Annotated in this window: 55 protein-coding genes and 1 pseudogene (2 of these 56 only partly in view); 16 read left to right on the top strand and 40 right to left on the bottom strand. The window is 62.8% G+C overall.

The window, feature by feature from the left end:
* The 3 genes in view from mobH to EUB48_RS16565 are tightly spaced (at most 36 nt apart) and all read right to left on the bottom strand, a layout consistent with a single transcriptional unit that may run on beyond the window.
* Positions 1-971 carry the 5' portion of a MobH family relaxase gene (mobH, locus tag EUB48_RS16575; RefSeq protein WP_142820158.1) on the bottom strand. It extends 694 nt beyond the left edge of the window, so only the first 971 of its 1,665 coding nucleotides appear in the window; it begins with the start codon at positions 969-971; the stop codon falls past the left edge of the window.
* Positions 972-1,007: 36 nt separating this feature from the next.
* Positions 1,008-1,676 (bottom strand): FlhC family transcriptional regulator, encoded by a 669-nt coding sequence (locus EUB48_RS16570; protein WP_142820157.1) that lies wholly within the window; start codon positions 1,674-1,676, stop codon positions 1,008-1,010.
* A gap of 14 nt (positions 1,677-1,690) precedes the next feature.
* Positions 1,691-1,984, bottom strand: a complete 294-nt coding sequence (locus tag EUB48_RS16565) for a hypothetical protein (protein WP_142820156.1) — start codon at positions 1,982-1,984, stop codon at positions 1,691-1,693.
* Positions 1,985-2,237: 253 nt separating this feature from the next.
* Between EUB48_RS16565 and EUB48_RS16560 the strand changes: the two genes are divergently transcribed.
* Positions 2,238-2,993 (top strand): S24 family peptidase, encoded by a 756-nt coding sequence (locus EUB48_RS16560; RefSeq protein ID WP_142820155.1) that lies wholly within the window; start codon positions 2,238-2,240, stop codon positions 2,991-2,993.
* Between the two features lie 108 nt (positions 2,994-3,101).
* Here EUB48_RS16560 and EUB48_RS16555 read toward each other — a convergent pair whose 3' ends face one another.
* The 6 genes from EUB48_RS16555 to EUB48_RS16530 form a co-directional block, all read right to left on the bottom strand.
* Positions 3,102-4,166, bottom strand: coding sequence for a DUF932 domain-containing protein (locus EUB48_RS16555; RefSeq protein ID WP_142820154.1), 1,065 nt, complete (start codon positions 4,164-4,166; stop codon positions 3,102-3,104).
* A 281-nt stretch (positions 4,167-4,447) separates the two neighbouring features.
* Complete coding sequence (locus tag EUB48_RS16550; protein WP_142820153.1) at positions 4,448-5,455, bottom strand: DUF7146 domain-containing protein; 1,008 nt, start codon at positions 5,453-5,455, stop codon at positions 4,448-4,450.
* Between the two features lie 3 nt (positions 5,456-5,458).
* A complete protein-coding gene (locus EUB48_RS16545) occupies positions 5,459-7,069 on the bottom strand; it encodes an ATP-binding protein (protein ID WP_142820152.1) in 1,611 nt (536 codons plus the stop codon).
* Positions 7,070-7,125: 56 nt separating this feature from the next.
* On the bottom strand, positions 7,126-7,443 hold the full coding sequence (locus EUB48_RS16540) for a hypothetical protein (protein WP_142820151.1): 318 nt from the start codon (positions 7,441-7,443) through the stop codon (positions 7,126-7,128).
* 10 nt (positions 7,444-7,453) lie between these two features.
* Positions 7,454-7,735, bottom strand: coding sequence for a hypothetical protein (locus tag EUB48_RS16535; RefSeq protein WP_142820150.1), 282 nt, complete (start codon positions 7,733-7,735; stop codon positions 7,454-7,456).
* Positions 7,736-7,797: 62 nt separating this feature from the next.
* Positions 7,798-8,364, bottom strand: coding sequence for a hypothetical protein (locus EUB48_RS16530; RefSeq protein WP_244618245.1), 567 nt, complete (start codon positions 8,362-8,364; stop codon positions 7,798-7,800).
* A 536-nt stretch (positions 8,365-8,900) separates the two neighbouring features.
* On the opposite strand from EUB48_RS16530, the gene EUB48_RS16525 reads away from it, so the two are divergent.
* The 3 genes and pseudogenes from EUB48_RS16525 to EUB48_RS16515 all read left to right on the top strand — a co-directional run.
* Positions 8,901-9,647, top strand: a complete 747-nt coding sequence (locus tag EUB48_RS16525) for a DUF1845 domain-containing protein (RefSeq protein ID WP_244618244.1) — start codon at positions 8,901-8,903, stop codon at positions 9,645-9,647.
* A 374-nt stretch (positions 9,648-10,021) separates the two neighbouring features.
* Positions 10,022-10,297 (top strand): helix-turn-helix transcriptional regulator, encoded by a 276-nt coding sequence (locus EUB48_RS16520; RefSeq protein WP_142820149.1) that lies wholly within the window; start codon positions 10,022-10,024, stop codon positions 10,295-10,297.
* A gap of 319 nt (positions 10,298-10,616) precedes the next feature.
* A pseudogene (locus EUB48_RS16515) lies at positions 10,617-11,328 on the top strand (IS110 family RNA-guided transposase); the annotation flags it as partial.
* 390 nt (positions 11,329-11,718) lie between these two features.
* On the opposite strand, the gene EUB48_RS16510 reads toward EUB48_RS16515, so the two are convergent.
* The 7 genes from EUB48_RS16510 to EUB48_RS16480 form a co-directional block, all read right to left on the bottom strand.
* Positions 11,719-12,960, bottom strand: coding sequence for an MFS transporter (locus EUB48_RS16510; RefSeq protein WP_142820148.1), 1,242 nt, complete (start codon positions 12,958-12,960; stop codon positions 11,719-11,721).
* A 79-nt stretch (positions 12,961-13,039) separates the two neighbouring features.
* Entirely contained in the window at positions 13,040-13,573 is a 534-nt protein-coding gene (locus tag EUB48_RS16505) for a cyclophilin-like fold protein (RefSeq protein WP_244618243.1), read from the bottom strand.
* Positions 13,574-13,811: 238 nt separating this feature from the next.
* A complete protein-coding gene (locus EUB48_RS16500) occupies positions 13,812-14,882 on the bottom strand; it encodes an NAD(P)-dependent alcohol dehydrogenase (protein ID WP_142820147.1) in 1,071 nt (356 codons plus the stop codon).
* A 32-nt stretch (positions 14,883-14,914) separates the two neighbouring features.
* Entirely contained in the window at positions 14,915-15,268 is a 354-nt protein-coding gene (locus EUB48_RS16495) for a cyclophilin-like fold protein (protein WP_142820146.1), read from the bottom strand.
* A gap of 52 nt (positions 15,269-15,320) precedes the next feature.
* Positions 15,321-17,498 carry a xanthine dehydrogenase family protein molybdopterin-binding subunit gene (locus EUB48_RS16490; protein ID WP_142820145.1) on the bottom strand — a complete coding sequence of 726 codons (2,178 nt, stop codon included), beginning with the start codon at positions 17,496-17,498 and terminating at the stop codon, positions 15,321-15,323.
* A gap of 1 nt (position 17,499) precedes the next feature.
* Positions 17,500-17,979 (bottom strand): (2Fe-2S)-binding protein, encoded by a 480-nt coding sequence (locus EUB48_RS16485; protein ID WP_142820144.1) that lies wholly within the window; start codon positions 17,977-17,979, stop codon positions 17,500-17,502.
* A 366-nt stretch (positions 17,980-18,345) separates the two neighbouring features.
* Positions 18,346-19,239 carry a LysR family transcriptional regulator gene (locus EUB48_RS16480; RefSeq protein ID WP_142820143.1) on the bottom strand — a complete coding sequence of 298 codons (894 nt, stop codon included), beginning with the start codon at positions 19,237-19,239 and terminating at the stop codon, positions 18,346-18,348.
* Between the two features lie 178 nt (positions 19,240-19,417).
* Here EUB48_RS16480 and EUB48_RS16475 point away from each other — a divergent pair, with 178 nt between their 5' ends.
* From EUB48_RS16475 to EUB48_RS16460, 4 genes are all read left to right on the top strand, one after another.
* Positions 19,418-20,584, top strand: a complete 1,167-nt coding sequence (locus EUB48_RS16475; RefSeq protein ID WP_244618242.1) for an arabinose transporter — start codon at positions 19,418-19,420, stop codon at positions 20,582-20,584.
* Positions 20,585-20,754: 170 nt separating this feature from the next.
* Positions 20,755-21,591 (top strand): SDR family NAD(P)-dependent oxidoreductase, encoded by an 837-nt coding sequence (locus EUB48_RS16470; RefSeq protein ID WP_142820141.1) that lies wholly within the window; start codon positions 20,755-20,757, stop codon positions 21,589-21,591.
* A 66-nt stretch (positions 21,592-21,657) separates the two neighbouring features.
* Positions 21,658-21,990: a carboxymuconolactone decarboxylase family protein gene (locus tag EUB48_RS16465; protein WP_142820140.1), complete on the top strand. Its 333-nt coding sequence runs from the start codon at positions 21,658-21,660 to the stop codon at positions 21,988-21,990.
* 23 nt (positions 21,991-22,013) lie between these two features.
* On the top strand, positions 22,014-23,039 hold the full coding sequence (locus tag EUB48_RS16460) for an aldo/keto reductase (protein WP_142820139.1): 1,026 nt from the start codon (positions 22,014-22,016) through the stop codon (positions 23,037-23,039).
* A gap of 78 nt (positions 23,040-23,117) precedes the next feature.
* On the opposite strand, the gene EUB48_RS16455 is transcribed toward EUB48_RS16460, so the two are convergent.
* The 16 genes from EUB48_RS16455 to EUB48_RS16380 all read right to left on the bottom strand — a co-directional run bounded on the left by EUB48_RS16455 (position 23,118) and on the right by EUB48_RS16380 (position 38,748).
* Positions 23,118-23,672 (bottom strand): carboxymuconolactone decarboxylase family protein, encoded by a 555-nt coding sequence (locus EUB48_RS16455; RefSeq protein ID WP_142820138.1) that lies wholly within the window; start codon positions 23,670-23,672, stop codon positions 23,118-23,120.
* 19 nt (positions 23,673-23,691) lie between these two features.
* Positions 23,692-23,913 carry a tautomerase family protein gene (locus tag EUB48_RS16450; RefSeq protein ID WP_142820137.1) on the bottom strand — a complete coding sequence of 74 codons (222 nt, stop codon included), beginning with the start codon at positions 23,911-23,913 and terminating at the stop codon, positions 23,692-23,694.
* 49 nt (positions 23,914-23,962) lie between these two features.
* Entirely contained in the window at positions 23,963-24,856 is an 894-nt protein-coding gene (sucD, locus tag EUB48_RS16445) for a succinate--CoA ligase subunit alpha (RefSeq protein WP_142820136.1), read from the bottom strand.
* Between the two features lie 13 nt (positions 24,857-24,869).
* The gene (sucC, locus tag EUB48_RS16440; RefSeq protein WP_142820135.1) at positions 24,870-26,033 is read right to left on the bottom strand and encodes an ADP-forming succinate--CoA ligase subunit beta; all 1,164 of its coding nucleotides are present in this window, start codon (positions 26,031-26,033) and stop codon (positions 24,870-24,872) included.
* Positions 26,034-26,092: 59 nt separating this feature from the next.
* Positions 26,093-26,776, bottom strand: a complete 684-nt coding sequence (locus tag EUB48_RS16435; RefSeq protein WP_142820134.1) for a 2,3-bisphosphoglycerate-dependent phosphoglycerate mutase — start codon at positions 26,774-26,776, stop codon at positions 26,093-26,095.
* Positions 26,777-26,789: 13 nt separating this feature from the next.
* Positions 26,790-28,214 carry an NAD(P)(+) transhydrogenase (Re/Si-specific) subunit beta gene (locus tag EUB48_RS16430; RefSeq protein ID WP_142820133.1) on the bottom strand — a complete coding sequence of 475 codons (1,425 nt, stop codon included), beginning with the start codon at positions 28,212-28,214 and terminating at the stop codon, positions 26,790-26,792.
* Positions 28,211-28,540: an NAD(P) transhydrogenase subunit alpha part 2 gene (locus EUB48_RS16425; protein WP_142820132.1), complete on the bottom strand. Its 330-nt coding sequence runs from the start codon at positions 28,538-28,540 to the stop codon at positions 28,211-28,213. The genes EUB48_RS16430 and EUB48_RS16425 overlap by 4 nt, the downstream gene beginning before the upstream one ends.
* Positions 28,541-28,562: 22 nt before the next feature.
* On the bottom strand, positions 28,563-29,690 hold the full coding sequence (locus EUB48_RS16420; RefSeq protein WP_142820131.1) for a Re/Si-specific NAD(P)(+) transhydrogenase subunit alpha: 1,128 nt from the start codon (positions 29,688-29,690) through the stop codon (positions 28,563-28,565).
* A 70-nt stretch (positions 29,691-29,760) separates the two neighbouring features.
* Positions 29,761-30,966 (bottom strand): 3-oxoadipyl-CoA thiolase, encoded by a 1,206-nt coding sequence (gene pcaF, locus EUB48_RS16415; RefSeq protein WP_142820130.1) that lies wholly within the window; start codon positions 30,964-30,966, stop codon positions 29,761-29,763.
* A 27-nt stretch (positions 30,967-30,993) separates the two neighbouring features.
* Positions 30,994-32,496: a 3-hydroxyacyl-CoA dehydrogenase gene (locus EUB48_RS16410; protein WP_210411646.1), complete on the bottom strand. Its 1,503-nt coding sequence runs from the start codon at positions 32,494-32,496 to the stop codon at positions 30,994-30,996.
* Positions 32,497-32,902: 406 nt separating this feature from the next.
* The gene (locus EUB48_RS16405) at positions 32,903-33,922 is read right to left on the bottom strand and encodes a Bug family tripartite tricarboxylate transporter substrate binding protein (protein WP_142820128.1); all 1,020 of its coding nucleotides are present in this window, start codon (positions 33,920-33,922) and stop codon (positions 32,903-32,905) included.
* Between the two features lie 39 nt (positions 33,923-33,961).
* Positions 33,962-34,480, bottom strand: a complete 519-nt coding sequence (locus EUB48_RS16400; RefSeq protein ID WP_142820127.1) for an SDR family NAD(P)-dependent oxidoreductase — start codon at positions 34,478-34,480, stop codon at positions 33,962-33,964.
* 135 nt (positions 34,481-34,615) lie between these two features.
* A complete protein-coding gene (locus EUB48_RS16395; protein WP_142820126.1) occupies positions 34,616-35,524 on the bottom strand; it encodes an NAD(P)-dependent oxidoreductase in 909 nt (302 codons plus the stop codon).
* Between the two features lie 118 nt (positions 35,525-35,642).
* Positions 35,643-36,179 (bottom strand): NAD(P)-dependent oxidoreductase, encoded by a 537-nt coding sequence (locus tag EUB48_RS16390; RefSeq protein ID WP_142820125.1) that lies wholly within the window; start codon positions 36,177-36,179, stop codon positions 35,643-35,645.
* A gap of 139 nt (positions 36,180-36,318) precedes the next feature.
* The gene (locus tag EUB48_RS16385) at positions 36,319-37,797 is read right to left on the bottom strand and encodes an NAD-dependent succinate-semialdehyde dehydrogenase (RefSeq protein ID WP_142820124.1); all 1,479 of its coding nucleotides are present in this window, start codon (positions 37,795-37,797) and stop codon (positions 36,319-36,321) included.
* 171 nt (positions 37,798-37,968) lie between these two features.
* A complete protein-coding gene (locus EUB48_RS16380; RefSeq protein ID WP_142820123.1) occupies positions 37,969-38,748 on the bottom strand; it encodes an SDR family oxidoreductase in 780 nt (259 codons plus the stop codon).
* Positions 38,749-39,031: 283 nt separating this feature from the next.
* Between EUB48_RS16380 and EUB48_RS16375 the strand changes: the two genes are divergently transcribed.
* From EUB48_RS16375 to EUB48_RS16360, 4 genes are read left to right on the top strand one after another with little or no spacing between them, the layout of a single operon-like run.
* Positions 39,032-39,871: an enoyl-CoA hydratase/isomerase family protein gene (locus EUB48_RS16375; protein WP_142820122.1), complete on the top strand. Its 840-nt coding sequence runs from the start codon at positions 39,032-39,034 to the stop codon at positions 39,869-39,871.
* A 45-nt stretch (positions 39,872-39,916) separates the two neighbouring features.
* Positions 39,917-41,161 (top strand): acyl-CoA dehydrogenase family protein, encoded by a 1,245-nt coding sequence (locus EUB48_RS16370; protein WP_142820121.1) that lies wholly within the window; start codon positions 39,917-39,919, stop codon positions 41,159-41,161.
* Between the two features lie 10 nt (positions 41,162-41,171).
* Positions 41,172-41,960 carry an enoyl-CoA hydratase/isomerase family protein gene (locus EUB48_RS16365; protein WP_142820120.1) on the top strand — a complete coding sequence of 263 codons (789 nt, stop codon included), beginning with the start codon at positions 41,172-41,174 and terminating at the stop codon, positions 41,958-41,960.
* 43 nt (positions 41,961-42,003) lie between these two features.
* The gene (locus EUB48_RS16360; RefSeq protein ID WP_142820119.1) at positions 42,004-44,085 is read left to right on the top strand and encodes an acetate--CoA ligase family protein; all 2,082 of its coding nucleotides are present in this window, start codon (positions 42,004-42,006) and stop codon (positions 44,083-44,085) included.
* Positions 44,086-44,238: 153 nt separating this feature from the next.
* Here EUB48_RS16360 and EUB48_RS16355 read toward each other — a convergent pair whose 3' ends face one another.
* Complete coding sequence (locus EUB48_RS16355) at positions 44,239-45,222, bottom strand: IS5 family transposase (RefSeq protein WP_142820118.1); 984 nt, start codon at positions 45,220-45,222, stop codon at positions 44,239-44,241.
* A gap of 439 nt (positions 45,223-45,661) precedes the next feature.
* Here EUB48_RS16355 and EUB48_RS16350 point away from each other — a divergent pair, with 439 nt between their 5' ends.
* The 4 genes from EUB48_RS16350 (at position 45,662) to EUB48_RS16335 (ending at position 48,910) form a co-directional block, all read left to right on the top strand.
* Positions 45,662-45,967, top strand: coding sequence for a helix-turn-helix domain-containing protein (locus tag EUB48_RS16350; protein WP_168226776.1), 306 nt, complete (start codon positions 45,662-45,664; stop codon positions 45,965-45,967).
* Between the two features lie 104 nt (positions 45,968-46,071).
* Positions 46,072-47,136: a porin gene (locus EUB48_RS16345; protein WP_244618241.1), complete on the top strand. Its 1,065-nt coding sequence runs from the start codon at positions 46,072-46,074 to the stop codon at positions 47,134-47,136.
* Positions 47,137-47,792: 656 nt separating this feature from the next.
* Positions 47,793-48,113 (top strand): carboxymuconolactone decarboxylase family protein, encoded by a 321-nt coding sequence (locus tag EUB48_RS16340; protein ID WP_142820115.1) that lies wholly within the window; start codon positions 47,793-47,795, stop codon positions 48,111-48,113.
* Between the two features lie 59 nt (positions 48,114-48,172).
* On the top strand, positions 48,173-48,910 hold the full coding sequence (locus tag EUB48_RS16335) for an SDR family NAD(P)-dependent oxidoreductase (protein WP_168226775.1): 738 nt from the start codon (positions 48,173-48,175) through the stop codon (positions 48,908-48,910).
* Between the two features lie 118 nt (positions 48,911-49,028).
* Here the strand turns inward: EUB48_RS16335 and EUB48_RS16330 are convergent, their stop codons facing one another.
* The 7 genes from EUB48_RS16330 to EUB48_RS16300 all read right to left on the bottom strand — a co-directional run.
* Positions 49,029-49,793 carry an SDR family NAD(P)-dependent oxidoreductase gene (locus tag EUB48_RS16330; protein WP_142820113.1) on the bottom strand — a complete coding sequence of 255 codons (765 nt, stop codon included), beginning with the start codon at positions 49,791-49,793 and terminating at the stop codon, positions 49,029-49,031.
* An 83-nt stretch (positions 49,794-49,876) separates the two neighbouring features.
* Positions 49,877-50,977, bottom strand: a complete 1,101-nt coding sequence (locus tag EUB48_RS16325) for an amidohydrolase family protein (protein WP_142820112.1) — start codon at positions 50,975-50,977, stop codon at positions 49,877-49,879.
* A gap of 272 nt (positions 50,978-51,249) precedes the next feature.
* Positions 51,250-52,293, bottom strand: a complete 1,044-nt coding sequence (locus EUB48_RS16320; protein ID WP_210411645.1) for an amidohydrolase family protein — start codon at positions 52,291-52,293, stop codon at positions 51,250-51,252.
* A gap of 75 nt (positions 52,294-52,368) precedes the next feature.
* On the bottom strand, positions 52,369-53,079 hold the full coding sequence (locus EUB48_RS16315; protein ID WP_142820110.1) for an ABC transporter ATP-binding protein: 711 nt from the start codon (positions 53,077-53,079) through the stop codon (positions 52,369-52,371).
* Positions 53,072-54,895 carry a branched-chain amino acid ABC transporter ATP-binding protein/permease gene (locus EUB48_RS16310; RefSeq protein WP_142820109.1) on the bottom strand — a complete coding sequence of 608 codons (1,824 nt, stop codon included), beginning with the start codon at positions 54,893-54,895 and terminating at the stop codon, positions 53,072-53,074. The genes EUB48_RS16315 and EUB48_RS16310 overlap by 8 nt, the downstream gene beginning before the upstream one ends.
* The gene (locus tag EUB48_RS16305) at positions 54,892-55,815 is read right to left on the bottom strand and encodes a branched-chain amino acid ABC transporter permease (RefSeq protein WP_142820108.1); all 924 of its coding nucleotides are present in this window, start codon (positions 55,813-55,815) and stop codon (positions 54,892-54,894) included. Before EUB48_RS16305 ends, EUB48_RS16310 begins: the two co-directional genes overlap by 4 nt.
* A gap of 68 nt (positions 55,816-55,883) precedes the next feature.
* A protein-coding gene (locus EUB48_RS16300) for an ABC transporter substrate-binding protein (RefSeq protein ID WP_142820107.1) crosses the window boundary here: on the bottom strand, positions 55,884-56,072 show its 3' end. Its footprint extends 1,026 nt past the window's final position; the window shows 189 of its 1,215 coding nt (coding positions 1,027-1,215); its start codon lies beyond the right edge, outside the window; its stop codon occupies positions 55,884-55,886.

Genomic DNA, 56,072 nt, shown 5'->3' with positions numbered 1-56,072 from the left:
AGCAACAATTCCAGCATGGTTTCGACGGCCTTGGGGATGCCCGGCAACTGATCGGCTTCGAGCAGCTTGCGAACGTCGTCTGCGGCGTTGGGCCACAGCAGGAAAAGTCCATCCTGGCCGAACCACACCCGCGATTTATCGTGGTTGCACACCCATGCGGAATCGCTGCTGGCGAGCCGCCGCAACGCATCCACGAGGTAGCGCTCCAGGTGGGAGCCGAATTGGGGTGAGCCGTAACGATCCGCGTTGGCTGTCAAATTCCGATCAATGACCAGGGCCAGCGAGCGGCGAACCAAGCCGTCCAGAACATTGTGATCCCGGTAGGCCGGCATGCCACTGATGCTGGCCATCAGGTGCGGCACGATGATGGCGTTGTCCTCGGACAGGTACTTCAGCACCTGGGGTGGAACCACGTGCGGCAGCGCAAACACGCTCAGGCTGCGGGTTTCGATGGCTTGCGGACGCCAGCTCAGGAAGTAACGCGTTGCACCGCGTGCCGTGAGCCAGTCGGACAGAGGCTGCAGATAGCCCGACCATACCTCGCCTTTGGCGTCTGTGACGATGATGTGGCTGAGCACCCGGTGTACTTCACAACACAGGCCTGCGATGAAGGTGGCATGCCGCCAGCGTGGCTCGAGCAGACGGCGCGTCGTAATGGTCGAACGTCCCGAAAAAATGTGGGCGTCCGTGCCCTGCAGGCTGAAGAACCCGGTCTCCAGGCCGAGCCGCAACAGGCCACCTGGCGCGCTGAAATAGTTGTCCGCCGTTGCGGGCAGCAGGTGCACGTAGGCTGCGTACCGGCGGATCAGTGCCAGCACGTCGGTCTCGAAGCTGTCCCGGTCCGTTCCGTAGCAGAGCTTGATGCGTGCAACGATGTCGGCATTGGCGGTCAGCATCTCATCGACCGTCAGTACCGCAAAGCCAGGGTCAGCTGAGGAAAACGTATTCGCTGCCGAAGAAGGAATGACCATCGCTGCCGATCCGCAAATCAATGTCCCATTCTTCGGTCAGGTTTCCTTCGCGTCCCCTGGAATTGGCGTCGAGGTAACCAGGCTATCGCCATCGGCTTCGCCGGTGTTCTTCCATAAGAGCATCGACATTCCCTGCTGAAATGCTGTTGGATCGGGCAGGGGATGTGTGGGGAACGAGGTTTGCACGCGCGGGTCAGTGCCGTAGCGCTGGACCAGCTTGCAGAAGGGGCAAGTGTCTGCCGTGGGAACTGTGCCCAGGGCGGCCAGGAACTCGCTGGCGCAGGACGGGCAGGTTACGATGGCGAAGCTGGGTGACTTGGCGATCCAGATGCCGTCGGTGTGCGAGGCCAGATCAAAGGCCCTGTCGAAACTGATCCGGTGCGGCGCCTGGCACACCACCCGGTAATGACGGTAGGCACCTACCAAGGCCTCCCCGGGGCTGAAGCCCGCATGGCGCAGTCGGCGGTAGATGGCCACAACAATGGAGGCATCCGTGCGAAACAGAAGGTTGGCGCTGTGATACCACTCGGGGGAGTCCGGCGGCCTACCCCGTGGAATGGACTGGGGATCGTTGAAAAACATTCGCTGAATCTCGCGAGAGGGTAGACCCGTGATGCTATGGATGGTGCGTACCCGCGCACCCAGCTCAGCGCAGTCCTTGGCGAGTCTGACAGTCCGAAGATGTCGGTCTGCACGTGTCGGCATACCAGCCTCCTTGTTTACCGACTGGGCAGCACGGGTGAACGGACGGTGGCCAAGGGACCGGCCAGTGGCAGTGGGGTCTGCAACAGAGCCAGCAGGTCGTGGCGTGGCGGAAACAAGGTCGCGTGTCCCACGCTGGCCACGATCGCCCAGATTTGGTCGGTGCTCAGGCTTCCAAGATGTTCGGCTTGTGCGGCATCAAGAGAGAACCTGCAACAGGTCGCGACCTTGTCGTGCAGGATGCCGATCTTGATGGCGGTGAGAACGTTCAGGTTGATGCATTGGACATCGGAGAGTTTGACATGGCTCATTCTTCTTTCCCTTGGTGAACCCCTGTGGGGCATAGTGGTGTGACAGATCGATAGTGGCTTTCCCTCGTAGGGGGGAACGGATTGTGATTTAGCCGGATTCAGCATAAGCTGGCAAATGTTACAAATATGTAAGCATTTGCTGTTGCCACCTGCAAGCAACCAAATTCTTGGTAATTTGTACTTTGTGCCTTGTGTTGGAGAGTTTGCAGGGCAGGATTGACGGCTGGTTTTACGAACGAGAAAGGACGTCGATATGAACAAGGACGGAACACTCTCTGACGGCCGATTTGCCCGGCAAGTACTCAAGAAGCGCGCGCCGAAGGCGCGCCGGAGAAATGCCTCGACCAAGCAAGCTGCAGTGCGGCAGCCCATTGCAGCGACTGATGCAAAAAGCAATTTCAGAGAACGCCTGATTGCCAGGCTGGATCAGGCCGAGGTGCCCGTACACAAGCGCATGGTGTACGTGGCGGAGTTAACCGGGCGCGCGGTTCAGACCGTGAGCCGCTGGTTCGATGCGGGCCGGCCCGGTCTGCCCGATCTGGAGTCGTATGCGCGATTGTGCGAAGGACTCCATTGCAACGCTGACTGGATGCTGGGTCTGTCCGCGACACCGGGCTTGGTGCCTGTGTCGCATGCCGATGGCGGAAATGCGGATGCGGGTTGGATGGTCGAACTCCTGGATGAGCTCTGGGGCGATTTTCACGATTGCGAACCGATGCGCATGTCGGGCGACGAGATGGCACCCAGGATTCGGGATGGTGACCATATGTTTGTGAGTCATGACCTCGGCGAGGTGTCCGGCAACGGTATCTATGTGATCGAGTGGAAAGACCGCCTCGTGGTTCGCCATGTAGAAAACCGCATCGGTAGGGGCGTGGTGCTGAGCTGTGAGAACCCAGCCTATGCAGAATGCGTGGTGAAGGATGCTGCCTCCGCACAGCGCATAGGCTTGCGTGTGGTGGGCATAGTCACCGGGATCATTCGCACTGTTCACTTCTGGGTGCATTGAAGACAGAAGCCACCGAGGCAAACGTCCCGGTGGTTCCGCTCCTTACGGTGCCCGTTCAACCCGAAGGGGGGCTGGCGGGCAATAGACTTTTGTAAGCCTGCGGACGGGTCAGACGGCTTGCGCCAAACCCTTCCACTCATCAGTCGGCAACTCGATCAGCTTGCCACCCAGGATCTCGAAATCGGTCGCCCGATCATAGTCCTCCACCTCCTGCGAGAAGTGGGTGACGGCATTGACGAGTCCGTAACCCGACAAATCCCCCTCCGTGATCAGATGCCGCAGAACGCCCGAGCGTTCGGTATCCGTCAGGTCATAGCGGCTGGCCAGAACCTCCACCGTTTTGACCGGATCGCCGACGAGCGGAATATGCAATGTCTTCTGCATCTTTTGCGCGATCTGGCGGAAGGTGGTTTCCGACACCGCCGCCTGCACCACGTCGCGGACCTTCAAGAAGAAGGCTTTGTCGTCGGCACGCAAGGTGTCGTCCCGGTACGCCGTGACGCCATCGTCCTCGGCCCCCAGTGCTCGCCCGACATGGGTTTTGCGCAGCGATCGGTCCCATGCGATCAGGCCGTTGCGGCACACCAGACGGTACAGCAGGGGCTGTACCGACAGCGTTCCCTGCCCCACTTCGGAGTTGGTGATCGCCACGCCCGCCTGCACGATGTCGCCGGGTGCCATCTCGTACTTCAGACGTGGTGTCACGACCTTCAGGTACATGCGCGTGTCCGTCAGTTCAACGGATTCGAACTTCACCTCGGGGAGTTGCTGCAGGATGGGTAGAACGCTCTCGGCCAGATCGAAGTTGTCGAGCCGACGGTAGCGGTCCGACAATACGGCCCGCACGTGACCATCCAGCGTTCGGATCATGCGCCGGTCGTCCTCGCTTTGCAGCCAGGTGTTCACGTTGCGGTCCAGCAGAACCGGTTGGTCGTGCCGCATGCGTTCAAAATACGCATAAGGAATCTTCAGTTTTTCTGCCAACTGGCGCCGTGCCAGGGGCGTGATGCCGTACTTGGCGGGGCCACTGTTTTCTTCAATAACGAGTTGGGTATCTCCCTCATCGTTGGTGTCGTGCCGCAGCAATTGCGATGACACCACCAGATCTTTTTTCGAACTCAACTGGCGCTCCAGTTCCTGGGCCAGGCTCACGAGAGAACGTCCGCGTTTCATAATAATCTCCAATCAGTAAGAAAAACGGGGACGGCACTCCTCCTTCGCGGGGATGCGCATCCCCACAAGGGTCAATGACGGACCGTACAAGCCGATCCACGAAGGGCACGAAGTGAATCGCACCAGAACTCGAAGGCTGTCTTTGCTGCGCATGAGGCACAACCTGGTCTGACAGCTACCAGTGGGGGAAATCAAATGGGCCTTTTGAGGGCCACCGCACCGATTACGCGCAGTGACCGTCAAAAGACGGGTGCGGCCGTTCGGCCACACCCCCACAAAAGCTACGCCACGTTTGGAGGATGCCCCCCTCGCGTGCGCCACACATCAGCCCAGTCCGTTCCGGCTTGCTTGGGCAGAAAGACCTGCACCTGCCGAGGACCGGTTCTCCTCTCTTCTTTCTTCAACCGGCGTGCCAGCGCAAAGGCAAAGGCCTGGCCGTCAAAATCCGCATTGGCATCGTTGTCGCCATAAATGCAGATTCGCCGCACGGAATCCGGCAGCCACAGTTTTTCCAGGTTGCCCGCATTGAGCCCGGCCCACACCGGTTTTCCGGTCGCCAGGTGCACGGCAATGCCCGTCTCAATGCCTTCGCTGAGCGCGAGCTCGTCAATGGCCTCAAAAAGACGCACCGCGGCACCGTTGATTCCCGCCGACAACACCTTCTTGGCGTCACGTGCCATGGCCTTCTGCCCGTCCTTGAGATAGGTGCGGTGCAGCGTGACGGCATGACCGTCGGGCCCTTGGATGCAGGCCAGCATGGCACCGTACTCGGCTACCTTGCGCGACTTGCCTGCACCATCCTTTTCGAAATACCCCAGCGCCGGGTGGAAACGCAGCACCTTCGGGTAGGTTGGCAGTGCCAGTCCACGGCCGCGCAGGTAGCGATCCACCTCATCACCGGCAGTCACCGGCACAGCTTCATCCCAGATCCGTTTGGCCAGCTTCTTCATGCGTTCTGCCGATGGCTCGGGAGAAACCGCCTTCAGTGTCGGAAGAACCATGCCCACACAGCGCTCGACTTCCCGCAGGGCGGTACCGAAATCGATTCCTTTTACCGCCTGCAGCAGCTTGAAGCCGCCGCCAGGGCCGCAACTGCGGCAGTGGTAGTTGCCCTCGCCGAACTTGTCGGTGTACTGGAAGCGGTCGGTGCCGCCGCACAGCGGGCAGGGGAGGTTGCGCTTCTTCAGAATGTGCTCGTCTACCTGCAAGCTACCGAGAATCTCGGTCCAGCGCCCGTGAGCGCGGCGCTTGACGTCGTCGACACGGGCGGCGTACTCTGCGTTCTGCATGGCTCATCCCACCAGTTCAATCGAGTGGCCGGGTACTGATCCCATGCCGACATTTAACTGGAAGGTCTTGCCATGCAGCAGCGGGTACTTGCCGAGTTTCAGTGTCTGCATCAGTGAATCCAGCGTTTGCACCGGATCGACCGAGCGCAGGCGGCAGATCAGATCAGCCAGCGCGTCACGGTCGGCATCCAGGTCGCTTTCCAGGAATTGGTCATTCTCGTCCGTGAAGGACGAGGCCTGGCGCACCGGCTCACCCGAGGTTTCACCTGTAGGGATATACAACGTGTCACCGTGGTAGACGCCGTCATCGACGATCTTCACCGTTTCGCTACCGACCTTGATCCGTACCGCTTCGCACAGGATGACCGTTGGCCAGACCCAGCGCCCTTCCAAGACCGTACGAGTCTGTTCGGCCAGCGCCTCGACCTCCACCGCCTCATCTTCCAGGTAGTGCACGTGGCGCTGCGCCCAGTGGTCGGCATGCAGGCCGGCCCAGTCGAACACCAGGTAGCCCTTGGCGCGCGCCAGCATCCAGCGGGCGGCGTTGTCGTCGCCCAGCCAGTCGAGGTCGACCAGCGTGACGGCGCCGCTTTCGATGGCTTCACGGGTCGGTGCGGTTGTCACGGATTGGACGTAGTCACGGTGGCTGGCGTTGTCCAGGATCGGATAGCCGACGATGGCGTCAAACAGCGCGCATGGCAGCACATTGAGGTCATTGAGCAGGTCAAGATGACCCCAAGCCCGCATCGCCGGGTAGTAGGTTTCGACGAAGCGATCAGGCGCAAGCTGGGTCTTGGCAACTTCCAGTATCCGGCGCCAGCAGTCTTTCAACTCGGCGTCGATGCGCTTGCGCTGTACATCCTCGTCGATCAACTTGTCGCGGTCCGGCAGGCGTGCCACGAACTGGCGCGAATCCAGATGCACGACGTTGACGCCTCCCAACAGGTGGTCGCCCGTGTTCAGCACGCAAAACCCCTGCAGGAACACCATCGTGTGGTGACTGTGCTTGCCATCGCGCGTGCCCGTGAGATGGACTGTCCCCATCGGGCTTGGCATCGTCGCGAGGTGTGCTTCGGCTAAGCGTCGCTCCAGCGATTTGCCATTGAACAGCACCGGCACCGGGAAACCCTGGCACAAAGTCTCCATACGAGCCCCCAGATCGGGCAGATCGACGCCGTGCAGTTCAATCCGCGTTCCGGTGACATCATGGGCTTCCTTGGTCTGCAACACGTCGATGGCTGTCTTGGCCAGCGCGGCGCTGGTGTCGAAGTCAACCCATTGACGGCCTGAAGCCACGATGCAACGCGAAGCGGCATAGAGGCATTTGCAGAAGCCCACCCCGAAGGGGCGCTCCTCGGCACAGGTGGATGCATCCCAGCCGGACTCGTTGAAACTCAGGAGCTTCTGGAAGTCGTCTATGCCACGGCCATCGTCCGTGACGTGCAGGACTTTGGAGGTCGCGTCGTAGTGGATTTCGATCCGTGTTGCACCGGCTCTGCGGGCGTTTTGCAACAGCTCGGAAATGAGCGTGAAGCGATCGGTGAAGGCGTAGCGCTGGTTGCGCAGGGAACCTTCCTCATTGATTCGAACTTGTATCTGCATGAAATTCTCCATAAATGAAGGCGGAATCCAGCCCCTGCGGGACGAACCCACCATGGGGACATAAGCGGTCAGCCGGGACGGCGAACCAGTGGGGTGAATAACTGCCCTGCACGCAGGGCCTCGACAACGCTGTGATTGAGAAACTCCCGAGGCAGCAAGTGCTGGGAACTCAGGGCCTGTCCGTGCTCATCGAGCCGCTCGACTTTGGAGCCCATGGGATACCACTGCACCCGGTAGCTCAGACGGTCGGCACCGGCAATAACGAATGTGCGACCGGGTTTGCCGGTGAGCACTTCGCTTTCCTTCACCAGGAACTCGATGTCTTCCGGTGCCCGGACGTTCAGCAGCGGAGCGTCGTTGCCGGGAATTGATACATGGGTTTGCATGGTGGATTCCTCAGTAAACGACGGGCGGGCAAAGCTCAATCGCTTCTGGCGGAGTGCCAGAAGCGGGATCTGACTGGTCGTCGCGCTGGGGATCGGACCTCAGGTGACGAACCTGCGCTGCAGGATGGCCGGTCGGCGAGGTGATCGTCGGCCAGCAGTCGGTGGATGCCGAGGGCCGCAGATTCCGCTGGGTTTCTTCCAGCATCACTGCGTCTTCGTAATCCATGTGTCCCGTGATGCCGTAGGCGAAGAAAATCGCCAACAGACACAGGGCGTCCTTGAGGGTGGACATGGTCTACTCCTAAAAATGATCAGGCTTGCGGAACAACACGCAAACCTGAGGGGTGGGGAGGGTCAGGCGAACAGGTCGTCCTGCACCGACAGCCGCTTGAGCTGTTCATTGATCCACTGGGGGTTCTTGAGCAGTCGCGCCTCGACCCACTCGGGGTTTTGGACGACGGCTTCACGGACCCAGGCCGGGTAGCGCTCCAGCGTGGCTGAAAGCCAGGCTTTCAGGCTGTTCTGGATGCGATCACGGACCTCCTGCGCATCGACTAGGCCGCAGTAGGCGATGGGCGACAGCGGGCTGCACCCCACCACACGCAGGCAGCTTACGAAAGAAAAGGGTTGCCCGTCTTTCTCGCGCTCAGTAAAGACCCAGCGCAGGGTGTCGAACTTCTCTTCCAGTGGCTTGTCCGGATCGGCCAGGTGGCTGACCTCTTGCAACAGACGCCAATGCAGGAAGACGATGTCTTCCTCGCTCCACTCGACCGGAGACGCATCGTCGTCCAGCAAGGTGTCGATGGCAGCCCGTTCGGGAATGGCAGCGGATCGTGGGTGCGAGGGCACTGCGAAGGGCGAGAATACAAACCCCGCAGAAGCCGGGTGGAATGTGCTGTGGGATGCGCTCAGGTTCAGCATCGTTGCCTCCAAGAAAATGCGAAGGCAACGCGCACCAGGGGTGAGGGCGGATGCCCCCACGGGGTGATGAACGGCCGGTGCAGGACCGGCGACTATGGGAAAAGGACTCCAGGGCTGGCTTGAAGGCGGTATGAACCACCTTGATCGGTGTGCCAGCGACCGATCGAAGAAAGCTTTCGGGGGGAGGAGGGCGTGGCGGCAATACGCAGCCACCCTTTCGCCTTCACCTCGAAAGCTGCTTCGACGGCATCACGGAACGGCCTTCGTCAGCAATGTCGCGACGAATTGCCACCGCTCAACCCGCAAGGGGAGAAAGCGGCTGTCAATCAGAAACTCCAGGGCTTGCCTTGTTGGAATGCAGGGCCAGCTGCTGCATGACGCAAAGGTAGCGGCACGGAAATGCCGGGTCAAGCCCCCAAAACCGCAAAACCGATGCTGATTGCGAAACGGTGCCCAAGTGGCAACCATTGCGCGTGGTGAATGCGGGTGTCGGTGCGGATGATTGGGTCCAACGTGGCATCCAGAGGAAGCCGAGCATGTCGGACATTCAGATCGTGAAGATGGATGAGGGCGGTGTCAACGCCCGCATCCTTGCCAAGGAAACCAAGGCGGATTTCCGGCGTATCGAGGCGGCCAGCCTGAAGATGCGGGCTCGGTTCACGAGTGCGGAAGGTAAGCGCTTTTTTGTCCGGCTGTTCAGTACGCTTCAGCTCAACACCCACTTTGTTTCGGTGATTGCCCGGACACGACTGGATCACGAGGACGTTGCCAAGGTGGAGGCGGCCATCCGGACGCAGATGGACGCTGTCAACGAGAACCTCAATAAGGCCATCGATGGTGCTGAAGCGCTGTTCAAGAGCCATGGCGTGACCAGCGTGGCAACCTATGACACGGTTCCGCTGGAAGTCGATGTGGGCGTGATGTCGTCGACCAGTCGGCGCTACCTGGAAGTGCTTGGAAAACTCGATCAGCTCATGCCGCTGCTGCAAACCCTGGAGATTCACGAAGTTATCACGGCGCAGGCGGTGGACATCCAGCGGGCCGGTCTGAAACGTCAGGTGCGTGATGTGGCCAATGGGGCGCGCAACTTCGCGATGGGGCTGCGGCGGCGGATGAATGCTCTGGGGAATCGGGACAGCATCGATACGGGTGACGTGCCCGCCGCGCCTGAACAAGAAGAAGCTGCCGATGTACAGGTTGTGTCACAGGGTGGCGACGGCGCCCAGGACAACGCTGATGTCTCCCCGTCGGCCGGGCATGCTGATGCCAGCCTTGAACGATAGGGGACAAGTTTCGAAAATTTGAACAAGACGAGAGAAGGTCGCCCCGGTCGGTGGCCATGCGCTTGGCGCTTTTCCCCGTTGTTTACGCAGCGGCGTCGCAGTCGATACCTGCCTTGGCCTGGACGCTCTTTGAGCGCATCCGGTCCGCACGCTGTGACGTGCAGACAGAATCAATTGAAGCACCACCCGCACCTTGTCTGGTACGTTAAGGTGAATGCCTGTTTTGTCAATTTCCATCAACACCGCATGACCGGAACGCCTGCGGTGTACCGAAGAGCTCGGCGTTCCTACCGGTATGCGCAATCCTGACCTAGCGTGGCCGCGACAGTGCGGGTCAAGTCTTTCCATGGCGCATGCCGTGATGAGGTCAGATCATGCAAAAACAAATTTTGTCTTCCACCGCTTCTGCGGTGACTTCCTCCATTTCGTCGACAGTGCCAGTGTTGCCAGAGACCGGTTTTTTGCGGCAGCCGCAGGTGTTGATTTTTGTTCCTATTTCAAAGTCCACATTGTGGAGACGTATCCAGGCAAAGTCCTTTCCGGAGCCCGTGAAACTTTCAGCTCGCGTCACGGTGTGGCGTGCCGAGGATGTTCGGCGCTGGATTGCCGAGCAGGGAGGAGGACTGGCTGGTGCGTCCAAACATCTGTGACGCTCGCGTTGACCAATGGCCTTGTTGTTGGCATGCCAGCCACTGGTCCATGTCACCGTTTTGGGGCCCTCCAAACGAACCTGCGATTCCACGAGTGTGGCGGCCCGGCACAAGGCCGGTAGTTCAGCCTGAAGATCGACGCTTTGTCGAGGGCCAGCTTCAGCAAGGCCATCAGGGGCAGCGCACCGACGCCAGACAAATCCAAGTGTTTGTGGCGACGGTCATCTGGTACTTGCTAAACAGGCCTGAAGCTCCGTTGCGCAGGTGGGTATCGTCTTGGGCCGCGTGGCCGACGATCTGCATTTGCTTGTCGACCGACACCCGCCCCAACATGCGCTTCGTGCCCATCAAGAGCATTGAGGAGCGGTCGCGCCTGTTCGTGCACCGCGCGCGCCAAGGCTACGTGGAGCAGCGCACCGCTCTCATCAGCCGCATCCGCGGCCTGCTGTCCGAGCTGGGCATCGTGCTGCCGCGCAAAGCCGCCACCGTGCGCCGAGAAGCTCACAAGCACCCGGAAGACCTGCCGGGCTGGTGCAACACTGAACACTGTAATGGGCGATGCATTGAGCGAGCTCACCCGGCCGGACGAACGTGTAGGGCAATACGACAAGCACATCGCGCAAATCGCTAGGGAAGACAAACGCTCCCGCCAACTGATGCGGCTTGCTGGCATTGGGCCGACCACGGCCAGCGCCATCGTGGCCACGATAGGCAAGGGCCACGACTTCAGCAGTGGCCGCCAGTTCTGCGCCTTGCTAGGCACGGTGCCGCGCCGGTACAGCTCAGGTGCCCAGCAGCGTTTGGGGCGCATCACCAAGGCCGGGGACCGCTACCTCAGAACCTTGCTGATCCCGGGCGCCAAGGCGGTACTGGCGGCGGCCAGGAACAAGACCGACCAGATAAGCCGCTGGGCCATCGCAGTGCAGGAGCGCCGAGGCTACTGAAAGGCGAGGGTCGCCATCGCGGCCGGGAACGCGCGCATGTGCTGGGCCATGCTGCTGCGCGGCGACGGGTTCAAGGTGCCGGCCTGAAGATACGTCTGGGTGCGAGCCGGAAAAGAAAAAAAGCCAAGAGCTTGCCGAAGTCACCGTGTGATGGAATGTCGTTGAGGAGTGAAAGGTTTGGACCTGCGCTGGGGAATGCTTGATCATGTCAAGGGAGTCTATGGACCGAGCAATCGGGCCATGCTCCGACTAGCGAGTGGAGCCCCCGATGCACGTCTTTCATCAGGTCCCGCTGCAATTTACGCGGCCTCGAATGACCGTTTGTAGTTTCGCCGTCCGCACGCCTTGCGCTCAATAGACGACGATAGAAATCGGCAGGGTGAGAAGAAATTCGGAAGTCAAATTCCGTGGTCAATCGCTGCGCGATCCAACCTCGGTGAATTTGTGTTTGACAAAGGTGGGGAGGCCCTTGTAGCCTCATGAGGCTTGCGCGCAGCAAACCTGTGGCGCCTGCCGTCGCCAAAAGCGCTGGCCTACAACGACCAACGATATCGCGAGCGCCGAGAGCGCGCCAAGCCACATTGCACTCGCAATACCGAAACTGTCGGCCAGCAAGCCACCAAGCAATGCGCCACCGCCGATCGCAGCCTGCGCGGCCGAGACGTACATCGCCTGCACCGCTTCCAGACGCTGCGGTGCGGCGCCGAACATCCAACTCTGAACCGCGATCGGCAGCATGCCGAAGCCCAGCCCCCAGATGATCACCAGCGCCACAGCCCACGAGACGTTTCCTTGCCCCAGTAGCACAAGGCCCAGTACCGACATCCCCAGCACGAGGCCGGTAGCGACCAGCGCGCCGCGCAGGTCGCGCTCTGCCAGCCATCCGCCGACAAGGTTGCCGGCGAAGCCGGAAGCGCCGTAGCCTAGCAACACCGCGCCGAGTGTGACCGGCGCGATGCCGGTCACCTGTAGCAGGAATGGGCTGATGTAGGTATAGGCGCTGAACTGCCCGCCGAAGAGCAGCAAGATGGTTGCCAAGCCGAGCTGAACCTTTGGTTCACGTAGCAATGATGGGATCTCACGCAGACCGTTGCGCGTCGCGGTCGACGGCAGCGCGGGCAGCAGCGCCAGCAGCAGAGCCAGCACCACAAGCGAGATCGCCCCGGCAGCACCGAAGGCCCAGCGCCATCCGACCAGTTCGCCGAGCAGAGCGCCGGCCGGCACGCCAGCCACTGTTCCAATCGACACGCCAGACAGGATCAGGGCGCTGGCGCGAGCCGCCTGCGGCCCGGGCTTGAGTCGAGGCCCAAGGGAGCCGCCAACTGTCCAGAAACCGCCAACAGCAATGCCCATAAGCAGGCGTCCAAAGAGGATCGCCGCGAAGGATCCTGACATCGCGACGATAAAGTTGGACAGGGCGAGCAGCCCCACCAGGCCGCCAAGCAGCCAGCGTCGGTCGAGCCGTCCGGCAAACGCAATCGTCAGCGGTGCCGCGAGGGCGCCCATCACGCTGGGTAACGTGACCATCAGGCCGGTGCGGCCTTCGCTCTGTTCGAGTTCGTGCGCGATCTGTGGCAGCAGGCCGACCGGCAAGAACTCAGTGCTGATCAGCGCAAACGCAGCGATGCCCAGCACCGCGACAGCGCCCCAGGAGCTTTCAGACGGGGATTCGGTGGCCGCACCACCTGTGGTGACGGGAGAGGGTGTAGAAAGACTCACGGTAGGTTCCTAAAGTCATGAGACTCGTTGCGAGTCTGCGTATTGGGGGGCGGAGAAAGGAAGTGGCGCGGTGTATCGGTCACCCAACAAGATCGATCTTGGCCCTGATCGGATCGGATCGCTGGAAGGCCTCGATTCCGGAATCCAGCCGCCCCAGTTTGATGAGGCCACTTGAGTAACTGAAGTCTCGATAGAACAGCGCCAGGTTTCCCCATGGCGCGTAATAAGCGATGTCTCCCACCGAAGGCTTGCTGCCGGAAGGAGCCCCCTGGGTGGAAAGTCTTCTTGGCAAGTCGCTGATCTTTTCTGTTGCGGAGTAATCTCTCAACGTCAAGGTGAGCGGGAGCAGCGAGATGAAATCTCTAGTCGCCGCACTGTCGACGAGAGTGGCCATGACCACGGTACCCTCAACATCGATGCGTATTTTCATGGTGACTGCCTGCTGATTGGGAGTTGGTATTGCGGACACCCTGGAAGGAGCATCAGTCGGCTCGGCACTCGCTACCGCAACGGCAACAGCCATCGCCGCTGTTGCCACAAAAAACCTGTTTGAATGCTGCTTCATGATTGAACAAAATTGACCGTTTGCTTCCACACCGATATTTGAGTACATCTCACGCCTTAGATAAAGGTCACTACAGCGCATGTGCCTATGAATCCAGCTCATTAAAAGGCGCGCTCCGATGAGTGCATGTATTGCCCCGAAGCGTGCGAAGGTCCGAATGCGCCTATGCAGTGCGTGGCTTACCGGCCCGCATCGCACGAACAAGGTTATGCGAACACCGTTTGGCCCCACTGAAGCCCGCCAGCTCTATTGGCGTCATTCCAGGAGATACCCCACCGACTTGCTACTACGCTTCGGTGACATGCTCCTTGAGGGATTCAAGATCAATCACGAAGCGGTACTTCACATTGCTCTTGAGCATGCGTTCGTAGGCCTCGTTGATGGTCTGGATCCGGATGACTTCGACATCGGAGGTGATGCCGTGCTGGCCGCAGAAGTCCAGCATCTCCTGGGTCTCGGTAATGCCGCCGATCACCGAGCCGGCCACGGCCTTGCGGCCCAGCACCAGTGGGCCCGAGTTCAGCAGCGGCTCGAGTGGACCCAGATAGCCCACCATTACCACGGTGCCGGAGAGCGCCAAGGTGGCGACATAGGGGTTCACGTCGTGCACATAGGGCACGGTGTCGATGATCAGATCGAACTGGCCGTGGACCGCCGCCATCTGGGCTTCGTCGGTGGAAATCACCACGCGGTCGGCACCCAGGCGCTTAGCATCGTCTTCCTTGCCCGGCGAGCGGCTGAACAGGGTCACGTCCGCGCCCAGCGCCTTGGCCAGCTTCAGCGCCATGTGGCCCAGGCCGCCCAGCCCAACCACAGCGACCTTGCTGCCGGGGCCGACCTTCCAATGGCGCAGCGGCGACCAGGTGGTGATGCCGGCGCACAGTAGCGGTGCGGCGCCGGCGAGGTCCAGACCGTCTGGCACCTTCACGACGAACTTGTCGGAGACGACGATGCGCTCGGAGTAACCGCCGTACGTGGGCATGCCGTCATGCCGGTCGAAGTCGTTGTAGGTCAGCGTATTGCCCTCCTCGCAATACTGCTCCAGCCCATCTGCACACGCCCGGCAATGCTGGCAGGAGTCGACCATACAACCGACTCCCACATGGTCACCAACCTTGAAGCGCGTGACATCGGCACCCGCTGCGGTAATGCGACCAATGATCTCGTGGCCCGGCACCATCGGATGCTTGGCATTGCCCCAGTCGTTACGAACGCTGTGGATGTCGGAATGGCATACGCCGGCATACAGAATTTCCATCACCACGTCATTGGGACGTGGATCGCGACGGACGAAGCTGAAGAGACCCAGCGGAGAATCGGCGGAGTGGGCGGCGTAGCCGCGGACGTTTATGACCATGGTCTTGGTTCCTAAGTGAAGTTTGTCGAGGTTTACTTTGCGAGATCGATGGTGACATCCACCGGTCCTTCAGCGCTGAGGGCCTTCAGATGTGAGTTGGCCTTGGCGATCGTGATGAGCCCGGTCGGGACGGTCTGCCCATCGTGTCGGTAGAAGACAGCAATATCGCCCTCCGGAAGCCGGTAGGCGAGGTCGCCCACCTCGTAGTTCTTGGTGAGCGTGCCACTCTCGGACAGTGGCCGCGGAAGGTGCGCGCACTTTTCCCGGCGATGGAGATCTCCCATTCTCAGTTGGAGCGGCAACAGGGACAGAAAGTCCCGCGCCGTCCCGCTGTCAATAACGCTTGCGGTGATGCGCGAGTTCCCCACTTCCAGGCGGAGCTTCATGGTGAGTTCTCGAAATGCTTGACGCACGAGCAGGTTGAGCCAGTGTGTCGCCTTAGGCGGTCCGGAGCTCGTTCGGCTCGAACGGAAGGCGCCGAACACGCTTGCCTGTCGCCGCAAAGACGGCATTCAGTACGGAAGGCGTGACGAGGACTGTGGCCACTTCGCCGATGCCCCCTGGCGTATCTATGCTCGGAACGATGTGGGTTTCGATGACCGGGGTCTCGTTGATTCGCAGGACCCGATAGTCATGAAAGTTCGACTGCTCGACGCGTCCATTCTTGATGGAGATGTTTCCGAAGAGCACGGCAGACAAGCCGAAGATGGAGCCGCCTTGAACCTGTGCAACCACTGACTTGGGCGAGACCACCACACCGCAATCGACCACGGTCACGATCCGTAGCGGTCGTACGGTCCCGTCTGGGTCGACGGCCACCTCGGTCACTTGTGCCGCATAAGTGCCGAACGCGAAGGTCAGCGCAATGCCACGACCGTGGCCCTTGGGCAGCGGCCTGGACCACTGGACCTTGTCCGCCAACAAATCCAGCACGCGCTTTGCACGAGGATGTTTGTCCAGCAGAGGCTTGCGGTACTCGATGGGGTCGCGACCACTCGCATGGGCAAGCTCATCGAGAAAGCACTCGACCGGGAATCCGTTCTGCATGTGCCCTACGCCACGCCACCAGCCCGTATTCAGGCCTTGAGGTGGGTCTTGGCGGACATACTGCACCAACACATTCGGGAAGGCATACGGCCCCGCGGCATCCCGGATGGCGTCGCCGTCAATATCGTCCTTGTAGGCCGCCGGCGCCCAGCGCGCGAGCACGGACGAGCCGGTGACGCGGTGATGCCAGGCGGTAGGATGTCCCGTGGCATCCAGGGTCGCGCTCAGGCGGTTGTAGTGATACGGGCGGTAGGTGTCGTGCTGCATGTCCTCCTCGCGGGTCCACACCACTTTGAGGGGCGCCTTGACCTTTTGCGCCACGCGCACGGCCTGCGTCACGTAGTCCACGTCGAGACGCCGGCCGAATCCGCCCCCCAGCAACTGGTTGTGCACGGTGACTTTCTCTATAGGCAGTCCCGTCACCTCGGCAGCAGTTGCCTGGGCTCGGGTGGGCACTTGGGTCCCCAGCCAGAGCTCGCAGCCATCCGGCCGCACATGGGCCGTGCAGTTCATCGGTTCCATCGTTGCGTGGGCTAACAGCGGCTGCTGGTACACCACATCGAAGCTGCGGGCACCAGCGGCCCTGGCGGTCGCTACGTTTCCTTCTGAACGCGCCGTGGCACCGTCTCGCCGCGAGGCCTGCTCCAGCTCGGCAATCATGCGTTCGCTGGAATAGCCAGCGGCAGAGCCATCATCCCATTGGACATTCGCCGCGGCGAGGCCTTTTCGTGCTGCGCCCATGTGCTTGGCAACGATGCCCACTACGTCGTCCAGCTGAACGACCTGTTGCACTCCACGCACTCGCAAGGCAGCCGCGGCATCCACGCTGCGTACTTTGCCCCCCGCGACTGGACTCGCAGCAACTGCGGCCACCAGCATGCCTGGCAAGATGACATCGATGCCGAATTGCGCCGTACCGTTCACTTTTCCTGCTGCATCCAGTCTCAGCTGATCGCCACCAATCCGACGGAAGGTGTTGACGGGCTTCAGGGCAATCTCGGCGGGAACGGGCACAGCGGCGGCCTGGACGGCCAGCTTTCCGTAGCTGAGCCTGCGACCCGTCGCCGCGTGCACGACACTGCCATTCTCAGCGCGGCAGGCGCTCGGCTCGACGCCCCAGGCTTTTGCGGCAGCCTGGATCAACATGATGCGGGCCGCAGCGCCGGCCTGGCGCATCGGTATCCACGCGCTGCTCACTGAGGTCGAGCCCCCTGTGGCCTGGATACCCAAGCTCGGGTTGGCATAAAGTTTGTCGTCGGCCGGCGCATGTTCCAAGCGCACCCAGGCTGGATCGATCTCCAGCTCCTCCGCAATCAAGAGCGGCAGCGAGGTGTAGGTACCTTGTCCCATTTCCACACGGGGCATGACCAGCGTGACCACGTCGTCGGCGCCGACGCGGACTATGGCATTCAAAACCTGATCCTGCGCATTGGTCGCAGTCTTGGATGCGCCAGCAGCTAACTCCACGATGACCATCAAGGCGCCACCGACGGCGAAAGCCTTCAGAATCGATCGACGCGTCGGCCCCGATGTGGGAGAGCTGACTTCGGGGTTCTTGTATGCGCTCATGTCAGGCTCCCTTCTGGCTGGACGCGATGCTCTTGGCGGCTTGCTCAACCGCTTGCTGGATTCGCACATAAGTACCGCATCGGCAGATGTTCCCCGCCATCCCGGTACGGATGTCCTCCTCGGTGGGGCGAGGATTGCTGGACAGCAACGCGGTCGCGGACATAATCTGGCCAGACTGACAGTAGCCGCACTGCACGACGTCCAGTTGCAGCCAAGCCTTTTGGACCGCACGACCGACGTGAGTTGACCCAACGGCCTCGATGGTGGTGACGGATTGACCGTCAGCGCTCTCGACGGGCGTAATGCAGGAGCGGACTGCTGCCCCGTCCAAGTGGACAGTGCAGGCGCCGCACAGGCCCATGCCGCAGCCAAACTTGGTGCCGGGCATTCCCAGTACATCCCGAACGGCCCATAGAAGTGGAGTGTCCGCGTCCACATCGACGACGCGGCGCTGACCATTGATTTTGATTGTGTAGCTCATGGTGAATCGATCCTTGGGCTGAGACGGGCGAGTTGAACCACGCGGCGTCTTCCGATACCGCGACTAAAGTTGGAATGCAGGTGGCGCGCTGCTGCGCTATTCCACTAAGTCACTTCTTTTGCAGCACTTCTTTGGCCACTGTCATTGCCGAGTAGGCACTGGGCCAGCCAGCACAGAAGGTGCACGGAAGCATCGCGAACGACATCGCCGTCGCGGCAAGCAGCCTCATAGATGTAGTCCTTTCTCAATGAAAGGAGAGTCTACGGTCTCCAGTGGATTGGATAAAGGGTACCAGTCCGCATGAACCTATGAATGAGGCTCATGAATGGGGACGCCAGAAGCCACGACTCTGATACGGGCGATTCGTTACGGACGGTAGCGCAAGGCGTCAACCACCACGACCATCGCGCGCGTGGATTCTCGGCGGCTCGGGTAGAAAATGTGAAGGCCTGGAAAGGTCGGGCACCAGTCCTCCATCACAGACATCAGGCGCCCCTCGGCTACATGCTGCTGGATCATCTCTTCCATCACAAAGGCCAGGCCCGCACCATCTAAAGCCGCGTTGATCATCTGGTACGCGCCGTTGCAGGTGACTTGGCCATCCACACGAACCTGCAACTCGCGTTCGCCCTTCTTGAGCTCCCAGGCGTACAGGACCCCTCGCGTTGGCAGCCGCAACGTGATGCAGTTGTGCGAGAGCAGGTCCTGCGGAATCTTGGGCACCGGGCGCTGCGCCAGGTAGGACGGCGCACACACGATGGCCATCTTGGCGTCCGGCGCGATGCGAACGGCGATCATGTCTTTGGCAACCTGGTCGCCGAAGCGAACGCCGATGTCGTAGCGGTCGGCCACGATGTCCGACAGCCCGTAGTCCACGATCATCTCAACCTTGAGCTCCGGGTAATTTGGCAGAACCTTGGAGAGCCTGGGCCACAGGACCCTATCGGCCGCATAGTCGGTGGTCGTGATGCGGATGGTCCCTGCCGGCTTGTCGCGCAACTCACCCATCGCGGTCAGTTCGGCTTCGATCTCCTCGAAGCGCGGCCCCACGGTTTGCAGCAGGCGCTCGCCCGCCTCGGTCGGGGCCACACTGCGCGTGGTGCGGGTCAGCAGGCGCAGCCCCATCCTGCTCTCGAGCGCCCGAACGGTGTGGCTGAGTGCCGATTGAGAGACCCCGAGCTTGGCCGCGGCACGCGTGAAGCTCCGCTCGCGTGCAACGGCGAGAAACGCCAGCAGGTCGTTAATGTTTTCTCGCACCATTGATGAATCCACCTCATAGGTCTATGCGGAGTTTGCTATCTAGTCGCCAGACGGGTCGCTGCATAGACTCAATCGGCTGACCGAAGCCGTGCCAACTGCACTCCAGGTCAGCGCCTCAAAGGAATCCGTGATGTCCACAGCCTCTACCGCAAGAACATCTTCTGGAGCAGCCCCCGTCTTGGGCGCACTGCTCCCCATTATGTCCGCCGTGCTGATTGCCTTCCTGGTCATCGGCTTTGCCATGCCCATCCTCCCTCTCCATGTGCACCAGGGGCTGGGGCTTGGCACCTTTGTGGTGGGCCTGGTGGCCGGGAGCCAGTTTGCCGCCTCATTGGTATCACGACCTTGGGCCGGGCACTATGCCGATAGCCGAGGCGCGAAGCGGGCCGTGGTCGCCGGGCTGATCGCAGCTTCCGGCGCGGGGATGCTTTACCTGTTGTCGCTGCGCTTTGCTTCCGCTCCCATGGTTTCGGTCACGATCCTGCTTCTGGGGCGGGCGCTGCTGGGCGGCGCCGAGAGCTTCATCATCACCGGTGCGCTCAGCTGGGGGCTCGGGCTGGTGAGTTCGCAGTACACAGGCAAAGTCATTGCGTGGATGGGAACAGCCATGTTCGCGGCATTTGCCGTTGGGGCACCGGCGGGAACCTCGCTGTACGCCCGGTATGGCTTCGCGGCCATTGCCGTGGCCACTACGGTCATGCCTTTGCTGACGTTATGGATCGTCGCGCCACTGAAGTCCGTCACCCCGTCGGGTGCCGCTCGCGTCCAGCTGGGTCATGTGCTGAATGCAATATGGGTGCCCGGAATCGGCTTGGCGTTCGCCAGCGTGGGCTTTGGAGCCATCACTGCATTCGTGGCGCTTCTGTTCGCTGCGCGGGGCTGGAGTCCTGTCTGGCCGCCTTTCACGGGCTTTGCAGTGGCCTTCATCTTCGCCAGGGTGTTGTTTGGCCACCTGGCCGACAAGCGGGGTGGGGCCAAGGTCGCTTTGGCGTTTGTGCTGCTGGAGGTGGCCGGTCAAGCCCTGATATGGCTTGCCCCCAGGTACACGCTTGCACTGGTCGGCGCAGTGCTTACGGGCTTCGGTTACTCCCTCGTGTATCCGGCCTTCGGCGTCGAGGCTGTGCGCCGTGTATCACCCCAAAGCCGAGGGCTCGCCATGGGCGCCTACACCGCGTTCCTCGACTTGGCGCTCGGCATCGCCAGCCCCGCCCTTGGCTTGGTAGCTGGCGCTTGGGGCATGGGGTCAGTGTTCCTGGTGAGTGCACTGCTTGTCCTGTGTGCTGCGGGGATTGCAATGTTCCTCCTCTCGCAGCCGCGCGGGCTGAGCGCTTACAACAACGCTTGATGGGTCTGCAAGTTTGGTCAATTCATGAATGGTGCTCACAAGAACATGCCGATTCAGCCATCTAGTCGCCACGAGCTTTGAGCCCCAAAATTACATTAGTGCTTCAGACATCCGCTTCCACCGAGCAGCGTCATCGTTGAAGCACACCCCTTCATGCATTGGAAGCAAATATGAGCAAAGTTTGGTTTATCACAGGCGCCGGCAGTGGTATCGGCGCAGGCACGGCCATCGCGGCGCTGAAAGCTGGAGACCGCGTGGCGGCCACCGGCCGCAATCTCGACAAGCTGCGCAAGGCCTTCGCAGGCTTGGGTGGCGACAACCTGGCGCTGGTCCAACTGGACATCTCGCAAGCGCAGCAGGCGCAAGCGGCGGTCGACGGGGCGTTGAAGCGTTTCGGACGCATCGATGTACTGGTCAACAACGCGGGCTACAGCCTGCTGGGCAACTTCGAGGAGCTCGCCGTTGAGGACATCGAAAGCCAGTTCGCGACGAACTTCTACGGCGCCGTGCACCTGATGCGCGCCGTGTTGCCCGTCATGCGCCAGCAAAGGGCTGGCCGCATCCTCAACGTCAGCTCCCTGGCTGGCCTGGTAGGCTTCAAGCATTGCGCTGCCTATGGCGCAACCAAGTTCGCCGTCGAGGGCCTGTCGCTGGCTATAGCCACGGAAGTGGCGCAGTTCGGCATCAAGGTCACCGTGGTGGAGCCCGGCTTCTTCCGGACCGACTTGCTGGACGCCAACAACGTCCGCTGGAGCAGCCGTCCGATCAGTGACTATGCGGCCGAAGGCAGCACACCGGACCTGTGGTCCGGCTATCACGGGGGGCAGCCTGGCGACCCGGCCAAGCTTGGCGAGGTCATGGTGAAGCTGGCCAAGATGCAGGACCCGCCGAAGCAGTTTCTCGCCGGCAGCGACGCCGTCGGGCTGGTGGCACCGGCCCTCAGCGCGCGGCTGGAGGAGTTTCAACGCTACCAAGAACTCTCGAAGTCGACGGACGGAGCGTTCTGAAACCAGGTGCCGGGCAGACCATCTCCCGCGCACCTCCCCACAGCAATCCATGAAAGGAAACACACGATGAATGCGAACCAAGCGCCCGGCCCGGCACAGAAGTCCTTCGGCGACATCACACCGAAACTGGCCGAGCTGACCGACCAGGTCCTGTTTGGCGATGTCTGGGAGCGCCCACAGCTGTCCAAGCGCGACCGCAGCCTGATCACCTGCGCGGCATTGATCGCAACGGGCAAGACCGAGCAGATGACATTTCACTTCCCCCGGGCCATCGAGAACGGCGTGACGCTGGACGAGCTCGTCGAGCTCATCACCCACATGGCGTTCTATGTCGGCTGGCCGAACGCGATGTCGGCCGTCGCCAAGGCCAAAGAACTGTTCGGCGCCTCGCCGGACTGAACCATTCAACCCAGGAGTCATCCGTGGAATACCGCAGACTGGGCCGCAGCGGCCTGAAAGTTTCTCCCCTGTGCCTTGGCGCCATGATGTTCGGCGACCAGACGGACGAAGCGACCTCCCACCAGATCATCGCCCGGGCTCGCGAGGCTGGCGTCAACTTCATCGACACGGCCGACGCCTACGGCGCCGGCAAGTCGGAGGAGATCGTCGGCCGCGCCGTTCACGGCGACCGGGATCGCTGGGTGCTGGCCACCAAGGTCGGCTATCCGGCCGACTCGGCCATCCCGACCGGGGCAGACCTGTCCCGCAAGTACGTGATGCGTGCTGCCGAGCAGAGCCTGCGCCGGCTGGGCACCGACTACATCGACCTGTACTACCTGCACCGGGACGACGCCAGCACGCCGCTGGAGGAAACCGTCCGCGCCATTGCCGACCTGCAGCGGCAGGGCAAGATCCGGTACTTTGGCGTGTCGAACTTCCGTGCCTGGCGTCTGGCGGAATTGGTCCGTCTGTGCATGGATGCCGGCATCGACCGCCCCGCGGCCTGCCAGCCCCAGTACAACGCCATGAACCGTATGCCCGAGGCCGAACTGCTGCCGGCCTGCCAGTCCTACGGCATCGGTGTCGTGCCCTACAGCCCGCTCGCCCGAGGGGTCCTGACAGGCAAGTATGCGAGTGTGGAGCAGCTTCCAGAGGGCAGCCGCGCCGCCCGGGGTGACCGCCGCACGCTGCAGACCGAGCTGCGCCACGAGTCGATTGAACTCGCGCTGCAGATCAAGGCGCATGCGCAGTCAAGGGGCAACACTACCTCGCATTTTGCGATCAACTGGGTACTTAACAATGCACTGGTCAACGCCGTCATTGCAGGTCCTCGTACGCCCCAGCAGTGGGAAGACTATCTTGAGGCGCTGAAGGCTCCCTTCACGGCCGAGGATGAGGCACTGGTCAACCAACTAGTCCCAGCTGGGCATCCGTCGACGCCAGGTTTCACCGACCCACAGTATCCGGTGACGGGTCGAGTCGCGAGAACTGCTCCGGTAAATCAATAAGCGGATACACGTTGCATCACTTGACACCAATGCCGGGCTGCGCCAAGAACTTAGAATCAGACTCGAGCTACCGCACCATCACTTGTTTTCGCGGAACGCCGGATACAGGTTGACGTAGCCGCGCTCCACCCGTCGCTTCGCGTGCTTGGCTGCGGCCTCGCGGGTCAATGGCGTGAAACCGTATCCTTCGACCAGCCGCTGCATGAAGGCCGCGCGGGCAGTCACCGCGATCGCGTCGTGCAGTGCCTGCTCATCCCAGCCGGCTTCGAACACCGCGTCGGCGTCCGCTTGAGTCATTTCGCTTGGCGTCACCATCAACTTCTGGACGAACGCCAGGAGTGGCTTCAAGCGCGCTTTCACTGGCGCGGTGTTCGGGTCTTCCAGCAGTCGCTCTACCGAACCCTGCTGAATGCCCCACGCATAGGCGACCTCCGAATGAGCCACATGCACGAACGTGCATCCACCCAGGCCTGCTGCATAGGCAAGGATCAACTCCCGCTCGCCTTGGCTTAAAGGCGATGGCCCGTTCATCATTGCCTGGCTCATCGTCGACCAAGGCCCGTAAACCTCCGGATATTTGGTGAAGACGTTCGGCGGGCCTGCGTTGTCCGGAAGAGATTTGAAGAATGTCATAAAAGCACCTCTGGGTTGTTCAGTATGCCGGCTTCTTGTAAATCCTGGCCGAATTGGCAAGGATGTCCGGCTTATAGACCTTGTCCTGCCAATCCGCTGGCCTGATATCCTGAATCGCCACGGATACCGACTTCTCATCGCAGGCCAGGGCAGAGATGACGGCATTGCACACCTCCTCTGCGAGCTTGGCCTTTTGTTCTTCCGTTCTGCCTGAATAAAGCTTGACGATTACGTGGGGCACGGTGTTCTCCTGTTCTTTACCCATGTCGAAGGTTAGCGAATGCCGAGCTCTACAGCAGCGCCTTGAGCAGCTTGGCCATCTCCGACGGATTGCGCGTGACCTTGAAGCCGCACTCCTCCATTACCGCGAGCTTGGCCTCGGCTGTGTCGGCACCGCCCGAGATCAGCGCGCCGGCGTGGCCCATGCGCTTGCCCGCCGGGGCGGTGACGCCGGCGATGAAACCGACGATGGGTTTTTTCATGTTGTCCTTGCACCAGCGCGCGGCGTCGGCTTCGTCCGGGCCGCCGATCTCGCCAATCATGATGACGGCATCGGTGTCCGGGTCGTCGTTGAAGAGCCGCATGATGTCGATGTGCTTGAGGCCATTGATCGGGTCGCCGCCGATGCCGACCGCGCTGGACTGGCCCAGGCCAATTTCGGTCAGCTGCGCCACGGCTTCATAGGTCAGCGTGCCGGAGCGCGAGACCACGCCGATGCGGCCCTTGCGGTGGATGTGGCCGGGCATGATGCCGATCTTGATTTCGTCCGGTGTGATGAGCCCCGGGCAGTTGGGCCCGAGCAGCAAGGTTTCCTTGCCGCCAGCGGCCACCTTGGCGCGCATCTTGTTGCGCACCAGCAGCATGTCGCGCACCGGGATGCCCTCGGTGATGCAGATCGCCAGATCCAGATCGGCCTCGACGGCCTCCCAGATCGCGGCGGCCGCGCCCGCCGGCGGCACGTAAATCACCGACACCGTCGCGCCCGTCTTGTCCGCGGCTTCCTTGACCGAACCGTAGATCGGGATGTTGAAGATCGACTCGCCCGCCTTCTTCGGGTTCACGCCCGCGACGAAGCAGTTCTTGCCGTTGGCATATTCCTGGCACTTGCCGGTGTGGAACTGGCCGGTCTTGCCGGTGATGCCCTGGGTGATGACTTTGGTGTCTTTGTTGATGAGGATCGACATGATGTTTTCCTAGTCAGGATTTAACCGCAGCCACCACTTTTTGCGCCGCTTCGGCCATGGTGTCGGCGCTGATGATGGGCAGACCGGATTCGGCCAGCATCTTCTTGCCCAGCTCTTCGTTGGTGCCCTTCATGCGCACCACCAGCGGCACGCCCAGGTTGGTGGCCTTGCAGGCCGTGATCACGCCGGTGGCGATGGTGTCGCACTTCATGATGCCACCGAAGATGTTGACCAGGATGGCCTTGACCTTGGGATTTTTCAGCATGATCTTGAAGGCTTCGGTGACCTTCTCGGGGGTAGCGCCGCCGCCCACGTCCAGAAAATTGGCCGGCTCGGCGCCGAACAGCTTGATGGTGTCCATGGTCGCCATCGCCAGGCCCGCGCCGTTCACCAGGCAGCCGATGTCGCCGTCCAGGCTGATGTAGGCGAGGTCGAACTTGCTGGCTTCGATCTCGGCCGCATCTTCCTCGTCGAGGTCGCGGTAGGCCACGATCTCGGGGTGGCGGAACAGCGCATTCGGATCGAAGTTGAACTTGGCGTCGAGCGCCTTGATGTTGCCGTTGCCTTCCAGGATCAGCGGATTCACCTCGACCAGCGAGGCGTCCGTCTCCATGTAGCACTTGTAGAGTTTCTGCAGCACATCGACGGCCTTCGCGGTCGAGCCGGCCGGCACGCCGATGCCGTTCGCCAGCTCGGTCGCCTGGGCGTCGGTCAGGCCCGCGCTTGGGTCGACAAACACCTTGATGATTTTCTCGGGCGTGGCATGCGCCACTTCCTCGATGTCCATGCCACCCTCGGACGAGGCCATCATGGCCACGCGCTGCGAAGCGCGGTCGGTCACGGCCGACACGTAATATTCCTTCTTGATGTCGGCGCCATCCTCAATCAACAGGCGGCGCACCTTCTGGCCCTCGGGGCTGGTCTGGTGCGTGACCAGCTGCATGCCGAGGATTTCGCCGGCCAGTTTCTTCACCTCGTCGATGGAGCGCGCGAGCTTGACGCCGCCGCCCTTGCCGCGCCCGCCGGCGTGGATCTGGGCCTTCACTACCCACACCGGGCCGCCCAGTTTTTGCGCGGCTTCCACCGCCTCCTGCACCGTGAACGCCGGAATGCCACGCGGCGTCGGCACACCAAATTGACGCAAGATTTCCTTGCCTTGGTATTCGTGAATCTTCATGAGGTCTCTTTTAAGAAAGTAGAAAGCGGGCAAAGTGCGTGGAGGAGGGGGCCCGATCGTCAGCCATCCAGGCTATAAGAGCGCCTCGCTTTTCCCCATTTATCGAGCTCAACTACGAGCGGCACGCCATTCGAAATCTCTGTTCGGACGATCTCTGATGGTGTCAGCCCACAGAGTATCTTGATCATCGCTCGCAAGGACGTGCCATGGGCCACCACCAAGGCGCGTGTCCCGCTGGATACTGACGGCCGGATGAATTGCTCCAGGAACGGTAACACTCGCGCGACGGTGTCTTCAACCGACTCGGAGGCTGGCACGTGCATATCGGCGTACCGCCGGTCGGCGGTGAAACTGCGGGTGCCTGCCGCAGAAAGCGCGGGTGGCCGCGTGTCGTAACTCCTTCGCCACAGCCTGACCTGTTCCTCCCCGTACGCGTTCGCCGTTGCCGCCTTGTTCAGCCCGTGTAAGGCACCGTAGTGCCTTTCATTGAGGCGCCACGAGCGAATCGTGGGCAGCCATGTGCGGTCCATCGCGTCGAGGCAGTGCCACGCCGTGTGTGTCGCTCGCCTCAGCACGCTCGTGTAGCACAGGTCGAAATCGAACAGACGGTCTCGCAGGGTGATTCCGGCGCGTCTGGCCTGCTCGATCCCAGTGGCGGTGAGTGCCACGTCCACCCAACCGGCAAACCGTCCTTCCCGGTTCCATTCGGATTCGCCGTGGCGTAATAGAACGAGATTCGTCATGATGCCCGGCGCATCACTCGATGGCCTTGCCCATTTCCTCGACGATCTTCTTCGCATCGCCAAAGACCATCATGGTCTTGTCCATGTAGAACAGGTCGTTGTCCAGGCCCGCATAGCCGGCGGCCATTGAGCGCTTGTTCACGATCACGGTCTTGGCCTTGTAGGCTTCCAGAATGGGCATGCCGTAGATCGGACTGCCCTTGACCAGCGCGGCGGGGTTCACCACGTCATTGGCGCCCAGGATGATGGCCACGTCGACCTGGCCGAATTCGCCGTTGATCTCGTCCATCTCGAACACCTGGTCGTACGGCACTTCGGCCTCGGCCAGCAGCACGTTCATGTGGCCCGGCATGCGCCCCGCCACCGGATGGATCGCGTACTTGACCGAGATGCCCTTATCGGTCAATTTCTGGGCCAACTCCTTCACCGCGTGCTGGGCGCGCGCCACGGCCAGGCCGTAGCCGGGCACGATCACCACGGTCTCGGCATTGCTGAGCACGAAGGCAGCATCGTCGGCGCTGCCGCTCTTGACCGGACGCTGCACCGCGCCGACGGCCGCGGCGGTTGCCGTCTCACCGCCGAAGCCGCCCAGGATCACGTTGAAGAAAGAGCGGTTCATGGCCTTGCACATGATGTAGGACAGGATCGCACCCGATGAGCCCACCAGAGAGCCGGCAATGATCAGCATCGAATTGTTGAGCGAGAAGCCGATGCCCGCCGCAGCCCAGCCCGAGTAGCTGTTGAGCATCGAGATCACGACCGGCATGTCGGCCCCGCCGATCGGGATGATGATCAGAACGCCCAGCACGAAGCTCAGCGCCAGCATCGAGACGAAGGCGCTCCAGCTCTCGGTCAATATGAACGCAACCCCGAACGCGATGGTCAGCAGCGCCAGCACCAGGTTGAGCAGATGCTGGCCTGAAAACTGAACGGGTGCCCCCTGGAACAAGCGGAATTTGTACTTGCCGCTGAGCTTGCCAAAGGCAATGACCGAGCCGCTAAAGGTGATGGCACCGATGGCCGCGCCCAGGAACAGCTCGAGCCGGTTGCCGGTGGGAATGGCGGCGCCTTTGGCCAGCCCCTCCAGCAGGGCGGAGGGTTCGGCCACGGCGGCCACGGCGATGAACACCGCGGCCAAGCCGATCATGCTGTGGAAGAACGCGATCAGCTCGGGCATCTGCGTCATCTCGACGGTTTTGGCGCGCCACGTCCCGTAGCCGCCGCCAACGACCGCGCCGAGCAGCACCCAGCCCAGACCCAGCACCTGCCCGGAGTGCTCGACGATCAGCGCCGCCGTCGTCAGGACGGCCACCGTCATGCCGACCATGCCGAAGAAGTTGCCGCGGATCGAGGTGGTCGGGTGCGACAGACCCTTGAGGGCCTGGATGAAGCACACCGAGGCAAAAAGATACAGCAGGGTGACGGCATTCATGCTCATTTGGCCACCCCCTTGTCCGCCGCGGGCAGCGCCTTCTTCTCTTTCTTCTTGAACATCTCCAGCATGCGGCGCGTCACCAGAAAGCCGCCGAAGATGTTCACCGAGGCCAGCGCCACCGCCAGCACGCCCATGGTCTTGCCCAGGCCGGTGACGGTCAGGGCGGCGGCCAGCATGGCGCCGACGATGACGATGGCCGAGATCGCGTTGGTCACCGCCATCAGCGGCGTGTGCAGGGCCGGCGTGACGGTCCAGACCACGTGGTAGCCGACGTAGATCGCCAGCACGAAAATGATCAGATTGAGAATGGTGGGTGAGACGGCGTCCATGATGTCGCTCCTGGTTGGGTCGTTATTTGCGGCGCACTTCGCCGCTGCGGGTCATCAGGCAGGCCGCCACGATGTCGTCTTCCAGGTCGATCTTGAGCGCACCTTCCTTGGTGAGGATCAGCTTGAGGAAGTCGAGCACGTTGCGCGCATAGAGCGACGACGCATCGGCCGCCACCAGTGCGGGCAGATTGGTCTCGCCGACCAGCGTCACGCCGTATTTCACGACGGTGCGGTCGGTCTCGGTCAGCGGGCAGTTGCCGCCGCCATCGGGGCCCTTGCCGGCCGCAAGGTCCACGATCACCGAGCCCGGCTTCATGGACTTGACCATCTCCTCGGTGATCAGCACCGGGGCCAGACGGCCCGGAATCAGCGCCGTGCTGATCACGATGTCGGCCTGCGCCACACGCTTGGCCACCTCGACCTGCTGGCGCGCGAGCCAGCTCGGCGGCATCGGCTTGGCGTAGCCGCCGACGCCGGCCGCCGCTTCGCGCTCCTCGTCGGTTTCATAGGGCACATCGATGAACTTGCCCCCTAACGACTCGATCTGCTCCTTCACGCTGGGGCGCACGTCGGAGGCCTCGATCACGGCGCCCAGCCGCTTGGCCGTGGCAATGGCCTGCAGCCCGGCCACGCCGACTCCCAGGATCACGACGCGGGCGGCCTTGACCGTGCCGGCCGCCGTCATCAGCATGGGGAAGAAGCGCTGGTAGCCGTCGGCCGCCATGATGACGGCCTTGTAGCCCGCGATGTTGGCCTGGCTGGAGAGCACGTCCATGCTCTGCGCGCGGGTGGTGCGCGGTGCGGCCTCGAGCGCAAAGGCGGTGAGCTGGGCGCCGGCCAGGCTTTGCAGGCCCGCCGCATCGAACGGGTTGAGCATGCCCACGACCGTGGTGCCGGGCTTCATCAGCGTCAACTCGCTGCCGAATGGGATTCGGACCTTGAGCACCAACTCGCAGCCAAAAGCGCCGGGCGCATCGGTAATCTGCACGCCAACCGCAGCATAGGCTTCGTCGGTGGCGCTGGCGGCCACGCCGGCGCCCGACTGGACATGCAGCGTGTGGCCCTGGGCGATGAGTTTTTTGGCCGTCTCGGGGGTGACGGCAACGCGGGTCTCGCCCACCGTGGTTTCGGCCGGTACGCCTATCTGCATGATTTCAGCTTGCGAAAACGGGGTTGTACATTGCGGAATCTCTATTGAGCGCTGCGCAGGGGTCGCGCGATCACACGCGCTCCAGAACGACTGCGATCCCCTGGCCCACGCCGATGCACATGGTGCACAGCGCGTAGCGTCCGCCGGTTCGATGCAACTGGTTGACGGCCGTAGTCGCGAGGCGTGCTCCCGAGGCTCCGAGTGGGTGCCCGAGCGCGATGGCGCCACCGTTCGGGTTCACCCGCGGATCGTTGTCCTTCAGCCCCAGCAGGCGTAGAACGGCGAGGCCTTGGGCGGCAAATGCCTCGTTCAGCTCGATTACGCCGATCTGCTCGAGCTTGAGTCCGGTGAGCGCGAGTACCTTCTGCGTGGCGGGCGCCGGTCCGATACCCATGACGCGCGGCGGCACGCCCGCGGTCGCCATGCCGACGACGCGCGCCTTCGGCGTCAGCCCATACTTTGCGGCCGTGGTTTCATCGGCCAGCAACAACGCGCAGGAACCATCGTTGACGCCGCTGGCATTGCCTGCAGTCACCGTGCCATCCGGCTTGACGATGGGTTTGAGCTTGGCCAGCGTCTCCAGTGACGTTTCTCGGGGGTGTTCGTCCTTGCTGATGACGATGGCCTCGCCTTTCTTCTGCGTGATGGTCACCGGGGTAATCTCGCTGTCGAAAAAGCCGGACTTTTGCGCCGCCACGGCTTTCCGCTGCGAAGCCAGCGCCATGCGGTCCTGCGCCTCGCGCTCGATCCTGTAATCGGTGGCCACGTTTTCGGCGGTTTCCGGCATGGAATCGACGCCGTACATTTCCTTCATCAGCTTGTTGACGAAGCGCCAGCCGATTGTGGTGTCGTACACCGCGTTCGCGCGCGAGAAGGCGGACTCCGCCTTGGGCATCACGAAGGGCGCGCGGCTCATGCTCTCCACGCCACCCGCGATCATCAGACCGGCTTCTCCGGACTTGATGGCGCGTGCGGCAGTGCCGAGGGCGTCAAGGCCGGAGCCGCACAGCCGGTTGATGGTGGCACCAGGTACTTCCACGGGTAGCGCCGCAAGCAGCGAAGCCATGCGGGCGACGTTACGGTTGTCCTCTCCGGCCTGGTTGGCACAGCCGAAAAGCACATCGGTGATGGCCTGCCAGTCGACTTTCGGGTTGCGGGCCATCAGGGCTTTGAGGGGGATCGCAGCGAGATCGTCGGCGCGCACGGAGGAGAGGGCACCGCCAAAGCGGCCGAAAGGCGTGCGGATGGCGTCGCAGATGAAGGCATGTCGGGTCATGAGGGTGTTACGGGGAAGGGGTTGAAATCAGTTCTGGCGATCGGGCGCAGACAACGGCAGCGACAGACGTGCACGGCGCACCAGCCACGGCGAAGGGCGGTAGCGCTGGTCGCCAAACGTTGCGTGCAGGCCCTCCAGAATCTGCAGCACGCGCGCGGCGCCCAGCCTGTCCCCCCATTCGAAGGGGCCCGCCGGATACCCTAGGGCAAGGCGTACCGCCACATCGATGTCTGCCGGCGACGCGATGCCTTGCTGAGCCATCTCGCAGGCCAGATTGACGATGCATGCCACCACACGCGATGCCACGTAGCCCGGCGTATCCGAAATAACGAATGTCAGCACGGATTGCGCCGCGAATGTCGCACGAGCGGCCATCACTGTCGAGGCAGCCGTGGCAGGGCAGGCCATCAGGGTCACGCCAGAGGTTCCCGCGAAAACCGGGTCGATCGCGATGACCTTGGCGGCATCCAGTTGCAGTTGCGCGGCGGTCGTGGACAGGTCGGCACCCAGGGGCGCCAAGAAGATGACGTCGGCGTGCCGGGGTTCCGTTGCTCGCCTGGCGGCGGGCAGCAGCGAAGTGATCGTTTCTGGCAAGGCGGCCGGGCCTTCCGTTGGCCACCACAGCGCCGCTTCGGCCGGTATCGCTGGCGGCTGGGGCACAGGCGCGGCGCCGCCGCCCCTGCTCCCATAACTGTAGAAACCCTGGCCGCTCTTGCGTCCCAGCAGCCCCGCCATCAACCTCGTGCGCGCGAGCGTCACCGGACGGTAGCGATCGTCACCATAGTACTGCGCGTGGATCGACTCCATCACCGGGACGGAGACATCCAACCCCGTCAGGTCCAGTAGTTCGAACGGGCCCATGCGAAAGCCCGCGCAGTTGCGCAGGATCGCATCGAGCATGGAATGTTCGGCGACACACTCGGACAGCAGCTTCAGCCCTTCGGTCACAAACGCGCGGCCGGCGTGGTTGACCACGAAACCGGGAGAATCGGACGCGACGATCGCGCGATGGCCGACCCGCGTGGAGAGCTCGACGAGCGCCTCGACCGTTTCCGCTGAAGTACGGGGCGCCTGTATCACTTCCACCAGCCGCATCCGGGGTACTGGGTTGAAAAAGTGCCAGCCGGCAACGCGGCCCGGATGCTCGCACGCAGCGGCGATGGCCGTCACGCTTAGCGAAGACGTGTTGGTGGCCAGGATGCAGTCTGGCCGCACGGTTGCTTCCAGTTCGCGAAACAGCTGCTGCTTGACCTCTAGTTTCTCGACGATCGCCTCGACCAGCAGTTCGCAGTCGCTCATGTCGCGCAACTCGTTCGCGGGCTGGATGCGGGCGAGGGTGGCATCGGCGTCCTCCTGTGACAGCCTGCCCTTGGCCACGCCGCGTGCCAGGTCCCCGCCCACGGCGTCACGCGCACGCGCCACGGCCTCCTTGGCGGTGTCGAAGAGTTGCACCGAGCAGCCCGCCGCGGCGCAGACCTGCGCGATGCCGCGCCCCATCGCACCAGCACCGATCACTCCCACTCGTTGCACTTCCCGTCCCATCATGCGATCCCCTTTCCGTCCCTCCATCGAATTGCCGCCCCGGCCGGGACGCTGTCCCTTTGCTGCAAGACATATGCCAACGTAGGCGAGGCACGCGGGAACCCGGCCCCGATCACGTGCGCACGGATGCATCGTGCGGTGAGAGCGGCATGGGCGCTGGCTTCACGGGCCGGCTGCGCGCGGTTCTTTCTGTATGCGCGAAGGACACGCACCCGTCCGTTCGAAGAACACTGCGGAGCGCGAAGGGCGGGCCGTGGGCCGCTCCTCAGGCGGTCAGTTGGTCGCCACTCACATCGAGGGTGCACCCCGTCAGCACGTAACCCGGCCCCGCAGGTGGGGTGGGTTCACTGGGCAGGGGATCGGGCTCCCATCGGACGCTCCTCGGCGCTCGTGCTCACCCGCCGATGACAATGTTCCTCTCGCGCACGATCTGGCCGAAACGCTGGTACTCCGATGCGACGAACTTCTGGAATGCGTCGGGGTCTGCCATGGCCGACGCAGTGGCGGAGAATTTGACGTACTGCTCCTGCACATCACGCCGGGCGACGACCTTCAACAGCGCCGCATTGATCTTTTCGACCACGGCATTGGGCATCTTGGCGGGTCCGAAGATCCCGACCCAGTTCGTCACCACCAGGCCTGGGGAGTACTCCTCGGCAGTCGGAACGTCGGGCAGGGCGTCGATGCGCTTCTCCGACGTGACCATCACGACGCGCAGCTGCCCTGCCCGATGGTACGGGAGAAACACCCCCACGTCCGAGACGGTTGCATCAATGGTGCCCCCTATACAGTCGGCGATCGCGGGGGCGGCGCCCTTGTACGGCACATTCAGGAAGTTGATTCCGGTCGCCTTGCGTGTCATTTCCACCACCAAGTGGGACAAACTGCCCGCGAGCGGTAGCCCCATGGTGATGGGGCGCTTGCGCGACAGCGCCACGAGCTCCTTGAGGTTCTTCACCTCCAGGCGCGGATTGACCGCGATCGCGATGGGTGAGGTCGATACCATGTTGATCGCCGTCAGGTCGGTCAACGGGTTGAACGGCGCTTTCTGCATAGCCTGTGGCGCGATGATGACTGGGCTGGGCGTTCCCACGAGGAGGGTGTAACCGTCTGGTGCCGATTTGATGACATACTGCGTGCAGAGCACGCCGAAGGCGCCGGGCTTGTTTTCGACGAGGACCGGGTTGTGAAGCAGTTCGGACAGTGGCGCCGACATGGTGCGGGCCCCGAAATCGATGGAGCCACCCGGCGTCGCTCCCACCATCAGGCGGATCGGCTTGGAGGGAAACTCCTGGGCCAGTGCTAGCCCCGGTGCGAAGCCGGCGGCGATGCCCAGGCCGAGCAGGTTCCTGCGGGAAAGGCGAGTATCGCGGTCGGTGGTGGCTAGCGTAGAGCGTGTGTGCGATGTTGACATGGTATCTCCTGTGGTGGTTGGGGAATGTTGGGGCCCCCGTCAATCGAGTCGATAGACTCGCTTGGCGGTGCCCCCGAAGATCAAACGCTTTTCCTCGTCCGAGCGGACCGCTGTGATCCGCTTGAACGTGTCCCAGACCCTGCCGTAGCTAAAGGCTGGCTTGTCGACCGGGGTGTTGGACGAAACCATGCAGCGGTCGGCCCCGAACGGTTCGATGCAGGGGCGCCACAGTTCGGCGATGCGGCCCCAGTCGTCAATCTTCAGTCGCTTGAGCGGCGAGTCCGGCATCAGGCTGGCGTTGTCGAGCATGACGTCGACGCGGCCGAAGGTCTGGACCGCGGCGTCAACCAGATGCTTCACTTGCGCGGCGCGAGTGAGGTTCTTCGCCACAGCCAGCGCCTTGGGGCCAAGGCCAGTCAGTTCGGCGGCCAGCGAGTTGACGCGATCGGCGCCCAGAATCGCCGTAGCGCCGAGCGATGAGAGATGCCGCGCGGTTGCCTCGCTCAAGCCGCTGCTGGCACTCGTGATGACGATCTTTTCTGCGTTGCTGCTGTTCATCGAAAAGGAGTGCGATGAAGAGGGGTCGGCTTGCCTTCGGAGGCATCAATGATGGGATGCACCCACTTCAGGCAACGGTCTCGCGAGCCGAAGATCGGTATCACGTCGAGGCGACCCCGCCCGCGGCGCGCGACGTCATTCATGTGGGGCCACCGGCACGCCGGTCCATTGCTCGTAGATTTGCACGATGGAGGTCGCGTCCTTACTTCCCAAACCCGCCGCCCTGGCGATCTGGTACACCTGCTGCGCGACGGGGGCAATGAACATCGGCACCCCGAGCGACTTCGCCAGTGAGGTCTGCAGCTCGATGTCCTTGTAGGTGATGTCCATCCGGATTCCGTCAAAATCCCGGGCGAGAATCTTCGGCGCGGTGTACTGGAAGGCGGCGCTGTTGCCGGTGGCCTTGCCGATCACCTCGACCATCTGCTTCGGATCCAGTCCGGCCTTGGCGCCGAGGACCAGCGCCTCGGTGACGAGAATCCGGCCCACCTGGAACAGCATGTTGTTGACCAGTTTCATGGACGTGCCGTTGCCGACCGCGCCGAAATGGATGATCTCCGCGCACATGGTCGCCAGCACCGGCCTGGCCCTATCGAGGGCGGCGGCGTCACCGCCCACGAACGCCTTGAGCGTTCCGGCCTTTGCACCCTTGTCCATGCCGCTGACCGGCGCGTCGAGCAAATCGATGCCCTTGCTGGCGAGCTTCTGTTGCATCCTCCTTAGCGCCATCGGATCGATGGTGCCCATGCTGATGATTACGTCGCCAGGCTGTGCAGTGTCGATGAATCCGCCGGACCCGACGATGACCTCCTCGGCCTGGGCGGTCGTGTCGACCATGGATATGACCGTGCACGCCCCGCGAGCGACGTCGGCCGGGCCCGTTCCGGCTTGTGCGCCAAGGCCGACGAAGTGTTCGACCTTGCGCTTGTCGATGTCGTAGACCACCAGCGCTAGGCCCTTCTTCAAAATGTTCTCGGCCATGGGGTCGCCCATCATCCCGAGGCCGACGAATCCGACTGTTTTCTCTCTAAGGTTGCTGCTCATTTGAACTCCTGATGTTGTCTGGTTGCACGTCCTTGCCCGTACTGTTCGAAAGGCGGCTTGCGATCTCTCCTACCACGCCGCGCCTGTCCGATGGGGCCGAAGTGGATGATTTTCGACGTCATAGACTGAAGGACGGGCCGGCCGCCTCGAGCGCCTCCGTCTTGACGCCAACGAACGCCTTCAGGGTGTCTTGCCGCGCTCCCTTTTCCATGCCGCTCACCGGTGCGTCGATGATGTCGACGCCCTTCGCTGCGAGCTGCTCCTGCATGCGCTGCAGGGCCATCGGATCGATGGTGCCCATGCTGATGATTACGTCACCGGCCTGGGCGGTCTGGATGAAGCCGCCGGGGCCGACGATCACTTCCTCGGCCTGGGCGGTGGTGTCGACCATCGACACCACAAAGCGCGCGCGGCGCGCGACGTCAGCCGCATCGGAGGCGGCCTGTGCCCCCAGGCTGACGGCGTGGTCGACCTTGCGCTTGTCGATGTTGTAGGCCACCAGCGAATGGCCGCCCTTGAGGATGTCCTCGGCCATGGGGCCGCCCATCTGGCCAAGGCCAACGAATCCGACAGTCCTTTCCCTCGGCAGTGCGCTCAAATGATTTCTCCTGATTTCCTGTGATCGGATGCATTCCGACAGCAAGACATGTGCCATGGATTCACCGGGTGGGATTGCGCGCCCAGCAGCGAGCAAGTTGTCCGCGCCGAGAACACTTCCGTGTGAATCCCGCGAACATGTGTTTGCTGCGAGTCCATGCGAGCCGGTTCGCGCCGCACCGTTTCCGGCCCGCCACTCAGACCCTTGCCGTCTTTTGCAGCACGGTCTTGCTGACCAGGTACGCGTCGAGGCTCTCTGCGCCGCCTTCGCGACCGATACCGCTGTCCTTCACTCCACCAAATGGCGCGTCGGCACCTGGACTGCCTAGGTGATTGATGGACAGGACCCCGCATTCGAGCTCACGGCTGATCCGTTCGGCGTCGTGCAGCGAGTTCGTGAACGCGTAGGCCGACAGTCCCACCGACAGGCTGTTGGCCAGCGCCAGCGCCTCGTCCAGGCTGTCCACAGGCACGCACATGGCCAGCGGGCCGAACGGCTCGGTGGTCATCGCATCGGCATCGACGGGCAGGTCCGCCAGGATGGTCGGGGCATAGAAGTAGCCGCGGTCGCCGATGCGATGGCCGCCGGCGACCACGCGCGCGCCGCGGGTCCTGGCGTCCTGCACCAAGGCATCGACGGCGGCGAGCCGCCGCGCATTGGCCACTGGTCCCATCTGCACACCGGGCTCGAAGCCGTCGCCGACGCGCAGTTCCCGGGCGATCTTCGCGAAGGCCGAGACGAAATCCTCATACACGCTGCGGTGGACAATGAAGCGGCTGGGCGAAGCGCAGATCTGGCCCGCCATGCGCATTTTGGAGGTAGCCGCCTGCTGGGCGATCTTGGCGGCGTCAACGCCCTCGCCAATGAGCACGGGCGCATGCCCACCGAGTTCCATGAGTACCGGCTTCATTGCAGCGCCGGCCAGCTGCGACAACTGCTTGCCAACGTGAACCGAGCCGGTGAGGGTGACCATGCGGATCACCGGAGACGCGATCAGCGTCGAAGAGATCCTGGCCGGCTCGCCAAAGACGAGGTTCAGCACCCCGGGTGGCAGCCCCGCGTCGACCAAGCACTGTACGAACGCGCAGGCGGCGCCGGGAGTCTCTTCGGCAGCCTTCAGGATCACGGAACAGCCCGCCGCCAGGGCGGCGCTGACCTTGCGCGAGGGCGAGCTGATCGGCACGTTCCAGGGCGTAAATGCGGCCACGGGACCTATCGGCTGGCGCAGCACCATGCGCTGCATGTGCGGCTCCGAGGGGAGCACGCTGCCATAAGTGCGTAGCGACTGAGCCGCGTCCCATTCGAGGAAGGTGCAAGCGCGGTCGACCTCCGTGCGGCCGTCGGTGTAGGGCTTGCCCTGCTCCAGCGTGATGATGCGTCCGATGTCATCGACGCGTTCGCGCAGCAGCGCGATGGCGTTGTGCAGCACCTTCGCGCGCTCGGTGGGAGGCGTGTCGCGCCAGACCTTGAAGCCCTTGGCTGCGGCGCGCAGCGCCCGCTCCAGATCTTCCTGGCTGGCGCTGGGCACGGGGCCTAGGACAGCCTCGTCGCTGGGGTTGCACACCGCGTAGCAGGAGGGCCTTTCGTAGATCCACTCCCCGTCGATGAACAGGCCGATGCGCGGGTAGGTTGAAGCGACCGAGGTGTCGGTCGCTCGTGAATTCACGTTTGCCATGGTTTGTTCCTCTCTTCAGTTCTCTTGTGCGAGGCAAGACATATGCCAATCGCCGGGGGCGCCCGCCCGGTCGAGCGTCCGGTCGCCCAGACGCATGTACGTCCGGAAGACGGGTGAACGTCTCTTTCAAGGACACTGGTCGGGGTTCTGGCGCTGACCAGTGTCTTTGCTTTAGTTGGCGACGTACTTGAGCCAGCGGCCGCCGTCGACAATCAGGTTCTCGCCGGTGACGTAGTTGCCGAGGTCCGAGGCAAGGTAGACTGCGGCATTTGCGATGTCCTCCTTGCGGCCGAAGCGGCCGAGGGCAGTCTTCTGCGCCTCCAGGTCGCCCTTGCCTGCCTCGATGTACATGCGGCGCACGCCTTCGGTGTCACCGATCGGGCCGGGAGAGATGGTGTTCACGCGGATGCCGTCGCCTCCCCATTCCACCGCGAGCGTGCGCGATAACGAGAGGATGCCGCCCTTGGCCGACGCCGCGTGGGCAGCGCCCGGCCAGCCGGTCACCCCCAGCATCGTGATAATGCTGATGATCGAGCCGCCGTGGGTGGAGGCCTTGAGGTGGGGGTAGGCGGCATGGCAACCATAGAAGGTCCCGTTGAGGTCGATGTCGATGACCGTCCGCCAGCCGTTGGGCGACAGCTCGGAGGTCGGGCAGACGAAGTTGCCCGCGGCGCTATTTACCAGGATGTCGAGGGAGCCGAAGCGCCCGACGGTGGCTTCCACGGCCTGCTTTACTTCGTCGTAGTTGCGCACATCGCACTTGCGGGTCTGGACCGGGCCGCCTTCGCGCGCGAGGCCTTCCGCTGCGGCCTGCAGGCGCTCCTCATTGCGGCCGACAATCATTACGCTGGCGCCCAGGCGTGCATAGGCGGTGGCGATCTCCAGGCCGATGCCGGAGCCGCCCCCGGTGACCAGGGCCGTGCGGCCCTTGAGCGTGTCATTGGTGAACATCAAGCTTTATCCTTCTCCGTAAGTTTCTATTCAGCTGTCCGCATCACCGCAAGCCGCGTGCCAGCTTGCGGCCGCCCGGGCCCCAAGTGCCGCAGGGCTGCCCCGGGAGGGTGCGGGAGTGTCTTTTGTGGACACGGCTGTGTTTTCGCAGAGAACAGAAATTCAAGTCGGGGCGCCAACATTCGGGTGTTTTTGGCCTCTGGAGTGGCCCATTCCGCATGGCACGTGCCTTGCATGTAAGAGGCGTATCGTTCCGGGGGAGCGCAACGCAAAGGATTCCAAGATGAGCAATCAGGTGGTGAAAACGGTGAGGGAAGATTCGGTGCTGGTGATTCGGCTTTGCAGCCCAGAAAACCGCAACTCGCTGACGACCGAGCTGCGCCAGCAGTTGGGCGAGGCGGTGGAGCTCGCCGAGCGCGACCCGTCGGTGCGTGCGGTCTTCCTTACCGGCGAGGGGCCGACGTTCTGCTCCGGCGGAGACTTCAAGATGCTGCAGACGCAGTGCGATCCATGGCCCGTCCATCGGCGCTTCCGCAACCTCAGCCGCTGGCTCGTGCCGCTGATCACGCTGGACAAGCCCGTGGTCGTGGGTGTGCGCGGCCATGCCGTGGGCGGCGGGATGGGGCTGGCGCTCACGGGCGATGTGGTGGTCGCGGGCGAGGGCGCGAAATTCGTGTCCGGCTTCTTTCGCCTGGGCACGGTGCCGGATGTCGGGATGATGTACCACCTGCCCCGGCTCATCGGCATGGCGCGCGCCAAGAACTTCCTGTTCAGCGGTGCGACGATGCTGGCGCAGGAGGCACTCGAACTCGGCCTGGTGGCCAAGGTCGTGCCCGACGACCAGGTCGAGGCCGCAGGATTGGCCGAGGCCACCCGCCTGGCGGCGGGCCCGGCCGAGGTCATGGGACTGGCCAAGACCCTGATGGCGCGCAGCTTCGAGACCACGCTGACGGACATGTTTGCCTACGAGGGCTTTGGCGCCGTGATGGCCATGTCCAATCCCGAATTCCGAGAAGGCCTGTCGGCTGCGATCGACAGCCGCCAGCCTGATTTCGCCGGTGCCGCGGCGCGCTCGTCGAGCAACAAGGACGCGAGCGGCGCCTCGCCGAAGCGAGCCGCCTGACCGGCCGCGGCGCCGTGAATTTAGAACCCCAATAGGAGAGATTTGATGGATGTGTCGATGTTTCCCGAGCTGTCTCCAGAGATCGAGGCGGTGCGCGACATGGTGAACCGCTTCATGGAGGCGGAAGTCAAGCCGGTCATGGACGGTTATGAGAAGCGCCGTGAGTTCCCCCGTGATCTGGTACGTAAGGCCGGGGAAGCCGGACTCTACGGTGCGGTGTTCCCCGAGTCGGTGGGTGGCAGCAACATGGGTTACCTGGCCGCTGTCGTAATCCAGGAAGAGATGGTGCGAAACGACGTGCGCTTCTCCTCGTGCAACAACCAGCAGGGCTCCACTTGCCCGAGTGCGATCTACTTCGGTGGCACCCCGGAGCAGATCACGAAGTACGTTCCCAACCTGGTCGCCGGCAAGACCATCGGCATGATGTCGCTCACCGAGTCGGGCGGCGGTTCCGATGCCGAGGGCAACATGAAGACTTTCGCGCAGCGCGATGGCGACGTCTACCGCATCACCGGGCAGAAGATGTGGGCCTCGATGGCGAACGAGGCCGACGTCGGTGTGTTGTTGGCCAAGACCGATCGCAACGCTGGCGCCAAGGGGGTAACCGCGTTCATCGTGCAGCCCAAGAAGCACCCGGGCTGGAAGGCCACGCCGATCGACTGCCTGGGGCTTTCCAAGTCCATGCGCACCAACGTCGTGTTCCTCGACGACTTTGTCGTGCCGGTGGAAGACCGCTTGGGCGAGGAGGGCGAAGGCTTCAAGATCATCATGCGCACTCTGCAGCCCGGCCGCGTCGGTGTGGCTGCCAAGGCGCTGGGCGTGGCGCGCCGCTGCTTTGAGGAGGCCGTGCGCTACGCCAACGAGCGAGAGCTGCGCGGCCAGCCGATCGGCCGCTTCCAGATGATCCAGTCCGACATCGCGGAGATGGCCTGCGCCATCGAAGCCAGCCGCGGGCTGGTCTACAAGGCGGCGCTGATGATGGATGCGAGCCTGCCGTCCAACCGCATCGCGGCCATCGCGAAGTTCCATGCCTCGCAGACGGCCAAGTTCTGTGCCGACAAGGCCATGCAGATCTTCGGTGGCTACGGGTTGGCAGAGGAGTACCCCGTTTCGTACTACCGGGCCTATGCAGACATGTTCTTCACCGGCGAGGGCTCCGCCAATGTGCAAAAGATCATGATTGCCGAGGACGCGCTGGGCTACAAGATGGCAGACCGCCACCATGGCAAGACCGGCCTGCGTGATATCCGCAAGGATGATGTGGCCGGCGAGCTCAAGAGCAAGGCCTGAGGAGGACGCCATGTCCGAACACCTTAAATTCGAGATCGACCAGGGCATCGCCACAATCACGCTCAACCGGCCGGAGAAGCTCAATGCCTTCACCGACGAGATGCTAGAGACCTGGCTGGCGGTGCTCGAGGACGCCCGCACCAACCCCGAGGTGCGCGTCATCGTGATGACGGGCACCGGTCGCGCCTTTACCACAGGCGGCGACGTGGAAGGCTTCAGCGCCAGCGCGAAGCAGACCGCGGCCGGCATCCGCAAGCGCCTGGTCGAGGGTATCCAGCGGCTGCCGCGCAAGCTGGCGGAGATCGACAAGCCGGTAATCGCGGCCCTGAACGGCTTTGCCACCGGCGGCGGCCTGGACATCGCGCTGGCCTGCGACATCCGCTTCGCCGCCGAGAGTGCGCGCTTCGCCGAGACCTACGCCAAGATGGGCCTGATTCCCGGGGCCGGCGGCGCCTACCTGTTGCCGCGCATCGTCGGCACGGCCAAGGCGCTGGAGCTGTTCTGGAGCTGCGACTGGGTGGAAGCCCGCGAGGCCGAGCGCATCGGCCTGGTCAACAAGGTCTTCCCGGACGCCGACCTGATGGAAGGCACCTACGCTTTCGCGCGCAAGGTGGCCGACGGCGCGCCGCTGGCGGTGCAGACCATCAAGCGCGTGGTGCGCCTGGGCCTGGACAAAGACCTGGGCACGGCGCTGGACATCGTGGCCTCCAGCATGCCCATCGTCCGCACCAGCGAAGACCACCAGGAAGCGCTGGCCGCCTTCAAGGAAAAGCGCATGCCCCGATTCAAGGGCCAATGAGGACAAGCTGCCTGCGGGTGGATAGATACATACATAAATAGACATGATTGACCAGAATACTTTCGCCAGATTCCTGCAGCCCAGGAGCGTGGCCATCGTCGGCGCTTCGCCCCAGGCCGGCACGCCCCGCAACGCCTTGGTGAAGAACCTCCTCAAGCACGGGTTCCAAGGGGCCGTCTACCCTGTAACGGCCAGCCACGCCGAGATCGAGGGATTGAAAGCCTACAAGACCGTTGGCGAATTGCCCGAAGTGCCTGACGTCGCACTGGTGATCACACCCGCGCATACCGTGGCCGGCGTGATCGCCGAGTGTGGCCAGAAGGGCATCCGCAACGCGGTGGTGTTCAGTGCCGGCTTCGAGGAGGTCGAAGGCGGCCAGGAGAATGCGCGTCAGCTGGCCGAGGCGGCCAGGACGCATGGCGTGGCTGTTATCGGGCCCAACTGCAATGGCCTCTGGTCGGTTCGGCAGAAGGTCATCATGACTTTCAGCGGTGCGGCGCTCAACATCGAGAAGATCAACCACGCCCCCGTGGCCGTGCTCAGTCAGAGTGGTGCGTTGGCGGGCGCCATCGGCAATTCGCTCAACAACGCCGGCATGGGCCTGTCCTACATCGTCAGCGTGGGCAACGAGACCTGCCTGGATGTGCTTGACGCCGCCGATGCGATCATCGAGCAGGACGATGTCCGGGTGGTGGCGCTTTACCTCGAAGGGTTGGACCATGCGAGCCGCATCCTCAAGATCGCGGAGCGCGCCCGCGATCGTGGGGTACAGATCGTCGCATTGAAGACCGGTCGATCGGCCGTTGGACAGGATGCAACCGCCTCCCATACCGGCAAGATCGCTTCGTCCCACGCCGTCTATGCCGCCGCCTTCGAGCAGGCCGGCATCATCGAAGTCGACGGCATTGCGGAGCTCATCGACGCCGTCGAAGTGCTGGCCTTCATGCGCGATCCGCGCGACAGCCGGGACCCCAAGGGTGGGGCTTCGGTCCTGAGCGCTTCGGGCGGCGCCGGCGCATTGCTGGCCGACCACAGCAGCGAGCGCGGCATTACCATGGCCGAGTTCGATCCCTCCACGGTCGAAAAACTCAACACGATATTGCCGTCGTTTGCTCGCAAGACGAACCCGATCGATCTGACGGGCCAGGTCAACAGTGTGCCGAGCATGCTGGAGGACGCCTGCGAGACCGTCGTGGCCGATTCCAGGACCGAAGCGGTTATCGTCCAGTTCGCATCCACCGTGCGCCGCCATCTCATCGCCAATGCGGAGGTGTTCAAGGCGCTGGCGCGCGAAGTGCCGGTGTTCCTGAGCATCATCGGCGAGACCATCGAGCCCGAGATGCGCAAGGACTTCCGCGACGCGGGTGTGCTCCTGTGCGCCGATCCCTCGGCCGCGATGAGTGCCTTGTCGCTGCTGTACCGGCGCCGCGATGCGATGCGCTTGCCCAAGTTGCAACCGCGCCAGCCCCTGGCGCAGCGGACCGTTCCGGGCGACTGGTCCGCCATGATGCAGTTCTGCGACGACAGTGGCGTCACGCCGGCCAAATGGGTGGTGCTGGGCCCCCATGATCGTGCCGGCCAGGCTTGCGCGCATCTGTCCTACCCGCTGGTGGTCAAGGCGCTGCCTTCTGAGGCGGAGCACAAGACCGAGATGGGCCTGGTCAAGCTGCGCGTGGCATCGCCCGAAGAGGTCGATGCCCTCGCCGAACAGTTTCGCCAGCGCATGGGTAAACCGCAGGCCGGCATCCTGGTGCAGGAGATGGTCGGCGACGGGGTCGAGGTGGTGCTCTCCTGCCTGCGCAACGCCGATTTCGGTCCGGTGATCTCCATCGGGACGGGTGGCGTCGCCATCGAGCTGTACCGTGACGTGGCCTACCTGGTCTTGCCCGTGTCCGAGGAACAGGTGCTCGCCGCGGTGCGCAAGCTCAAGCTGTGGACCCTGCTGCAGGGTTTCCGGGGCAAGCCGGCCGCGGATGTCGAGGCGCTCGCGAATGCCGCCGTGCGGTTTGGCGACATGTTCCTCGCCAGCCCGGCGGTTCAGGAGTTCGAGATCAATCCCGTGATTGTTAGAAAGCAGGGCCAGGGTCTTAGCGCGGTCGACGCGCTGGTTACCACCAGCAGCTGACGTCGCGGCGGGCGAAAGGGAGATGCTGATCAATGAACGCTGCAGCCGGAACTAACGGCATCACGTCGCGATACCAGCGCGAAATCCGTTGACTTCGCGCCATGGGGTCTCCCTACCGGGTGTTTTCGCCCCTCTCGAGGTCACTTTCCGCGTTTAAGACGCACCTCGGGTTACGACGCACAGGAGCGACCTCTTGGCGATCACCAGGTTGACCAGAGCGAACAGGCTGAACAGCTGCGCTTCGTTCTTGGCCAGGCCCTTGTAGCGTGTCTTCTTGTGGTGAAACAGGTTCTTGATCACATGGAACGGATGCTCGACCTTGGCCCGGATGCTCGCCTTGAGCTGCTCGGCCTTCTCAAGCAACTGCGCCCACTTGCGCTTCGGGTCCAGTTGTCGGCGCTTGCCGGGCCGCATCGCCACGTGCCACTGCGGGCCCTGGGCTTCTTCGCGTTTGCAGGCACCGCAGTACCCAGCATCGCCGAAGGCCACCGTCTCCTTGCCTTGAAGCAGTGCGCCGGCTTGGGTCACGTCATGGACGTTGGCCGCCGTGGCGACCATCGTGTGCACGAGGCCCGATTCGGCATCGACTCCTATGTGAGCTTTCATTCCGAAATACCACTGGTTGCCCTTCCTCGTCTGGTGCATTTCCCGGTCTCGCGTGTTGCCCGCGTTCTTGGTCGAGCTCGGCGCAGCAATGATGGTCGCGTCCACGATGGTGCCCGCGCGCATCAAAAGCCCTTGTTCGGCAAGATGGGTATTGATCTCCTCGAACAGCGCCTTGGTGAGGTCGTTGTCCAGCAGCAGGCGTCTGAATTTCAACACCGTGGTGGCATCCGGCACCGACTCGCGCGACAGATCGATGCCGACGAAGTCGCGCAGCGCCTGGTTGTCGTACAGCGCGTCTTCCAACGCTTCGTCGGTCAAGCCGTACCACTGCTGCAGACAGTACATGCGCAACATCCGGGCAACGCCGATCGGCTGGCGCCCGACTCGCCCGCTCGTGGGGTACAGAGGTTCGATCACGCCTATCAGGCGCGCCCATGGCACGACGCGTTCCATCTCGGCGAGAAACTTCTCGCGCCGCGTGCGCTTCTTCTTCATCGCGTACTCGGCGCTGGCAAAACTGCGTTGGCTCATTTTTCGTCGCTCGTCGTAGGAGGCTCGGCCTTCAACGCTTGGCCACCCGTCGCGATGACCTTGCCACGAATAAATCAGCGTCTCCCTAACGCTCTTGTTGTGTAGCGGCGACGCAGAGCCTTTCTATTTGCTAAAGCCCAGGAGTCTTGTGGCACCGCCTGACGTCGTCTGTCTCCGCATCCAACCAGGTGAAGCGAGACATCTCGATTCGACCCAGAGCCGCCGCAACAGGGCATCTAACTTGGCACGGACATTGCAAACGTTCTCGACAAATAGAAGACAGCAGATTCACAAAGGCGGCAGTGTCGAAGACTAGCCGGGGAAATTCGGCTGGCAGCACACGTTGGGCATTGCGGCCCCTGGAGAGCCAACTGAACCCAAGTTGGTGGATTCGAATACTTGTGTTTCGAGCAACTTAACCGACGGGAATTTCAATCAAGTGGATATCAACATCGCCCGGCTCGACCTTATATCTATCCGCCTTGTGATCGTGTGCGCGGAATTGGGCTCGCTCTCTGCCGCCGCGAAGCGCACCCACTGCTCGATTTCCGCAGCCAGCCAACGACTCAAGGCACTAGAGGCATCCATCGGAAGAGCACTCTTCGTGCGCGACTATCGCGGACTGCGACTTACCGACGCGGGCGATGTTCTTGTAGCGCACGGCAAGCTCGTATTCGGCCAGCTGGAGTTAATGAGGGACCAAGTTGGCTCGATTTCGTTTCGCGAAGGGTTTCATTCTGCTTAAGTCCCAGGAGAGCTGCACGTGGACCTTTCGGGCGGCCCTCCCTATTCTCTCAATCTGCTGACTTTCCAGCAAATTCCAACCTTAACTATAAACGGAGCTAAATGATGAAGAGACCTCTCCTGCTACTGTCCGCGATGATGTTCGCGGGCCTTGCGTCCGCCCAATCGTCGGTCACGCTGTTCGGATTGTTAGATATGACGCTTGCGCGATCCACAGGCTCGATCGCAGACAAGAGCCAACTGACTCAGGGTGCGTGGGGTGCAAGCCGGCTTGGCTTTAAAGGCGTCGAAGATCTGGGCGGTGGCCTGTCTGCCGGCTTCTGGCTCGAGTCGGCTGTGTTCCCGGACAACGGTACCGGGGGCGCCACGAACATCAATAACCAATCCAGCGGAACTTCGGTGGCGCCCAACGGAACGCAGGGGCTGACCTTCAACCGGCGCTCCACCGTGTCTTTGGTCGGCGGGCTTGGAGAAGTCCGGATTGGCCGCGATTTCGTACCGACGTTCTGGAACCTCAACCGTGGCGACGTATTTGGCTCGTCTGGCGCGGGACAGGCAGTCAATTTTAGTAACCAGATAGCCGGCACCGGCAATGCGAGCGTTCGAGCTTCCAACATGATCACGTATTGGGTTCCGCAGAACTCGACCGGGTTCGGCGGTTCCATCGCGCATTACTTCGGCGAGAACGCTAGCAATACGGCGAATTCGAACGATGGCACTGGAAGCGGGGCCCAGTTGTTCTACAACGCGGGGGGCGCGTTCACGGCAGGTGTTGCCTATGGTCGCACAAAGTACCTAACAGGCGATGCCGTCGCGCGCAACATTTCTGCCACCTACGACTTCAAGGTTGCCAAGCTCGTGGGGGAGTACAGCAAGGACTCTCTGGGGGCCGCGAATGCCACGGGTGGTGCAATTGGTCTGACGGTGCCGGTTGGCGCAAATGTGCCGCGAGTCGCCTATTCATGGGTCGGGAACGACGCCGCAGGGAATCCAAAAATAAAGAGGTTTGCGATCGGCGACACCTATTATCTCTCCAAGCGCACTTGGATGTACGTGACGTACTCACATCAGTCCAACAGCGGCGGATCGAGCGCCGCGCTCGACGGGGCGATCACGGGGCCGAACGCGTCCTCGAATGCTTTGGAGCTGGGCTACGTCCATTCCTTCTAATCGAGCGTTTCAGCCCTAACCGGGGGCGTTTGCGAGTTTCTCCAGACCGGTTTTTCCAGCCTCATCGCTCCCCGGCGATGAGGCTTTTTTCCGTGGTGCGCCCGGCAGGGCGCACCCACTTGGAGGTGAAAGTCCTCTACTCGCCCGGCAAGGGGAAGCGTTAGCCCAAGACATCGGTTTCGCGGGCGACTGCGAGTCTGAAGGAAGCTGTAGGGCAAAGCGCTGGCCTGACGAACAGGAAGCGGATACGAGGCGCCGTATCGGGGTGAGATGTCCAGCCGAGCGCAATGCGCGTGCCATAACTGTTCGCCCGTGCTCCTGAAACTCAGGATTTCAGGTCGGAATGACGTTGAGGGTCGGTCCGCGACGCTACGGCGCTTCGCACCCTCCGCGAGCGGACCGGGGTCATGGGATCAACCACTGTCGTCCGGACGTACGCGGCTGTCTTTCCCGCGTACAGACACGCTTCGGCCTAGCGCTCGTTGAGCGGTTGCGTGGACGTCGGCGCCAGTGGCGTTGTTCGACCCTCCCGCTCTGAACGCGACCGGCGTCTGGCACATGTTTTGCGTTACCGATTTCACAAGCTGCGCACTTCCTATCTGTGGCGCAACCATCCGGCCGGGCGTGGCACTGGCTTTCACCCTTGCGAGACAACCATGAAACCGACTAACGAAATTTCCTCCCGCGTTTATAAGGCCATCCCCCAGCTTGACCGCCTCCGGACCGACGTTCTGCTGGGCGACGTTTGGAAGCAGCCGGAGATGAACATGCGTGACCGTAGCCTGGTCACCTGTTCCGTGCTCGCCGCTCTGGGCAAGAACGAAGAATTGACGGTGCACATGCGACGCGCCGTCCAGAACGGCGTCACGGTGGACGAACTACGCGGCCTGGTCATGCAGGTGACTTTCTACGCCGGTTGGCCCGCCGGCCTGAGTGCGGGCAAGGCCGCCCTGGAACTTTTCGAAGGTGAAAAATGACACAGGATACGAATGCGAGCGCGGTTTCGCTGCCCGGGCGCGGGTTGCTGGATGGGCGAGTGGCTTTGGTCACCGGCGGCGCCCGGGGCCTCGGCCTCGCCATCGCGCAGGCGCTGGCACGTGAAGGTTCCAGGGTGGTGATCAGCGACCTCGATGCTGACGCCCTCGAACAGGCGGTCAGCGGATTCAGAAGCGCGGGGCAGGAGGTGACCGCGGTCACCGGCAATGTGGCAGTCGTCGCCGATTGCGAATGCATGGTGCGGGCGGCCGTGGACACCTATGGCCGTCTCGACGTGCTGGTAAACAACGCGGGCGGCAGCGCCCATACCCCACCGAAGCTTGAGGACGTCACCGAGGAGGATTACGACAAGGTGATGAACTGGAACGTCCGCGGCACTTTCTTCTGCACGAAGGTCGCACTGCCGGCACTCAAGGCGCAAGGGGGTTCCATCATCAACCTGACCTCGATGTCGGGACGCACCGGTGCCGAGATTTTCAGCCCGCAGTACAGCGCGGCCAAGGCGGCCATCATCGGGCTGACACGCAACATGGCCATGCACCTTGGCCCCAACGGGATCCGGGTAAATGCAATCGCGCCGGGGTTCGTGCGAGCCGGCGAGCGCGCCGAGGCGATCTGGGCCACGCGCGACAACACGACGATTCTGAACCAGATCGCCCTGCGCCGGCGCGGCGTCGAGACCGAACTAGCCGATGTGGCCCTGTTCCTTGCTTCCGAACAGTCCCGGTACATGACCGGCTGCATCCTGGACGTGAATGGCGGCTATCTGACCTTCTGACCGGCGTTCCGAGCAACGTGACGCCCATGCTCGGAAGAAGCAAGCGGGTCAACTGATCACCGCGGCGCGCGCACCAGACTGGAATATCGCGCGATGCGCCAGTCGGACGCAGGTTGCATCAGTGTGATGCAATGCCCGCGGTCTTGCCGCCATCAATCGGAAGCACCACGCCGGTGATGAAGCTGGCGTCGTCGGAAAGCAGGAAGGCAATCGCTGCCGCAACTTCTTCGGGCCGGCCCTCGCGACCAATGGGATGAGCCGCGCGGATACGGGCGGCATTCTCCGGATCCTGGAACATGACCTCGGTGAAGGGAGTGCGGATCATGCCTGGCGTCACGGTATTGACGCGGATGCCGAACGACCCGAGTTCCAGTGCCATGGTTTGGCTGAGGCCCACGACTGCGTGTTTCGACGCGGCATAGGAGAGGCGGTTGGGAACGCCCCTGATTCCGGCCGACGAGCTTACATTCACGATCGCCGCAGGTACCTTCGCTTCCTTCACGACACGGGCGAAAGCCTGACACACGTTGAAGGTGCCGTCGAGATTGACCGAAAGAACTTTGCGCCACGCCTCGGGATCGACATCCAGGATGGTGCCGACTCCCCGGATGCCGGCGCTGTTGACCAACCCATGGAGCTTTCCGAACCGTTGAACCGCTCCGGACACGACCGCGGCCACCTGGTCGCGGTCCGTGATATCAACGCGAGCGGCATAGACCCGGTCACTGCCCGCGAATTCGGCAACGACCCTGTCGACATCGTCCTTTCGCACATCCGCAGCGACCACCGACGCGCCCTCGTCGAACAACCGGCGAACGCACGCTGCGCCGATGCCACTGCCAGCACCCACTACCAACACTGTCCTGCTTTCAAAGCGTTTCATTTCGAAGAACTCCTACGTTTAATTCCTTGCCAAGGCCGCTCGACGGGACACTGGACTAGATGGAAATGTGCCGGGCGAAGCGCTCAGACCAGGCGGTAGACCCGGCGCGCCGTGCCACTGAAGATCATCTTCCTCTCGTCGGCGGAACAGCCGGCCGTGAGCCGCTTGAACGTGTTCCAGATCGTTCCGTAGGGCACACCTGCTTTTTCGACCGGGAAATTGGAAGAGGCCATGCATCGGTGGGCGCCGAACAACTCGATGCAAGGCTCGATATAAGGGCGCCAGAGTTGCGCCAGCCGTTCCGAAGTCGGTGGCGCATCCGCGATGCTGAAATCGAAATTGCCCAGGCACATCAGGAGCCCGCCCATCTTGATGGACACGTTCGGGCACTTGGCGAGCTCCTTCATGCCGGCGAGCCAGGTGGCGTGGACCTCGGCTTCCTTGCCCGTATACGAGGAGTGCCCCACCGGACTTCCGGTATGAATCACCACGATGCTCGCATCGGGATGCGCGCGCGCCAGCGCGGCGACGTCCGGCAACTGCGGGTGGAAAATGCTGGCGTCGAAGGCGAGCCCCATGGACGCGAGCAGGTCCAGCCCCTTGCCGAACTCCGGGTCAAGGAACACGCCGGCGCGATCCGCACTGACCGGCCCGCGGACCACCGGGTCCGGATCCCATTTCCCTCGCTGTCGCACGCCGCGGAACCGCCCGTTGGCCGCTTCAATGTGGGCCTCGAGGGTTTCGCGCGTTCGCTCCCCCTGCGTCAGGTCCGCGAAACCTACGATCCCGGCCGCGACGCGGCACGAGGTGTATTTCCCGCTAGCGGCCATCGCTGCCATGCCTACGGCGAACTCGGTTTCACCAACGTATTTCAGGTGCTCCGGCCCGCTCGCGCGGTACATCGAGTGGCACTCGATATAGACCGTCGCCTCGACGTTGTGGCCCGACGTTGCGACATCGCGCGCGAATTCCTCAACGAAGTACTTGTAGCCGGACTTGTGATCCCACAGGTGCATGTGCGGATCGACAATCGGCAGCTCGGCCTCGATGGCTGCTTCCGGGACGGCTCGGGCAAGCCAGTCGGGGTTGGGCGCCCGTGTGGCCGTAAAAATGGATCCGCTGGTTGATGGCAGCGGCACAGCCTTGAAAGGACTGGCGGAATCGGAACGGGGCGAACGAGTCATCGAATGGGTCCTGAGTTTTCAAAGTCGATCGATGGGACCACGTTGCAAGAGCTGTGCCGGTGCCCCGCACAGGCAACAGGCGCAACGGTGTGTCTAGGCGGAAGACACGTGTCTACGCCGGCGACGCTGATGCAGTGCGGACAGGCACCCAAGCACGCATGGCCCGGCTTGAGATGATGCGCCTGGTTGCCGGCATTTTAATTGCGAAGCCCTCTCACCCACCGGACACACAAGGATGACCGCAATGGGCTCGCGTTGCTGATGTTTCCTGGTCAGACATCCGGCGCCGGTTTACCAAGGGCATCCGGCAGGCGATACGCGCGGATGGCGCTCCCCGCAAAGAGTTCGAACTTTTCGTCTTCGGAATAGCCGCTGACGACGCGCTTGAACGCGTTCCACAGCACGCGTGCCGAACAACCAGACTTGTCGGGAGGGAAGTTGCTCTCGAACATGCAGCGACTCGGACCGAATGCTTCGATGCATGTCTCGATTGATAGCTTCCAGGCGGACGCCAGCTCCTGCGAGGTGGGGGGAAGGTCGCGGTCGATGAAGTCAAAGCCGCTCAGCCGCATGTTGAGACCGCCGAGCTTGCAGAAGACGTTGGGACGCTTGGCCAGCTGCTGCATGGAAGCCTTCCACCCCCGGAAGACTTCTTCCTTGCGCTCTGCATAAGGCCCTTTCGCGGCGCGCCCGCCGACGTGGTCGATGATCACGCGCGTGTTCGGGTATTTGTCCACCAGGTCGATCAGCTGCGGCAGCTGGGGGTGGTAGCACCAGGCATCGAACGACAGGCCCAGTTCGCTCAGTCGCGCAAACCCTTCCCGGAAGTTGGGGTCCAACAAGAGATCCTTCGGCGGTGACCTGCGCAGCACGTTCACCTCCGGACTCGCATCCCATGCCGCCATGTGCCGGATGCCGCGGAAGCGATCGGGCGCGCGCGACATGCAGGCTTCCAGCACCGGCTGCGCCAAGGCGCCCAGGGTCAGGTCGACCCTGCCCACGATGCCGGCGCATGCGCGCACCGGGCCGTAGTAGCCGCTGGCAAAGGTCGCCGCCACGCCGTTGGCGTACTCGACCTCGCCGACGCTGGCGAACCGGGGATCGCCGTCGGCCCGGTACATGAACGAGCATTCGACATAGACCGTGCCGCGGATGTTGTGGCCGCACTGCAGATCGTTCACCAGGTCGGGGACGAGGTATGTGTGGTGCCCGTCCCAGATATGGTGGTGCGCATCCACGATCGGGCGATCGGGATCGATGACGTCTTCTGTTCGCAGCGCGAGCCACTCATCGTCGACAAAATGAAGGGGGGCCATCCCCCTCCTAGGCTTGTCCGTGTTCATGCCTTCTCCTTTCATGTCTTGTCCATGCGAGCGCGCAGCTGCGGGCGCTCAATGGCCGCCCAGGTATGCGGCCCGGACCAGGGGATTGTTGAGCAGCTCCTTGCCGGTGCCCTCGAGCTGCATGCTGCCGGTCTCCAGCACGTACGCGCGGTCCGACACTGCCAAGGCCTGGTTGGCCATCTGCTCGACGAGCACGATGGTCACACCCGACTCACGCAGCCGGCGGATAGACCGGAAGATATCGGCTGTGATCTGCGGTGCCAGGCCGAGTGACGGCTCGTCGAGCAGTAGCAACTTGGGATCGCTCATCAGCGCGCGCGAGATGGCCAGCATCTGCTGTTCGCCGCCCGAGAGGGTGCCGGCCGGCTGGTCCCGACGTTCCTTCAGGCGCGGAAAGCGCGCAAATTCGCGCTCGATCCGATACTCGACCTGCTGCTTGTCCTTGCGGATCAGGTAGGCACCCAGCATCAGGTTGTTGCGCACGGTCTGGTCCGCGAACACCCCACGCCCCTCGGGCGCCAAGGCGACGCCCAAGCCGACCCTCGCGTGCACGGGCATCCGGCTGCAGTCCGCGCCCTCGAACAGGACCCGGCCGCCGGCCAGGGGCTCCAGGCCAGCGATGCCCCTGAGTAGGGTACTTTTGCCGGCGCCATTGGCGCCGATGATGGTCACCACTTCCCCGGCATTGACGCGTAGGGACACGCCCTTGACGGCCCGGATGGCCCCGTAGGCTACATCGATACCTTGCAGCTCAAGCATGGCTGGCCTCCTCGACGAAGGATTTGGCGTGCTGCTGACTGACGTCGGCATCGGCGTCAACACCGAGATAGGCGGCGATAACCTTGGGGTTGGCCTGAACCTCGGCTGGCGTGCCCTCGGCAATCTTCACGCCGTAGTCCAGCACGATCACGTGGTCGGAAATGCGCATGACCAGGTCCATGTGGTGCTCCACCATCAGGATGGTCAAGCCCAGTCGGCTGATTCGTACCAGCAGGTCGCCCAGTTCGGCGGTTTCCTGCGGGTTCAGGCCGGCTGCCGGCTCATCCAGCAGCAGCAAGTCAGGGTCGGTGGCCAGCGCGCGCGCCAGTTCGACGCGGCGTTGCAGACCGTAGGGCAGGCTGCCTGCAGGCGCGTCGGCCAGGTGCGCAAAGCCCAGCATCTGCAGCAGGCGTAGCGAACGCGACCGGGCCGCCTCCTCCTGCCGCCGCGTGGATGGCAAGGCGAGCAGCGAGCTAAAGAACCCGTTGTGCATGCGCGAATGCCGCCCCAGCATGACGTTGTCCAGCACGGATAGGCTGCTGAACAGGCGCAGGTTCTGGAACGTACGCCCGATTCCCATGGTGCAGATCGAATGGACCGACTCGCCGACCAGGCTCGCGCCACCGAAGGCTATGCCACCCGAATCCGGGCGCACGATCCCCGTCAGCAGGTTGATCATGGTGCTCTTGCCGGCCCCGTTGGGGCCGATCAGCGCGTGCACATGGCCGCGCCGCAGCTCGAACGACACGTTCTGCGCCGGGCGCACGCCGCCGTAGGCCTTGCAGACGTCGTCGACGACCAGCAGCGGGCCGCCCTCGCGGCTGCGCGCGAAGGTGATCTCCGGCTGGTCCGGAGCAGCAGTGGGTGTGGCCGGCCCTTTGCGCTTGCGCCGCGACCACCAGACGTCGAGTGCGCCCGTCACGCCGCCGGGCATTACGTACAGGGCGAACAACAGCACCGCGCCATACACGAAATGCTGTACGGCTGGCCACTCGGACAGCGCCGCATCGGTGACGGTCAGCAGCACGGCGCCCGCAACCGGCCCGTAGACCGACCCCACGCCGCCGAGCAGCACCAGCAGCAGGATGAAAATGGACAGGTTCAGGGTGATGAAATCGGAGTTGATGTACTGAGCCTGCAGCGCCACCATGCCGCCGGCGAGGCCGCAGGCCATGGCCGCTATCGTAAAGGCGATGACCTTGGAGCGGTAGACGCGCACCCCGACAGAAGCGGCCGCGATCTCGTCAGCTTGCAGGGACAGCAGCGCCCGGCCGACACGACCTCTGACCAAGTTGCGCAGCAGCAAATAAGTGACGATCGACAGACCGATGCCGAGCCAGACCCACTGCTTGGTATTCAACGGCGCACCGTTCCACAGTAGGGGACGGACGCCGTAAACGCCTTGCGCGCCTCCGAACACGTCGGTCCATTCGGTGACGAGCTTCTCGACCACGATGCCGAATGCGAGCGTGACCATCGCCAGGTAGGGACCCTTTACGCGCAACGCGGGCAGCGCGATGAGCACGCCAAAAAGACCGGAGATGATTACGGCCAGCGCCAAGGCGATCCAGGCGCTCATCCCAGTGTGAGCGGTCAGCAGGGAGGCCGCATAGGCCCCGGCCCCGAACAGGCCGGCCTGCCCAAGAGACTTCTGGCCAGCGTAACCCACGAGGACGCCCATGCCGGCGGCACATAAGTAGTACACGCACATCATGAAGCCGATGCGCAGGTAGTAATCGTTGGACAGCATGCCCACTGCAGCGCAGAGCGCGGCGGTGACACCTGCAACGATGGCGAGGTGACGCAGCCCGTTCATACCTTGTCCGTCACCTTGGTGCCAAACAGGCCGTTTGGCCTGAAGGCCAGTACCACGATCACCAGCACGAAGATCGCGACCTCGCGCCACTGCGCCGACCACAGGTTGATGAAGGACTCCAGCACGCCGAGCAGGAACCCTCCAAACACGCAGCCGCGCGCGTTGTCCAGGCCACCCAAGATGGCGGCGGAAAAGCCCTTGAGGCCGACGGCGATGCTCATGAACAGTGAGACTTGAATGATGGGCGCCAGTAGGAAGCCGGACAGGCCGGCCAGCGCGGAGCTGATCACGAAGGCCCCTACCATCAGGGCGTAGACGTTGATGCCCATCAGACCGGCCACCTCCGGCTTGAAAGCCACCGCGCGCATGGCCTTGCCGATCATGGTCTTGCGCATGACATGGTCGAATGCCAGCATGACGACGGTTGCAACCGCCAGGGTCAGCAGCTCCTGTGGTAGCAGCCCGACCCCGAGGAATCGGATGACGTCGCCGCCCAGCAGTCCAGGCACCACGACGGACTTGGGCCCCCAGATTGCCATGCCGACGCTCTGCAGGATCACGCCGAAGCCGAGGGTGCTCATGATCCAGGCCATGCCGGGCCGGCGGGCGAACGGCCGCACACCCAGTACGAACAGTAGCCAGCCCATGAGACCCATGCCGACCACCGCCACCAGCAGCGCCAGCATCTGCGCCGAGACCGCGGGCTGGGCACCGCTGAAAGTCGTCGAAGCCATCGGGATTCCCAGTGACAGGAACATCACGGTCACGCCTATGAAGGCGCCCGCCGATACGAAGTCGCCGTGGGCGAAATTGACCGTCTTGGTCGTGGTGAACGTCACGCTGAAGCCTAGCGCGATCAGCGCATAAGCGCTGCCGACCACCAGCCCGCTGAGCAGCGCCTGCAAGAGAGAACCGTCCATCGAATGCCTGGAAAAATAAGTGCGGGCCGGCACAGGCGCTGGCCCTTGTCGAGACCTCTTGAGAAAGTTCAACGATTCATGTCAGTGGCAGTCAGCGACTTGATCACCGGGTCGCTGTACTCGGACAGCTTGCCGTCGACCCAGCGCACCCACTTGGCGTCGGCGGGCGTCAAAGCTTCTCGCTGGGTCTTCGAGAACGGCTTGTTGTAGGTCTTCATCACGCCCTGCACCGGCGTCGCCAGGTTCTCGAGCGCTTC

This window comes from Rhodoferax sediminis (assembly GCF_006970865.1).
In the GTDB taxonomy this organism is placed as follows: domain Bacteria; phylum Pseudomonadota; class Gammaproteobacteria; order Burkholderiales; family Burkholderiaceae_C; genus Rhodoferax_A; species Rhodoferax_A sediminis.
The sequence above is the reverse complement of the archived record's forward strand: the minus strand, read 5'-3'. Positions and strand labels throughout refer to the sequence as shown.

Excerpts from the sequence above, each read along its gene's own strand:
- EUB48_RS16570 (WP_142820157.1), bottom strand. The coding sequence starts at position 1,676 with ATGCCGACACGTGCAGACCGACATCTTCGGACTGTCAGACTCGCCAAG.
- EUB48_RS16565 (WP_142820156.1), bottom strand. The coding sequence starts at position 1,984 with ATGAGCCATGTCAAACTCTCCGATGTCCAATGCATCAACCTGAACGTT.
- EUB48_RS16560 (WP_142820155.1), top strand. The coding sequence starts at position 2,238 with ATGAACAAGGACGGAACACTCTCTGACGGCCGATTTGCCCGGCAAGTA.
- EUB48_RS16555 (WP_142820154.1), bottom strand. The coding sequence starts at position 4,166 with ATGAAACGCGGACGTTCTCTCGTGAGCCTGGCCCAGGAACTGGAGCGC.
- EUB48_RS16550 (WP_142820153.1), bottom strand. The coding sequence starts at position 5,455 with ATGCAGAACGCAGAGTACGCCGCCCGTGTCGACGACGTCAAGCGCCGC.
- EUB48_RS16545 (WP_142820152.1), bottom strand. The coding sequence starts at position 7,069 with ATGGAGAATTTCATGCAGATACAAGTTCGAATCAATGAGGAAGGTTCC.
- EUB48_RS16540 (WP_142820151.1), bottom strand. The coding sequence starts at position 7,443 with ATGCAAACCCATGTATCAATTCCCGGCAACGACGCTCCGCTGCTGAAC.
- EUB48_RS16535 (WP_142820150.1), bottom strand. The coding sequence starts at position 7,735 with ATGTCCACCCTCAAGGACGCCCTGTGTCTGTTGGCGATTTTCTTCGCC.
- EUB48_RS16530 (WP_244618245.1), bottom strand. The coding sequence starts at position 8,364 with ATGCTGAACCTGAGCGCATCCCACAGCACATTCCACCCGGCTTCTGCG.
- EUB48_RS16525 (WP_244618244.1), top strand. The coding sequence starts at position 8,901 with ATGTCGGACATTCAGATCGTGAAGATGGATGAGGGCGGTGTCAACGCC.
- EUB48_RS16520 (WP_142820149.1), top strand. The coding sequence starts at position 10,022 with ATGCAAAAACAAATTTTGTCTTCCACCGCTTCTGCGGTGACTTCCTCC.
- EUB48_RS16505 (WP_244618243.1), bottom strand. The coding sequence starts at position 13,573 with ATGTACTCAAATATCGGTGTGGAAGCAAACGGTCAATTTTGTTCAATC.
- EUB48_RS16500 (WP_142820147.1), bottom strand. The coding sequence starts at position 14,882 with ATGGTCATAAACGTCCGCGGCTACGCCGCCCACTCCGCCGATTCTCCG.
- EUB48_RS16495 (WP_142820146.1), bottom strand. The coding sequence starts at position 15,268 with ATGAAGCTCCGCCTGGAAGTGGGGAACTCGCGCATCACCGCAAGCGTT.
- EUB48_RS16490 (WP_142820145.1), bottom strand. The coding sequence starts at position 17,498 with ATGAGCGCATACAAGAACCCCGAAGTCAGCTCTCCCACATCGGGGCCG.
- EUB48_RS16485 (WP_142820144.1), bottom strand. The coding sequence starts at position 17,979 with ATGAGCTACACAATCAAAATCAATGGTCAGCGCCGCGTCGTCGATGTG.
- EUB48_RS16480 (WP_142820143.1), bottom strand. The coding sequence starts at position 19,239 with ATGGTGCGAGAAAACATTAACGACCTGCTGGCGTTTCTCGCCGTTGCA.
- EUB48_RS16470 (WP_142820141.1), top strand. The coding sequence starts at position 20,755 with ATGAGCAAAGTTTGGTTTATCACAGGCGCCGGCAGTGGTATCGGCGCA.
- EUB48_RS16465 (WP_142820140.1), top strand. The coding sequence starts at position 21,658 with ATGAATGCGAACCAAGCGCCCGGCCCGGCACAGAAGTCCTTCGGCGAC.
- EUB48_RS16455 (WP_142820138.1), bottom strand. The coding sequence starts at position 23,672 with ATGACATTCTTCAAATCTCTTCCGGACAACGCAGGCCCGCCGAACGTC.
- sucD (WP_142820136.1), bottom strand. The coding sequence starts at position 24,856 with ATGTCGATCCTCATCAACAAAGACACCAAAGTCATCACCCAGGGCATC.
- sucC (WP_142820135.1), bottom strand. The coding sequence starts at position 26,033 with ATGAAGATTCACGAATACCAAGGCAAGGAAATCTTGCGTCAATTTGGT.
- EUB48_RS16435 (WP_142820134.1), bottom strand. The coding sequence starts at position 26,776 with ATGACGAATCTCGTTCTATTACGCCACGGCGAATCCGAATGGAACCGG.
- EUB48_RS16430 (WP_142820133.1), bottom strand. The coding sequence starts at position 28,214 with ATGAGCATGAATGCCGTCACCCTGCTGTATCTTTTTGCCTCGGTGTGC.
- EUB48_RS16425 (WP_142820132.1), bottom strand. The coding sequence starts at position 28,540 with ATGGACGCCGTCTCACCCACCATTCTCAATCTGATCATTTTCGTGCTG.
- EUB48_RS16420 (WP_142820131.1), bottom strand. The coding sequence starts at position 29,690 with ATGCAGATAGGCGTACCGGCCGAAACCACGGTGGGCGAGACCCGCGTT.
- pcaF (WP_142820130.1), bottom strand. The coding sequence starts at position 30,966 with ATGACCCGACATGCCTTCATCTGCGACGCCATCCGCACGCCTTTCGGC.
- EUB48_RS16405 (WP_142820128.1), bottom strand. The coding sequence starts at position 33,922 with ATGTCAACATCGCACACACGCTCTACGCTAGCCACCACCGACCGCGAT.
- EUB48_RS16400 (WP_142820127.1), bottom strand. The coding sequence starts at position 34,480 with ATGAACAGCAGCAACGCAGAAAAGATCGTCATCACGAGTGCCAGCAGC.
- EUB48_RS16395 (WP_142820126.1), bottom strand. The coding sequence starts at position 35,524 with ATGAGCAGCAACCTTAGAGAGAAAACAGTCGGATTCGTCGGCCTCGGG.
- EUB48_RS16390 (WP_142820125.1), bottom strand. The coding sequence starts at position 36,179 with ATGGCACATGTCTTGCTGTCGGAATGCATCCGATCACAGGAAATCAGG.
- EUB48_RS16385 (WP_142820124.1), bottom strand. The coding sequence starts at position 37,797 with ATGGCAAACGTGAATTCACGAGCGACCGACACCTCGGTCGCTTCAACC.
- EUB48_RS16380 (WP_142820123.1), bottom strand. The coding sequence starts at position 38,748 with ATGTTCACCAATGACACGCTCAAGGGCCGCACGGCCCTGGTCACCGGG.
- EUB48_RS16375 (WP_142820122.1), top strand. The coding sequence starts at position 39,032 with ATGAGCAATCAGGTGGTGAAAACGGTGAGGGAAGATTCGGTGCTGGTG.
- EUB48_RS16370 (WP_142820121.1), top strand. The coding sequence starts at position 39,917 with ATGGATGTGTCGATGTTTCCCGAGCTGTCTCCAGAGATCGAGGCGGTG.
- EUB48_RS16365 (WP_142820120.1), top strand. The coding sequence starts at position 41,172 with ATGTCCGAACACCTTAAATTCGAGATCGACCAGGGCATCGCCACAATC.
- EUB48_RS16360 (WP_142820119.1), top strand. The coding sequence starts at position 42,004 with ATGATTGACCAGAATACTTTCGCCAGATTCCTGCAGCCCAGGAGCGTG.
- EUB48_RS16355 (WP_142820118.1), bottom strand. The coding sequence starts at position 45,222 with ATGAGCCAACGCAGTTTTGCCAGCGCCGAGTACGCGATGAAGAAGAAG.
- EUB48_RS16345 (WP_244618241.1), top strand. The coding sequence starts at position 46,072 with ATGAAGAGACCTCTCCTGCTACTGTCCGCGATGATGTTCGCGGGCCTT.
- EUB48_RS16340 (WP_142820115.1), top strand. The coding sequence starts at position 47,793 with ATGAAACCGACTAACGAAATTTCCTCCCGCGTTTATAAGGCCATCCCC.
- EUB48_RS16330 (WP_142820113.1), bottom strand. The coding sequence starts at position 49,793 with ATGAAACGCTTTGAAAGCAGGACAGTGTTGGTAGTGGGTGCTGGCAGT.
- EUB48_RS16325 (WP_142820112.1), bottom strand. The coding sequence starts at position 50,977 with ATGACTCGTTCGCCCCGTTCCGATTCCGCCAGTCCTTTCAAGGCTGTG.
- EUB48_RS16320 (WP_210411645.1), bottom strand. The coding sequence starts at position 52,293 with ATGGCCCCCCTTCATTTTGTCGACGATGAGTGGCTCGCGCTGCGAACA.
- EUB48_RS16315 (WP_142820110.1), bottom strand. The coding sequence starts at position 53,079 with ATGCTTGAGCTGCAAGGTATCGATGTAGCCTACGGGGCCATCCGGGCC.
- EUB48_RS16310 (WP_142820109.1), bottom strand. The coding sequence starts at position 54,895 with ATGAACGGGCTGCGTCACCTCGCCATCGTTGCAGGTGTCACCGCCGCG.
- EUB48_RS16305 (WP_142820108.1), bottom strand. The coding sequence starts at position 55,815 with ATGGACGGTTCTCTCTTGCAGGCGCTGCTCAGCGGGCTGGTGGTCGGC.